At 59.9% G+C, this 57671-nt stretch carries 49 protein-coding genes and 1 tRNA gene (2 of these 50 running past the window's edge); 25 read left to right on the plus strand and 25 right to left on the minus strand.

All coding sequences use genetic code 11. The features are described 5' to 3' along the window. From HW556_RS01330 to HW556_RS01355, 6 genes are all read right to left on the minus strand, one after another. On the minus strand, window positions 1-968 hold the 5' portion of the coding sequence (locus HW556_RS01330) for a phosphoribosylformylglycinamidine synthase subunit PurQ (protein ID WP_218136838.1). 109 nt of this gene lie to the left of the window's left edge; the window shows 968 of its 1077 coding nt (coding positions 1-968); it begins with the start codon at window positions 966-968; the stop codon falls past the left edge of the window. A 2-nt stretch (window positions 969-970) separates the two neighbouring features. Continuing rightward, window positions 971-4000, minus strand: coding sequence for a phosphoribosylformylglycinamidine synthase subunit PurL (locus tag HW556_RS01335; RefSeq protein ID WP_176897259.1), 3030 nt, complete (start codon window positions 3998-4000; stop codon window positions 971-973). Window positions 4001-4126: 126 nt separating this feature from the next. After that, window positions 4127-4741 (minus strand): orotate phosphoribosyltransferase, encoded by a 615-nt coding sequence (gene pyrE / locus HW556_RS01340; RefSeq protein WP_246289481.1) that lies wholly within the window; start codon window positions 4739-4741, stop codon window positions 4127-4129. Window positions 4742-4930: 189 nt separating this feature from the next. Beyond that, window positions 4931-5692, minus strand: a complete 762-nt coding sequence (gene pyrF / locus HW556_RS01345) for an orotidine-5'-phosphate decarboxylase (protein WP_176897261.1) — start codon at window positions 5690-5692, stop codon at window positions 4931-4933. Between the two features lie 129 nt (window positions 5693-5821). Next, on the minus strand, window positions 5822-6667 hold the full coding sequence (locus tag HW556_RS01350; protein ID WP_176897263.1) for a dihydroorotate dehydrogenase: 846 nt from the start codon (window positions 6665-6667) through the stop codon (window positions 5822-5824). 232 nt (window positions 6668-6899) lie between these two features. Next, window positions 6900-7247, minus strand: coding sequence for a class-II aminoacyl-tRNA synthetase family protein (locus HW556_RS01355; protein ID WP_176897265.1), 348 nt, complete (start codon window positions 7245-7247; stop codon window positions 6900-6902). Window positions 7248-8063: 816 nt separating this feature from the next. On the opposite strand from HW556_RS01355, the gene HW556_RS01360 reads away from it, so the two are divergent. Then, on the plus strand, window positions 8064-8636 hold the full coding sequence (locus HW556_RS01360; protein WP_176897267.1) for a DUF4468 domain-containing protein: 573 nt from the start codon (window positions 8064-8066) through the stop codon (window positions 8634-8636). 136 nt (window positions 8637-8772) lie between these two features. Here HW556_RS01360 and HW556_RS01365 read toward each other — a convergent pair whose 3' ends face one another. Together HW556_RS01365 and HW556_RS01370 are read right to left on the minus strand one after the other, a co-directional pair. Next, a complete protein-coding gene (locus HW556_RS01365) occupies window positions 8773-9660 on the minus strand; it encodes a DNA/RNA non-specific endonuclease (protein WP_176897269.1) in 888 nt (295 codons plus the stop codon). 337 nt (window positions 9661-9997) lie between these two features. Beyond that, window positions 9998-12193, minus strand: coding sequence for a T9SS type A sorting domain-containing protein (locus tag HW556_RS01370; RefSeq protein ID WP_176897271.1), 2196 nt, complete (start codon window positions 12191-12193; stop codon window positions 9998-10000). 328 nt (window positions 12194-12521) lie between these two features. Here HW556_RS01370 and HW556_RS01375 point away from each other — a divergent pair, with 328 nt between their 5' ends. From HW556_RS01375 to HW556_RS18790, 3 genes are all read left to right on the plus strand, one after another. After that, window positions 12522-13892 (plus strand): sigma-54-dependent transcriptional regulator, encoded by a 1371-nt coding sequence (locus HW556_RS01375; RefSeq protein WP_176897273.1) that lies wholly within the window; start codon window positions 12522-12524, stop codon window positions 13890-13892. A gap of 111 nt (window positions 13893-14003) precedes the next feature. Next, window positions 14004-16481 carry a PAS domain-containing hybrid sensor histidine kinase/response regulator gene (locus HW556_RS01380; RefSeq protein ID WP_176897275.1) on the plus strand — a complete coding sequence of 826 codons (2478 nt, stop codon included), beginning with the start codon at window positions 14004-14006 and terminating at the stop codon, window positions 16479-16481. Window positions 16482-16665: 184 nt separating this feature from the next. Further along, window positions 16666-16788, plus strand: coding sequence for a hypothetical protein (locus HW556_RS18790; RefSeq protein ID WP_262889979.1), 123 nt, complete (start codon window positions 16666-16668; stop codon window positions 16786-16788). A gap of 87 nt (window positions 16789-16875) precedes the next feature. Here the strand turns inward: HW556_RS18790 and HW556_RS01385 are convergent, their stop codons facing one another. Beyond that, window positions 16876-17217, minus strand: a complete 342-nt coding sequence (locus tag HW556_RS01385) for a T9SS type A sorting domain-containing protein (RefSeq protein WP_176897277.1) — start codon at window positions 17215-17217, stop codon at window positions 16876-16878. A gap of 203 nt (window positions 17218-17420) precedes the next feature. Here HW556_RS01385 and HW556_RS01390 point away from each other — a divergent pair, with 203 nt between their 5' ends. From HW556_RS01390 to HW556_RS01400, 3 genes are all read left to right on the plus strand, one after another. Continuing rightward, window positions 17421-18536, plus strand: a complete 1116-nt coding sequence (locus tag HW556_RS01390) for an NAD(P)/FAD-dependent oxidoreductase (protein WP_176897279.1) — start codon at window positions 17421-17423, stop codon at window positions 18534-18536. Between the two features lie 100 nt (window positions 18537-18636). Further along, window positions 18637-19824, plus strand: a complete 1188-nt coding sequence (locus HW556_RS01395; RefSeq protein ID WP_176897281.1) for a type III polyketide synthase — start codon at window positions 18637-18639, stop codon at window positions 19822-19824. 105 nt (window positions 19825-19929) lie between these two features. Further along, window positions 19930-20637 carry a methyltransferase domain-containing protein gene (locus tag HW556_RS01400; protein ID WP_176897283.1) on the plus strand — a complete coding sequence of 236 codons (708 nt, stop codon included), beginning with the start codon at window positions 19930-19932 and terminating at the stop codon, window positions 20635-20637. A 161-nt stretch (window positions 20638-20798) separates the two neighbouring features. Here the strand turns inward: HW556_RS01400 and HW556_RS01405 are convergent, their stop codons facing one another. Together HW556_RS01405 and HW556_RS01410 are read right to left on the minus strand one after the other, a co-directional pair. Continuing rightward, a complete protein-coding gene (locus HW556_RS01405) occupies window positions 20799-21710 on the minus strand; it encodes a histone deacetylase family protein (RefSeq protein ID WP_176897286.1) in 912 nt (303 codons plus the stop codon). A gap of 185 nt (window positions 21711-21895) precedes the next feature. Continuing rightward, window positions 21896-21970 (minus strand) — tRNA-Val (locus tag HW556_RS01410). A 211-nt stretch (window positions 21971-22181) separates the two neighbouring features. Here HW556_RS01410 and HW556_RS01415 point away from each other — a divergent pair. Together HW556_RS01415 and HW556_RS01420 are read left to right on the plus strand one after the other, a co-directional pair. After that, window positions 22182-22889, plus strand: a complete 708-nt coding sequence (locus HW556_RS01415; protein ID WP_176897288.1) for a porin family protein — start codon at window positions 22182-22184, stop codon at window positions 22887-22889. 72 nt (window positions 22890-22961) lie between these two features. Next, entirely contained in the window at window positions 22962-23453 is a 492-nt protein-coding gene (locus HW556_RS01420) for a DUF6992 family protein (protein ID WP_176897290.1), read from the plus strand. 275 nt (window positions 23454-23728) lie between these two features. Here the strand turns inward: HW556_RS01420 and HW556_RS01425 are convergent, their stop codons facing one another. The 5 genes from HW556_RS01425 to HW556_RS01445 form a co-directional block, all read right to left on the minus strand. Next, window positions 23729-24286, minus strand: coding sequence for a type 1 glutamine amidotransferase domain-containing protein (locus HW556_RS01425; protein WP_176897291.1), 558 nt, complete (start codon window positions 24284-24286; stop codon window positions 23729-23731). 125 nt (window positions 24287-24411) lie between these two features. Next, a complete protein-coding gene (locus HW556_RS01430; protein ID WP_176897293.1) occupies window positions 24412-24930 on the minus strand; it encodes an acyl-CoA thioesterase in 519 nt (172 codons plus the stop codon). Window positions 24931-24966: 36 nt separating this feature from the next. Next, on the minus strand, window positions 24967-25404 hold the full coding sequence (locus tag HW556_RS01435; RefSeq protein WP_176897295.1) for a hypothetical protein: 438 nt from the start codon (window positions 25402-25404) through the stop codon (window positions 24967-24969). 190 nt (window positions 25405-25594) lie between these two features. Beyond that, on the minus strand, window positions 25595-27643 hold the full coding sequence (locus HW556_RS01440; protein ID WP_176897296.1) for an FAD-dependent oxidoreductase: 2049 nt from the start codon (window positions 27641-27643) through the stop codon (window positions 25595-25597). 177 nt (window positions 27644-27820) lie between these two features. Beyond that, window positions 27821-29260, minus strand: a complete 1440-nt coding sequence (locus tag HW556_RS01445; protein WP_176897298.1) for an aldehyde dehydrogenase family protein — start codon at window positions 29258-29260, stop codon at window positions 27821-27823. Window positions 29261-29430: 170 nt separating this feature from the next. Between HW556_RS01445 and HW556_RS01450 the strand changes: the two genes are divergently transcribed. Beyond that, window positions 29431-30015, plus strand: a complete 585-nt coding sequence (locus tag HW556_RS01450; RefSeq protein WP_176897300.1) for a phospholipid scramblase-related protein — start codon at window positions 29431-29433, stop codon at window positions 30013-30015. 49 nt (window positions 30016-30064) lie between these two features. On the opposite strand, the gene HW556_RS01455 is transcribed toward HW556_RS01450, so the two are convergent. Next, on the minus strand, window positions 30065-31303 hold the full coding sequence (locus tag HW556_RS01455) for a tetratricopeptide repeat protein (protein ID WP_176897302.1): 1239 nt from the start codon (window positions 31301-31303) through the stop codon (window positions 30065-30067). 510 nt (window positions 31304-31813) lie between these two features. Here HW556_RS01455 and HW556_RS01460 point away from each other — a divergent pair. From HW556_RS01460 to HW556_RS01470, 3 genes are all read left to right on the plus strand, one after another. Next, complete coding sequence (locus tag HW556_RS01460; protein WP_176897304.1) at window positions 31814-32689, plus strand: AraC family transcriptional regulator; 876 nt, start codon at window positions 31814-31816, stop codon at window positions 32687-32689. A gap of 130 nt (window positions 32690-32819) precedes the next feature. Next, window positions 32820-33917 carry a hypothetical protein gene (locus HW556_RS01465; protein WP_176897306.1) on the plus strand — a complete coding sequence of 366 codons (1098 nt, stop codon included), beginning with the start codon at window positions 32820-32822 and terminating at the stop codon, window positions 33915-33917. 110 nt (window positions 33918-34027) lie between these two features. Beyond that, complete coding sequence (locus HW556_RS01470; protein ID WP_176897308.1) at window positions 34028-35359, plus strand: serine hydrolase domain-containing protein; 1332 nt, start codon at window positions 34028-34030, stop codon at window positions 35357-35359. Between the two features lie 79 nt (window positions 35360-35438). Here the strand turns inward: HW556_RS01470 and HW556_RS01475 are convergent, their stop codons facing one another. After that, window positions 35439-36068 carry a T-complex 10 C-terminal domain-containing protein gene (locus HW556_RS01475; protein WP_176897309.1) on the minus strand — a complete coding sequence of 210 codons (630 nt, stop codon included), beginning with the start codon at window positions 36066-36068 and terminating at the stop codon, window positions 35439-35441. Between the two features lie 144 nt (window positions 36069-36212). Here HW556_RS01475 and HW556_RS01480 point away from each other — a divergent pair, with 144 nt between their 5' ends. The 6 genes from HW556_RS01480 (at window position 36213) to HW556_RS01505 (ending at window position 42908) form a co-directional block, all read left to right on the plus strand. Next, entirely contained in the window at window positions 36213-36806 is a 594-nt protein-coding gene (locus tag HW556_RS01480) for a pseudouridine synthase (protein WP_176897310.1), read from the plus strand. 389 nt (window positions 36807-37195) lie between these two features. After that, a complete protein-coding gene (locus HW556_RS01485) occupies window positions 37196-37663 on the plus strand; it encodes a cold-shock protein (RefSeq protein ID WP_176897311.1) in 468 nt (155 codons plus the stop codon). Between the two features lie 393 nt (window positions 37664-38056). Then, the gene (locus tag HW556_RS01490; RefSeq protein WP_176897312.1) at window positions 38057-40336 is read left to right on the plus strand and encodes a GEVED domain-containing protein; all 2280 of its coding nucleotides are present in this window, start codon (window positions 38057-38059) and stop codon (window positions 40334-40336) included. 174 nt (window positions 40337-40510) lie between these two features. Continuing rightward, window positions 40511-40822, plus strand: a complete 312-nt coding sequence (locus HW556_RS01495) for a DUF3817 domain-containing protein (RefSeq protein ID WP_176897313.1) — start codon at window positions 40511-40513, stop codon at window positions 40820-40822. 98 nt (window positions 40823-40920) lie between these two features. Beyond that, window positions 40921-41274 carry a hypothetical protein gene (locus HW556_RS01500; RefSeq protein ID WP_176897314.1) on the plus strand — a complete coding sequence of 118 codons (354 nt, stop codon included), beginning with the start codon at window positions 40921-40923 and terminating at the stop codon, window positions 41272-41274. 266 nt (window positions 41275-41540) lie between these two features. After that, a complete protein-coding gene (locus HW556_RS01505; protein ID WP_176897315.1) occupies window positions 41541-42908 on the plus strand; it encodes a DUF389 domain-containing protein in 1368 nt (455 codons plus the stop codon). Between the two features lie 172 nt (window positions 42909-43080). On the opposite strand, the gene HW556_RS01510 is transcribed toward HW556_RS01505, so the two are convergent. Further along, window positions 43081-43578 (minus strand): hypothetical protein, encoded by a 498-nt coding sequence (locus tag HW556_RS01510; protein ID WP_176897317.1) that lies wholly within the window; start codon window positions 43576-43578, stop codon window positions 43081-43083. Window positions 43579-43765: 187 nt separating this feature from the next. Here HW556_RS01510 and HW556_RS01515 point away from each other — a divergent pair, with 187 nt between their 5' ends. Next, a complete protein-coding gene (locus HW556_RS01515; protein WP_176897318.1) occupies window positions 43766-44524 on the plus strand; it encodes an SDR family NAD(P)-dependent oxidoreductase in 759 nt (252 codons plus the stop codon). Window positions 44525-44692: 168 nt separating this feature from the next. Here HW556_RS01515 and HW556_RS01520 read toward each other — a convergent pair whose 3' ends face one another. Beyond that, window positions 44693-45097, minus strand: a complete 405-nt coding sequence (locus HW556_RS01520; RefSeq protein ID WP_246289482.1) for a hypothetical protein — start codon at window positions 45095-45097, stop codon at window positions 44693-44695. A 279-nt stretch (window positions 45098-45376) separates the two neighbouring features. Between HW556_RS01520 and HW556_RS01525 the strand changes: the two genes are divergently transcribed. Both HW556_RS01525 and HW556_RS18985 read left to right on the plus strand, forming a co-directional pair. Further along, on the plus strand, window positions 45377-45982 hold the full coding sequence (locus HW556_RS01525; protein ID WP_246289483.1) for a C40 family peptidase: 606 nt from the start codon (window positions 45377-45379) through the stop codon (window positions 45980-45982). 196 nt (window positions 45983-46178) lie between these two features. Continuing rightward, window positions 46179-46850 (plus strand): YkvA family protein, encoded by a 672-nt coding sequence (locus HW556_RS18985; RefSeq protein ID WP_394354128.1) that lies wholly within the window; start codon window positions 46179-46181, stop codon window positions 46848-46850. 82 nt (window positions 46851-46932) lie between these two features. On the opposite strand, the gene HW556_RS01535 is transcribed toward HW556_RS18985, so the two are convergent. The 5 genes from HW556_RS01535 to HW556_RS01555 form a co-directional block, all read right to left on the minus strand. Beyond that, on the minus strand, window positions 46933-47211 hold the full coding sequence (locus tag HW556_RS01535; RefSeq protein WP_176897320.1) for an acyl carrier protein: 279 nt from the start codon (window positions 47209-47211) through the stop codon (window positions 46933-46935). A 158-nt stretch (window positions 47212-47369) separates the two neighbouring features. Next, window positions 47370-50915, minus strand: a complete 3546-nt coding sequence (locus HW556_RS01540) for an efflux RND transporter permease subunit (protein ID WP_176897321.1) — start codon at window positions 50913-50915, stop codon at window positions 47370-47372. 200 nt (window positions 50916-51115) lie between these two features. Beyond that, window positions 51116-52276: an efflux RND transporter periplasmic adaptor subunit gene (locus HW556_RS01545; protein ID WP_176897322.1), complete on the minus strand. Its 1161-nt coding sequence runs from the start codon at window positions 52274-52276 to the stop codon at window positions 51116-51118. A 65-nt stretch (window positions 52277-52341) separates the two neighbouring features. Further along, a complete protein-coding gene (locus HW556_RS01550) occupies window positions 52342-54030 on the minus strand; it encodes a TolC family protein (RefSeq protein ID WP_176897323.1) in 1689 nt (562 codons plus the stop codon). Between the two features lie 98 nt (window positions 54031-54128). Then, window positions 54129-54743, minus strand: a complete 615-nt coding sequence (locus tag HW556_RS01555; RefSeq protein ID WP_176897324.1) for a TetR/AcrR family transcriptional regulator — start codon at window positions 54741-54743, stop codon at window positions 54129-54131. A 240-nt stretch (window positions 54744-54983) separates the two neighbouring features. Here HW556_RS01555 and ispF point away from each other — a divergent pair, with 240 nt between their 5' ends. The 3 genes from ispF to HW556_RS01570 all read left to right on the plus strand — a co-directional run. Next, window positions 54984-55466, plus strand: coding sequence for a 2-C-methyl-D-erythritol 2,4-cyclodiphosphate synthase (gene ispF, locus HW556_RS01560; protein ID WP_176897326.1), 483 nt, complete (start codon window positions 54984-54986; stop codon window positions 55464-55466). A 49-nt stretch (window positions 55467-55515) separates the two neighbouring features. Then, window positions 55516-57192, plus strand: a complete 1677-nt coding sequence (locus tag HW556_RS01565; protein WP_176897328.1) for a M28 family peptidase — start codon at window positions 55516-55518, stop codon at window positions 57190-57192. Window positions 57193-57299: 107 nt separating this feature from the next. Further along, window positions 57300-57671, plus strand: the 5' portion of a protein-coding gene (locus HW556_RS01570; protein ID WP_176897330.1) for a LutB/LldF family L-lactate oxidation iron-sulfur protein. 1026 nt of this gene lie beyond the right edge of the window; only the first 372 of its 1398 coding nucleotides appear in the window; the start codon lies at window positions 57300-57302; its stop codon lies off the right edge, out of view.

The raw sequence follows: 57671 nt of genomic DNA on the forward strand, positions 1-57671 counted from the left end.
CTCAGCCCCGGGTCGGCGCGTTTGCGGCGGGCCCAGTCGGGGTGGTTATATAAGGAGAGAAAAGCTTCGGGGTGAGGCATCAGGCCGAATACGCGGCCGGTGGTATCGGTCAGGCCGGCGCAGTGCAGGTCCGATCCGTTAGGGTTACGAGGGTAGCCGGCGGTGGGCGCACCAGCTTCATCTAGGTAGCTCAGGCAGTTGAGGCCCCGGGCTTCGATGGCAGCGGCAGCTTCGGGGCTACCGATAATCAGGCGGCCCTCGCCATGGCGCACGGGCACTTCCAGCGTGTCCATGCCGGCGAGGAAGGGCGTAGTGCTTTTCGGGTTGACCTGGAGCCGAACCCAACGGTCTTCGTAGCGGCCCGAGGCGTTGTGGGTCAGGGTTACTTCGGGCGTGGCGGTGCCGGCCAGGTCGGGCAGCAGGCCCAGCTTCACCAGCACCTGGAAGCCGTTGCAGATGCCGAGCACGAACTTACCGCCGGCCACAAACTCGCGGATATCGTCGAGCAGCGTGCGGCCCTGGTCGTTTTTACGGTAGCGCAGCTTGTTGGCCAGCACCACGCCCGAGCCCAAATCGTCGCCGAACGAGAAGCCGCCGGGGAAGTTGAGGATGTCGTAATCGTGGATGCTCACGTGGCCGTGCAGCACCTGGTTGAGGTGCACCACGGTGGCCTCGGCCCCGGCCAGCCGGTAAGCGGCCGCGAATTCCTCCTCGCAGTTGATACCGAAGCCGGTCAGAATAAGCGCCTGCACTTTAGATCTGTCAGCTGCCGGTTGCGGGTTGCCAGCCTGTGCTTCGGTGCTGCTTTTCAGCGGCTCGGCCGATTCGTGGCCGCCGTCGACGCTTTTATAGCCGGGCAGCAGGATGTTGCCGTCGCCGTCTACCATTTCGTAGCCGGGGTCCTCGGGCCGGGGGCGCGGGGGCAGGTTCAGGTCGGGCAGGTTGGGCTGTTGCTGGTCGTTTTCCATGGTTACTGCTGCGCGGTTTCGTGCTGGCCGAAGCCGATAATCCGGTTCACCGGGCCGTTGGTCCACTCGTGGCGCAGGGTAGCGCAGTCGGCCGCAATAACCGGCTGGCTCGCATGGCGCACCGTTAGCTGGCCGTCGGAAGTCACGCGGCCCAGCCGGGTGGCGCGGCCACCGAAGTGCTGGTCGAAAGCCACCACATCCTCGGGGGCAACCGTAGCCACAAAGCGCGAGTGCGACTCCGAAAACAGCTGTACCGGCACCGGCAGGCCTGCCGGCAGGTCTACTTCGGCCCCAAAGCCGTAGCCAAACGTGGCCTCGGCCAGCGCTACCGCCAAGCCACCGTCGCTCAAATCGTGGCAGCTCTGAATCAGGTTCTGGTCGTTGGCCTCTCCTATTAATATATAGAGTGCCTTAGCAGCTTCGAAGCGTACTTGCGGCACGTTGGCACCCAGCTCGCCGAAGAACTGGTAGAACTCCGAGCCACCCAGCTCGTCGTAGGTTTCGCCCAGTAGGTACACCACGTCGTCGGCCTGTTTGAAATCGGAGGTGATGGTCCGCCGCACGTCCTCGATTTTGGCGGTCATCGAATACAGCACCGTAGGCGGCACCGAAATCTTTACGCCGTCGGCCTTGAAGTCGTTTTTCATCGAGTCCTTGCCGCTGGTGAGCGGGATGCAGTAGGCCGCCGTGGCGTCGCGCAGGGCCTGGCACATGCGCACCAGCTTGGCCAGCTTCTGCTTGCCATCGGGGTTGCTAACGGGGTCGTACACCGAATCGGGCACGCAGAAGTTATCGTTGACGGACCAGAAGTTGCCGTCGCCGTAGCTCAGGTTCGGCAGCTTGCCGCCCACGGCCACAATCTGGCGCACAGCCTCGTCAAACGAGCCCGCCGACATGGCATACGCGTCCAGGTCGCCGTAGCGGGGCAGAATACCGTTGCTCACGGCCACGCCTTCCCAACTTTCGAAGTTGAAGCGTACCACCGCCGCATCCTGGGGCGCCTGACCCGTCGCGCCCATCAGGGGCTTGATAATGGTGCGGCCCTTCACCTCGTGGTCGTACTGCCGGATTACCGACTCGCGGGAGCAGATGTTGAGGCTACCAAGCAGGCGAGTGAGCACGTCGGTATAGTCGAGGTCAGCGGCCAACGTGGGCTCCTGCGCCTGTGGCTTCTGCCACTCGGCCTCCAGCACCTTGCGCGGCACGCCGTCATGCAGGAAGTCCATATTAATATAAGCCACCGGCTTGTCGGCGAAGCGCACGTCGAGGTAGCCGTTGGCCGTGAAGTAGCCGATATCGGTCAGCTCCACTTCCATCTCGCGGCCCAAAGCCAGCAGCTCCTCCATCTTGGCGGGCTCCACAGCCAACGTAAATCGCTCCTGCGACTCCGAAACAAATATTTCCCAGGGACGCAAACCGGGGTATTTCAGCGGGACATCGGCCAACTCCACCACGGCCCCGCCGCTGATGGTAGCCAGCTCGCCAACGCTCGACGAGAGGCCGCCCGCGCCGTTGTCGGTGCTGCACCGGATGAGGCCGCGCCGGGTGGCCAGGATCAGGAAATCCATGGCCAGCTTCTGCGTAATGGGCGAGCCAATCTGCACGGCCGTGGCGGGCGAGGTTTCGTCTAGTTCGATGCTGCTGAACGTAGCGCCGTGGATGCCGTCTTTGCCCACCCGGCCGCCAGCCATGATGATGCGGTCCTGGGGCTCGATGTTTTTCTCCCACGAATCGAGTCCATCTAGCTGCATGGGCAACACGGCCCCGGTTCCGCAGTACACCAACGGCTTGCCGGCGTAGCGGTCATCGAACACAATGCTGCCGTTCACGGTGGGCACGCCCGACTTGTTGCCACCGTCCTCAATACCCTTGCGCACGCCCTCAAAAATGCGGCGCGGGTGCAGCTGGTTGCTCAGCAAAGTGCCATCAAACTCGGGGTTGCCGAAGCACAGCACGTTGGTGTTGAACAGCAGCCGCGCCCCCCCGATGCCGGTGGCCAGCGGGTCGCGGTTGTTGCCCAGAATACCCGTAATGGCCCCGCCGTAGGGGTCGATGGCCGAGGGCGAGTTGTGGGTCTCCACCTTCCACACAAACAGCGACTCGGGGTTGATGCGCACGGCCCCGGCGTTGTCGGAAAACACCTTAATCAGCCAGTCGTTGCCGTTGGCCCGCAGCTGGCGGTCTACCTCGGAAGTGGCGTCTTTGATGTAGGTTTTGAACAGCGAATCCACCTCAAACGCCTCGCCGGTGTCCAGGTCGCGGTACTGTATCAGGGCCGCAAACTCCTTGTGCTTGCAGTGCTCCGACCAGGTCTGGGCAATAATTTCCAGCTCGCAATCCATCGGGTCGAGGGGCAGACCCGCGGCCGTGCGCTCGGCCTGCATGCCGGCGTAATGGTCGCGCACGGTCTGCATTTCTTCTAGGTTGAGGGCATAGAGGTTGTCTTTCGACAACTGCACCAGCTGCTCGTCGGAAAGGCCGGTCAGCGGCACGGTTTCCGTAATGGGTTCGGCCCCGCCGCCGGGCCGCGGCGTGTAGTCGCGGATGTCGGTGAGGGGGCCGATTTCGAAGCGGTTGATTTGCTTGTTGCCCAGCAACTCCTGAGCCAGCCGGCGCAGGTCGGCTTCGGGCAGGGCTTCTTCAAGGAAGTAGAGCCGCTTGCTGAAAATGTGCTGGGTGTGGGTATCGAGCGGCTCGTTGAGCAGGTCGCCGAGCGCGTTCTGGGCCGAAATACCTTCGTCGTCCGTCACGCCGGGCAGCTTGGCTACTAGTATGTAGCTGCGGTACTCGGGGCCGTGGCGGAACTCGTCGAAGGCGACTTCATGCAGCACCGGGTCCTGAAGGCAGTGGGTGGCGAAGTCGCGCAACTGCTGGTCGCTCAGGGGGTAGCGCACCGTGTAGAGGGCGGTGCTTTGCACGCGGCCGGTGTGCAGGCCCAGGTGGCGACGGGCGGCCTCGGCAATGCGCTGGCCCTCCCCGTCGTGTTGGTCGGGCCGGAGCAGCAGCTGAATGGTTCTCTGGGTAGGTTCCAAAAGAGCGGTGTTATCTATTTTTCGGTGCCACGCTGAAGCCCTGAAAGGACCACCATGGGGAGCACACCCCACGCGGGGGTACGCCGAAAATGCCTTGCCGCCGGGCCGTTTGCCGTCGCGGTAGGTTTAAGAAAACGCTTTTTCCGGCCGACTGCCGGGTTTCACCACCGGAACGCCTGCCCGGCAAAGCGGGCAATCGTCGGGTGCGTAGGTGGCCGCCGTTACCGGCAGCAGGGCAAAGTTCGGAAAATTCAGCGCAGCATTGCCACTGGTGCGGTCAATTAAACTCGCCACGGCCAAAACTTTCCCACCCAACTCGTTCAATAGTCGCGCTACTTCATTGGTGCTCTTACCCGTAGTCACTACGTCCTCGGCAATGATGATTTGCTGACCCGGCTCAATCGTGAAGCCCCGACGCAAACTCATCTGACCGTTTTCGTCGCGCTCCGTAAAGATGCCGGGTACGCCCAGCTGCCGGGCCAGTTCATAGCCCATCACCACGCCGCCCATGGCCGGCCCCACCACCAAATCGGGCGCTAGGCCGGCAGCCGTTATCTGGTAGGCCAACTCGGCGGCGGCGGGCGCGGCCAGTTCAGGCAGCCGCAAAAAACGGGCGCACTGCACGTAGGTGTCCGAGTGCAGCCCCGACGACAGCCGGAAGTGTCCGCGCAGCAGCGCATCTTCCTGCAGCAACTGCTGCTCCAAGGTTTCAGGGGTGAAGGTGGGTTGGGAAGTAGTCAAGAGAGAAAAGAAGTTATGCAGGTAGGACGTAGGACTGGATGGCTAATAGGCCGTGTCATGCTGAGCGCAGCGGAGCGGAGTCGAAGCATCTCTACCGCAGTGGTAAACTCAATGATAGAATTAGCATTGCAGTAGAGATGCTTCGACTCCGCTCCGCTACGCTCAGCATGACACGGCCATTTTGTTCTATTATGCTTCTACGGAGCGCAACTCGTTGATTTGCGCTACCAGCTCGCGGGCCGTGGAAGCCGCATCTTCCGCCTGCCAGAGGGCGCGGGAGGTATTGATGAGCAGACCGGCGCCATCGGGACGCAGGCCGGCGCGCAGCGTGGCGGCCAGGTCGCCGCCCTGGGCACCCACGCCGGGCACGAGAAACCACTGTTCGGGGCAGATTGCCCGTACATCGGCCAGCGCGCCGGGATAGGTGGCGCCTACCACTAGCCCGATACCGCCAATTTCCGCATCGAGCCGGCAGGCTACGGTGGCTACGCCGTGGGCGAGCGAGCCGCCGCGGGTCAGGGCCATGTTCTGCATCGAGTACTGCGACTTGTTGCTGGTTTTTGACAGCACGAACACCATTTTGCCTTCCCGCACGAATGGCCGTACTGCATCGTCGCCCATGTAGGGGTTCACCGTCACGGCATCGGCCCCCACCACGTCGTAGGCAAAGCGGGCATAGTGCTCGGCGGTGCTGGCAATGTCGCCGAACTTGCCGTCCAGAATCACCGGAATGTCTTTCGGAATCCGCTGTACGGTTTCCTTGAGCAACTGCACACCATTTTCACGGCTCAGAAAGAAGGCGAGGTTGGGTTTGAAGGCGGCGGCAAACGGACTGGTCTGGTCCACGACTTCGGCCAGCCGTCGGGCTACGTAAGCATCGTCGCCTACAGGGTCGAGGCCCACGCAAAGCAACGAGTTGGCCTTTTGAATACGCTGAATAAGCTTTTCCATATCAGGGTGGGATGTAGCGCGAAGCTCCAGCTTCGCAGAGTGTTGAACGGTGGACTTTGCGCTGTTCAGCATCAGCAACGATACGCGAAATTGGAGCTGCTCGCTAGTGTTACTGCTACTGCGGTATTGCTAGTGCGGCACTGCTACCAATGTCTTGCACTCGGCGGCCAGCCGGGCCGATAGGCCGGGTTCCAGCCACTCGCCGCTGCCAATCTGCACGGCGGCCGCACCGCAGCGTAGATAGTCTGTCACGTGGCCGGCCGTGAAAATGCCACCGGTACCAAACACGGGCAGCGTCAGCTTATCATCGTGGGCCAGTTCCCACACGCAGCGCAGGGCCACTGGCCGCAACGCCTCGCCCGAAAGGCCGCCGGCCACGGGTGGGGCGGTGGCATCGTCGGGCAGATGCAGGGCCTTGAGCAGGTTGGTGGCGGCAATGGCATCGGCCCCGCCCTGCTGGGCGCCCAGCGCCAGCCCCCGGATGTGTTCGGGCCAAGGTGGCAGCTTCACCACCACTACGGCATCGGGGCCCAGTTCGTCGCGCACGGCCCGGGTGGCCTCGCGCACGAAACCGGCTGTCAGCTCGGCCCCGTTGCCGGTGTCGGGCTGGGTAATGTACACCTCCACGCCCGCAATCTGGCTGCCTACCTCACGGGCTAAAAAGCGCGCAATTTTGCGGAAGCCCGGTACGCCGGGAGCCGTAATACTCACCAGCACTGGTACCCCAAACCGGCGCAGACCGGGCAGAAACTCCTGCACCAGAATCTCGGCGCTTTCGGTGCGCATGTTGCTGGCATTGAGCAGCGTTTGGTCATTTACCTGCCAGATACCCTCCTCGTAATGGCCGGGCTGTGGCTCCATTGTCACGGTGCGGGTAAAGATGGCACCCAGCCGTTCGTAGCCGTCGCCCGCCAGCTGCCAAGGAGCAGTGGCCAGGCACACCGGATTCTGTAAAGTGAGCGTACCGAGTTGCATGGCTGTAAGTTAGGACTTAGGGTTTGAGTGTTGGAGCCTAGAACGAACATCATTCAGAGCGCAGCGAAGCATCTCGCCTGAATCGTTGCACAACCGCCACAACGTCAGCACGCGAGATTCTTCGCTGCGCTCTGAATGATGTTCGATTTTAGTTTCTAACTCCTGATTTCTATCTTCTTCCCTATAAATTAAAACGCCCGGCCAATGACCGGGCGCTTGCTGGAAAGGAAGGCTAGATTACGTTTTCGCGGTTGATGAGGAAAGGTACACAGACGCGGATGTCGTTTTGACCGAGGATGAACTGAGCCACCCGGGCCATACCCACGCCGGCACCGGAGTGCAGCTTTACATCGTGCTCCTTGTGGAAGTCAAGATACCAATCGAAGTTGGAGAGCTTAATGCCCTGACGGATGAGGGCTTCGAGCATCGAGCTGGTTTCGAGCTTGCGGACGCCGCGCATCATGGCATCCCACACTTCAATCACGGCCATACGTCTGGGGCCCGTGTTCGGGTTCACGTTGCGGGTGGCGGTAGGAGCGGCAGCTACTATCTGCTTGGCAAAGGTGGTGTCGTCGTTCAAGCTGGCGGGTACCGGTATGGGTGAAAAAAAGAAAGATGAATCGGGGTCAGGCGCTTTGCCGGTTGCTATCAGCCGAATGGGCCGGGCATAAAAAAACCGCTTCAAAAACCGAAGCGGTGAAAGGCGGAAAAGCCAGAAAAGCAGACGAATTAACAAAAGAAACGACGGGGGAAATGACCTGTCGGTCATCTCGCAGGACGGCGTTTCGCTCGGTCCCGCGCTTCATTGGGGAGTGTTGATTTAGCTGAAGCACGATGCAAAAGTACTAATTCGTTTCACCCCTGCAAGTTTTTAAACATTACGCTTATGTTACTAAATTGTTACGCCGGCTATTTTTCTAATCTATTCCCTGCTATACCAACACTATCTATCCATCTGTAAATCAAACAATTTAAACCTCAAATTCCATTTCCCATGGTATGCAATACTATCTTACCTTTGCTCTTTATTCAAAATAAGACATAATTTTTAGAATTCCACTTCATTGTTATAATCCTATTATCAGGATTTTCTGTTAATTGCTCTACACTATATACGAGCATAAATCTCCCCCACTCCCACACTTGGTTCCTGTTTTTACCCCAATTCGGCCGAGCCCACCGCAACTGCGTTGGCACCCGGCCAATCGGTTGTAGCCTCCGTCCACTCACCTGCTGCGGCCCGGCTTGGCATCCATATTCAGACAGCTGAATTATAGCAATCCGAACATATTAACATAATTATAACAAGCCTTTTTCTTGCTAAACTCAATTCGCCGTCTAACTTTGTTGAGGACGCATTTTTGAGCCCCTTGTTCTTTCTTTTCTACTCGCAGCTATGAAAAAAGTACTACTCTCGCTTTTAGTGGCGGGCTCTTTTGCGTTGCCTCATGGGGTTCGCGCGCAGGCCCCCGTGCCGGTTAATTACACCGAGCAGGTGGTAGTGGAAGGTGCCGGCAGCACTGCCCTCTACACCCGGGCTCTCAACTGGGCCGAACACAAGTTCACCTACGCACCTACCACCGCCCTAGTAGTCGACCCCACCAAGTCGGTCATCCGGATTACGGGCACTGGCACACTGAAGCCGGTAGATGCCCGCGGCCAGGACCAGAGCCTGACTGTGCTATTCACCTTTCGTTTCCAGGCCACCGACAACGGCTACAGCTACCAGGTTGGTTCGTTTGAAGTAGTTCCTGACCCGCAGGCGCCTTCGCAGAAGGTACCGCTGGAGGAATACCAAGCCGAGTTACGGGCCAGCCGCAGCAACGCTAAAACCTTCAACGACCGTCGTCTGGGGGCCCAGGCTACTTCGCTGGCCAGCGAAGCCGCCATGTCATTCCGCTCCTTCATGAACAGCCAACCCGCCAACGACCATGTGGGCGTAGCCGATGAACAGGTGGGAGCCCAATAGCCGGCGTAAGATAGGATCGTAACTAAAAAGAGGAAGCCGCACTGAGTGCGGCTTCCTCTTTTTAGTTACGATCCTACTCCGTTTACCGGAAACAGTACCAGGGCATTCGTGCAGGGCCAGCAACTGGCCCGCCAACTCAGCTGGTGGGGCCGTTGTCTACCTTGGCCTCAATGGTCGTTTGTACGCTGGCCGCTACGGCCGAGAGCAGATCGTAGCCGGTGGCTTGCTCGATGGCATTCACGCTGGTGCGGTAGGTGCTCCAAGTAGTGCTGATACTGTTATCGTTGGGGGTGTCGATGGCAATAACCCGGGTGCTGGTCGTTACGCGGGCGGCATCGTTGGTGCCTACGGGCAGTACCACTATTACTTTCCAGCAACGGGCCGGCACGGTTACGCGGCCCTGGTCGAGGGTGGTTTTATAGCCGGCCGAGCCGGTGGCGCCTTTGCCATAGCTACCGGTTACGATGTAGAGTTCGTTGCCCGCGTTTACGAGCGTGCGACAGTAGTTTTCCAAATTGGCCCAAGCCCGCTGGTTGTTATTGGGGGCCTGTGGCATCATGTTGGTCATTAGGAAAGTGGCCGAGTTATCGGCTACCGAGCCGGTGCGGTCGGCTGAGGGAGCATTGTGGCCCCGGTCGAAACCCGAACCCGTGTAGCTGCTGCTGGTAACGCGGTACCAGCCGCTGGGCAACGAGTTATCGGAAGCGAAATTATCCTGGCGTGGGGTGCTGCCGAGCCAAGCGCTGCTCAGGTGCCAGCTTACCCAGTTGGGCGTGCCCCGGTCGCGGTGGTACGACATGCTGAACTGGGACTTGGTGACGAGGTAGTTCCAGTAATAGTACGAGTTGGCTGTGGCGCCGCTGGGGTTGCCCAGGGCTAGGTTGTTGTCGCGGGTAGCGGTGGCAGCATCGGCCACTTGCGAGCTAATGGCGGGGCCGGCAGGCTCCACAGTTTCTTTGGAGCAGGAAACGGCCAAGCCAGTGAGCAGGGCCAAACCCAGCATGCGGGAAAGGGTACGCGACATATGGTGGTTGTGAAAAGAGGGTAGGTGATTGACGAATACAAAGTTGGCACATCATTCGGATGTGCATGTTACCGCTACGTTATCATATAATCCTAACTAGCCGCCCTTTCATGTAGCCAGTCCAATTCTTGCAATAATTCATTCTTCAGGTTAACGGCGGGTGAGAGTTGGTTTCGCTCTTACCCCGCTCTTCGCACCGTGAGTTAGCTATACAGAAAGCCCCACTGGCCTGCAACCAGCGGGGCTTTCAGGCTTTCATAGCCATCAATCGAACGAATAGTACACCCTAAATAAACCTTGCGCACCAGCCCGGCAACAACCAGGACCGACCGTCAGCTTAGCGGTCATGCGTGAGCACCAGCCGCTGCCGACCCACCAAGCGGCCGGCGGCGTCGTTCACTACTACCTGGTACACGCCAGCTCTCAAATTGGGAACTGTTGCCTCCGTGGCATTACGCAGCTGCTGCCGGCTTACCAATGCGCCTTGCATGGAATAAAGCAATAGCTCGTAGCCTCCTTCAGGTACACCCGACAGGCCCTCAATGCGCAACTGGCTGCCTGCCGGAGCCGGATTAGGATACAGTACCAGCGTTTCGGCCGCGCCCCGACGCGTTACAGTCACCACTGCCGAGTACGTTTCGGTGCCATCAAGGTCGACCTGGCGGAGGCGGTAGTAGAGCAGACCAGCCGGGAGTTGGGCCGCAGCAGCATCGGTAAAGGTGTAGGCCTGGTTGCCAGCGCTATTGCCCGCGGCCTGCTGCCGCCCTACGGCCACGAAACCACGGCCGGCCTGTGCCGAGCGCTCTACCTCGAAATAGTGGCTGTTGACTTCGGTAGCCGTTTCCCAGCTAACATCAACGGCCAGCCCGCTGGCGCGCGCGCCAAAGGCCGTCAGTTGCACGGGCAGCGGGGCAGCAGGCCTTACAATGTCCACTGGGAAGCCGGTAGGCCGGTCTTCAGCAAAGGCAAAGAAGATGCGGGCATCATTCAGCACCGCCACGCCGGTAGCCAGCTCAACTTCCACCCAATCGAAATCCTGGGTGGTCAGGAAAGTCACCTCAAATTGTCCGCTCGCCAGCAGTTCCAGATCAAGCAGACTGCTGCCCGTGGCCGTTTCGACCAACGTACCGCCATCTGCGCCGCTGTACGTTCTGATGCGAATGTTGGAGAGCACGTTGGCATCGATTAAGCCGGTGCCCAGGCCCAGCCGTACGCCAGCCAGATTGCCTGCTTTACCAGGTGCATCGAGGCGCAACTTCAAGCGGGGAGCCGTCAGCACTTGCAACAAACTGCCTACGGTAGCAAAATTGCCGGTCAGGTTATTATCGGCCGCTAACTCCGGATTGCTGATGAGGCCTGCGGGGTCGCGCTCCTGGAAGTTGTTAGTCGGGTTGGCAAACGATGAAAGCCGGGGCTCCTGGTCGCGGAACGTGCTGGGCGTTACGCCGAAGCCGTAGAACACCCGCAGGTTGTTCAGTAGGTCTACTACGCTGGTGCGCTGCAACTCTACCCGGTCGAAAGGCTTGGTAGTGGTAAAGCGCACCACCGACTGGCCATCGGGTAGCACCTCCAGCTGCAGCAGGTCGCGGCCGCTGGCCTGCTCCTGCTTCACGCCGCCTTGGTAAGTGGTAATGCGCAGCTTATCGAGCACGCTTGCGTTGAGCACAGTGCCCGAGCCCAACACGAAGCCCGCTACGTAGCCAGCCGGGGCCGGACCCTCAAGTTGGGTTTGCAGCGTGTTGGGGCAGCTTACACCAACCAAGGCATTGAAGGTGGCAAAGTTGGTCAGGTCGTTATCAACAGTATTCTCGGGGTTGCTTACCCCACTGTTTACGCATATGGAAACGCCGTTATCGTCCTTTACCTCCGTGCTGAAGTTAGCCGGTGAAGGGTTGTTAAAGCGCGTGACCAACCCATCTGTTTTGTCGATTACGTTGGCGTCGATGGCGTAGGCGTAGAACACGTCGAGGCTATAGCCCACTGTACCTAGGGAGCCTGCCTCCAACTCAATCTGATCGAAAGGCTTGGTGGCTACAAATTCGATCCGTGTTGGGTCACCTCCCGACCCTAATACTGCCCGCGCCAAGTCGGCACTCACCGGTACCGACTCCTGCTCCACCCCATTCAAAAAAGTCCGCAGCCGCAGCCGGCTACCCAAATTAACGTTTGCCAGATTAAGCAGCCCGCCATTGTAGCTGACCACCACACCAGCCCGATAATTCTCAGGAGAGGGCACAGCCAAATTCATGCGCAACTTCACGTTGTCAGTCAGCACTCCAACTGGCACATTGATGGTAGCGGCCGAACCGAAATTGCCATCAGCCGCCTGACCGGGCTGTGAAACACTACCGAAACAAGTAGTAAGGAGCACTACAGTGGTGCAGCTTTGGGTGAAGCTGGTACCATTAGCGCCACCTGCCGAGTAAATCGGCGCACTAGCCGCCGAAACAGTTTGGGCCGCGAGCAGAAGCGCAGCCAGCAGCACCAGCAGGCGACAGCCGCGCCAGGTACCGAATGAGTAGAGAGCAGACATAAGCAGCAAGTAGTAAGTTGACGGCCATGCGTATGCAGGTCTATTACTTAATGCCAACTACCCGGCCAGCTCCACTTGCAGTTCCTTACATTTTGATTATCAGTGTATTAATAATATCCAAAACCTTGATTATTGTCCTAATACGGGAAAAACATCCCTAACTGAGACTTTTTAGGTAAGCTGGCTAATCCCGCTTATACTCGCACTTCTAACCTGTTCGCTCCTCTCCTTCCCCGAAAACGACTTTCCCAGGATAAGAACGCCTCCATAGTCCTGCTAGCTCTCAGAGACTTGCAGCCTGGGTGCGTTCTGGCCTTTTCCCCCTCGCATGAGCTCCACTTCTATCTCGATTTTCATTGTTGAAGACAACGACTGGTATGCCGAATTATTGGCTTATAAGCTAACGCAGAACCCCGATTACGTCGTCCGTCGCTTTGCTACTGCCCAGTCGTGCCTCGACAGTCTGAGCGAGCCACCCGACATTATTACGCTCGATTACGCTCTGCCCGATGGCCGGGGCGATGAGGTGCTGCGCCGGCTGAAGGAGCGCCTGCCAGACGTATCGGTAATCGTTATTTCGGCCCAGGAAGACATTCGGACGGCCGTTGGGCTGCTTCAGCAGGGCGCCTATGAGTACCTGGTGAAGGACGAGGAAACCGCCGACCGGCTCTGGTTTACGGTGGGCAATATTGTGCAAAAGCTGGCCCTGCGCCGCGAAAACACCCAGCTACGCAAGCAAATTGGCCAGAAGTACGATGCACGACGGGCCATCCGGGGCAACAGCCCGGCCATGCGCCAGCTGTTCACCCTCATCGACAAAGCCGCCCGCACTAATATCACCGTGTCTATTGTGGGCGAAACCGGCACCGGTAAAGAGCTGGTTGCCAAGGCCATTCACTATGGATCCGACCGACGCGAGGCATCCTTTGTAGCCGTGAACGTAGCCGCCATTCCGCGCGAGCTGCTGGAAAGCGAGCTGTTCGGCCACGAGAAGGGTGCCTTTACTGGCGCCGTAGCCCGGCGCGTGGGCCGTTTCGAGGAAGCGCACCGGGGCACGCTGTTTCTGGACGAGGTAGCCGAGCTGGATTTGAGCCTGCAGGCCAAGCTGCTGCGGGTGCTACAGGAGCGGGAGGTATCCCGGGTGGGCGGCAACGGCGCTATTGCCTTCGATGCCCGCCTGATGGTGGCCACGCACTGCGACCTGGCCCGCGAGGTGCGGGAAGGCCGGTTTCGGGAAGACCTGTACTACCGCCTGCTGGGCCTGCCCATTGAGCTGCCCCCGTTGCGCGAACGGGGCGACGATGTGCTGCTGCTGGCCGAAGGATTTCTGCAGGAGTTTTGCCAGCAGAACAACTTAGTAGCCTGTTCCCTTTCGGAGGAAGCCCGGCAAAAGCTGCTGCGCCACTCGTTTCCGGGCAACGTACGCGAGCTGAAGGCCCTGGTAGAGCTGGCGGCCGTGCTGGCCGAAAACGGCACAATCGCCGCCACCGACCTGCCGCTGCGCAGCCCCCACCCCGCCACCGATAGGGCGGGCGGAGTGCTGCCGACCAACGACTCGTTGCGGGCCCAGACGACGGCCATTGTACAGCACTGCCTCAACCGATACGACGGCAACATCCTGCAGGTAGCCGCACAGCTGCAAATCGGCAAGTCCACCATCTACCGTATGTTGCAGAACGGGGAAGTACAGCTGCCTTAAGCAAACCGCGCACCGGCAGTTTGCTACCTTACCGATTCAGCAGTGGCCAAACTGCCAGGCCGGCTTTGGCCGCTGCCGGTCAGCAACTGATTTTCATCAGCTTCATCTATCATGGACTCTATCCGGTATCGGCAGCAGGCCCGGCAGCTCCGGCAGGCCCGCCAGCAGCTGGAAAGCCTGCGCCAGCAACTGGCGGCTGCTACCGAGCGGGCCGAAGCCGCTACCCACCTCTACGACGCGCTGCCAAGCTTTATACTCGTCTACGACCTGCCCTCCAGCAGCCTGCACTACTGCAACCGCGTGGCCGAAACCCAAATGGGCTACCCGGCCGCCGAACTACGGGCCATGGGCCCGCGCGTGCTGGAGGTGCTGATGCCCACCAACGAGGCCGAAGGGCTGCGCCGCCATTACCGCGAGGCAGAGGCCCTGCCCGATGGCAAGCTGCTCTCCTTCGACTATACGATGCGGCACCCTACCGGCATTACGCGCTGGCTGCGGCTGACCAGCACGGCTTATGCCCGCGATGCGCGGGGCTGCGTTACGCAGGTGCTGAGCAATGCCGAAGACATAACCCGTTGGAAAATAGCCGATGAGCAGCGCCGCTCGGCCAACCGCCGCCTGGCCGAACAGAACCGCCTGTTCCGGCAGGTGATTGACACAGTACCCAATCTGATTTATCTCAAAGACAGAAAGGGTAATTACGTGCTGGCCAATGAAGCCACTGCCCGCTTCTACCATCTCTCGCACGAGGAGCTGCTCCGGGCCACGCTGCCCGAGCTGGAGGCCCGCTTTCCGAGCATGGCCCAGTACCGCCGCCAAGACAGGCAGGTGATTAGCTCGGAGCATGAAATAGACGAAGAAGCTCCCCTGACGGATGGGCAGGGCAACATCCGCTGGTTCCGCACGGTCAAGCGCCCATTCGTGCTCACCGATGGCACCGTGCAGGTGCTGGGAGTGGATAACGACATTACCGAGCTCAAGCACACCCAGCAGGCGCTGGAGAAAGCCAAGGAAGCCGCCGAGCAGAATGCGCAGGCTCGCCAGACCTTTCTCACCAACATGAGCCACGAAATCCGGACCCCGCTTAACGGTATTGTGGGACTCACCGGGCTGCTGGCCAAAACCCCACTCACCGACGAGCAGCAGCTTCTGCTTGGCCACGTGCAGGACTCGGCCGATAACCTATTGGTGCTCATCAACGACGTGCTGGATATGGCTCAACTGGGCGCGGGCCGGATGCGGCTCGAACATGTGCCCTTCGATCTGGAGCAGGTACTACGGGCCAGCTGCCAGGCCCTGCTGCCTACGGCCACAACCAAGGGCATTAGCCTGCGCCTGCAACTGCCGCCCGCCGGAGCCGGTCCGGCCCGCGTACTCGGCGACCCTCACCGGCTCCGGCAGGTATTGCTCAACCTGCTCGGCAACGCCGTAAAGTTTACGCTCAAGGGACAAGTGCTGCTTACCTATGAGTGCTTTAACCCCACCTCCGCCGCGCCGCAATACCGGTTTTCGGTGCTCGATACGGGCATCGGCATTGCCCCCGAGCAGCTGCGCGAGCTGTTCGAGCCCTTCACCCAGGCGTCTGCCAGCACGGCCCGCGAGTTCGGCGGCTCGGGGCTGGGACTGAGTATTTCGCGGGGTCTGGTAGAGTTGCAGGGCGGTAAGCTGACGGCCAGCAGCGAGCCGGGCCGGGGCAGCACGTTTCGCTTCATGCTCACTCTGGCTCCAGCCCCGGCGGCCCCACCCATACCGCCAGATCTGGCCCCCAACTACCAACGGCTGCGCGGCTACCGCATACTGCTGGCCGAAGACAACGCCGTAAACCAACTACTGATGCAAACCATGCTGCGCGGCTGGGGCGTGGTAACCGACACGGCCTCGTCAGGCAATGCGGCGCTGACGCTGTTCCGGAAGCACCAGTACGCAGTGGTGCTCATGGACATTCAGATGCCGGGGCTCGATGGCGTGGCGACGACGCGACTGCTACGCCAGCACCCCGACCCGGCACGCGCCGCCACGCCCGTAGTTGCCCTCACGGCCCACGCCATGCCCGGCGACGCCGAGCGCTACCGCGCCGCCGGCCTCGATGGCTACCTGGCCAAACCTTTCCGCGAGCAAGCCCTATTTGCCCTGCTCATTGACTTGCTAGGACTCTCATCGGCTGCAGATGCCCGTCGTCCTGCCCAGCCAACTCCCCCGGAACCGGCGGCCACCCAGCCGGTTGCTCCGGCTGCCGGTCATCCTCCGCTGTATAACCTGGCATCGATAAAGCGCCTCGCGGGCAACGATGAGGCATTTGTGCGGCGGCTGGTGACCCTGTTCATCGAAACCACCCCTCCGGCCGTAACCCGGCTGGAGCGGCACTTACAGCAGCGGCAGCCCACCGAGCTGGCGGCGGCAGCTCACTTCCTCAAAAGCTCCATCGAAGGCCTGCAGCTGTCCAGCCTGCGCCCTGTGTTGCTGGCGCTGGAAGCCGTGGCCACCGGCCTTACTCCGCCCGATTGGCCTGGGCTGGTCCGGCTCGTGGGGCAGGTACGCGTTACGGTTGACGAGGTAGTCCGGCTGCTACAGGAGGAATTTCCGGCTTAGGTCAGGCCCGTCGGCGATACTAGCACTGCGTCGTTGGCGTAGCCTGTAAAGGCAAGCACATAATTATACTGCAACTTAGGTAGCGTGTTTCGGGTTAGAGATGAGTGCGGCAACGCCACTGGACGACCCTTTGGGACCGGCTGGGGCAGCAAGCCGGATTATTTCTTCATTTCCTCCCCTTTTTATGACTGCCTTCCTGATTTTTCTGGGCATTGCCCTTGCTACTGCTCTGCTGGCTTTTGATACTATCGACAACCTCAAAGCCATGATTCAGCCGCAAACTGTACCCGTGCGCAACGACAAGTAGCCCCAGCATTGGTATAGCCAAAAAAAGGTCTCTGCTACGGCAGAGACCTTTTTTTATCCTTCTATCTTGAGAGAAGCAGGCCGTATGCTAGCGAATTACGAGCTTGCGCATCTCACTGGCGTTGTCGGCCTCCAGCTTTACGTAGTAGAGGCCGTTGGCGAATTTGCTCAGGTCGAGGGTGCGGCTGTACCGGTCGCGTAGCTCCGTGAGCGACTCGCGGTACATAACCGTACCGATGACGTTGAGTACGCGCAGCTCCAGCTTACGCCCCTCGAAGCCGTTGATGTTGATATGCACGATGCCGGTGCTGGGGTTGGGATACACCGTTAGGGCCTTTTCTTCGGCGGCAACGGGCGCTTTACCGGGTGGCTGGGCCTGAGCCGGTGCCAAGAGGCCCGGCACGGCTACAGTAGTTAACAGAACCAGCAAAAGAATACGTAGGAGTGTCAGCATATAGTGCCTCAATGGGATGAACCCGAAACAGCTTCGGGTTGACTAGTACTAAACGACCGGGGAGAAATTTAGGTTAACAAAAATACTCGCTCATTCTTGTAAATCCATAAAATAGTACACATCGTCGATGAATAGATTTGCTAACCGTTTTCTCTCACGCATTTAGCCACCGAAATAAGTTGGACGTTATCATTATTGGTGGAGGATTGGGTGGCCTGTGTGCGGCTCTCGACCTGGGGCGGCGCGGCCACGCCGTTACGCTGGTTGAGCGGCGGCAATATCCCTTCCATCGGGTGTGTGGCGAGTACGTATCGAACGAAGTATTGCCCTACCTGCGCCGGCTCGGGTCCGACCCGGCCGCGCTGGCCCCGGCCCGCATCACCCGGTTTCAGGTTAGCTCGCCGGCCGGCCAGCTGCTGAATGCCCCGCTCGATCTGGGCGGCTTCGGCATCAGCCGCTACGTGCTCGACGAGTTTTTGTACCACCAGGTGCTAGCCGCGGGCGTTACGGTGCTGCACGCCACCGTGGCCGATGTGGAGTTTGACCCGGCCACCGACACCCACGCCGTGCTGCTCTCCGACGGCCGCAGCCTGCCGGCCCGGGTGGTTATCGGCACCTACGGCAAGCGCAGCGCCCTCGACCGGCAGCTGGAACGGCCCTTCTTCACGCAACGCTCGCCCTACATGGGCGTGAAGTACCATTTGCGCTACCCCGATATGCCGCGCGACCTGATTGCGCTGCACAACTTCGCCGACGGCTACGCGGGCATTTCGGCCATCGAGGACGACAAGTTTTGCTTCTGCTACCTCACCACCCGCCGCAACCTGAAGGCCCACGGCACCATTGCGCAGCTGGAGGCCAACGTACTGGCCCGCAACCCCCACCTGCGCCATATTTTGGAAACGGCCGAGGTGCTGTATCCGCAGCCCGAGGTTATCAACGAAATTTCCTTCGCCCCCAAAACCTGCCTGGAGCGCCACGCCCTGCTGGCCGGCGACGCCGCCGGCCTGATTACCCCACTCTGCGGCAACGGCATGGCCATGGCCATTCATGGGGCCAGCCTGGCCGCCACCCACACCAGCGGTTTTCTGCGGGGCCACCTGAGCCGCCCGCAGCTGGAAGCCGCCTACACCACCGACTGGCAAGCTCATTTTGGCCAACGGCTACAGGTAGGCCGCGCTGTGCAGCGCCTGTTTGGCCAACCCCTGCTCAGCGAAATGGCGGTGCGCGGCCTGCGCCGCTGGCCCGGGGCCGTACGCGCCCTGATGCGCCGCACGCATGGGGCCGAATTTTAGGCTGCTAGAACTGACGCCCAACGTTCGTTCCGCTCGCCACTAAGTCCAATCATCATAAAGCTGTAACCCAAGCGGCACGATTTTTACGTAAACTGCCCCGATGAGTAGTTATTTGTGTGCTATTGGCACCGCCAATCCGCCCCACCGTATTCCGCAAACGCAGATTGCCGACTTCATGGCCGCCGCCCTGGAGTTTGACGAGCGCGCTACCCGTAAGCTCCGCGCCCTGTACCGAGTATCGGGTATCGGCCACCGCTACTCGGTGCTGCCCGATTACGCGCGGGTGAACGGAGAGTTTGAATTTTTCCCGAATACGCCGGGTCTGGAGCCCTTTCCGGCAGTTGGCCGGCGCATGGCCGAGTACCGCCGCTTTGCGCTGCCGCTGGCCGTAGAGGCCGTAGAGGCCTGCCTGGCGCAGCTGCCAGAGGTAGAGCTAAGCACGGTTACCCATCTGATTACGGTAAGCTGCACGGGCATGTACGCGCCGGGCCTCGACATTGAGCTGGTGGGCGCGCTGGGCCTGCCAGGCCACGTGCAGCGCACCTGCGTGAACTTTATGGGCTGCTACGCGGCCGTAAATGGTCTGAAACTGGCCGACGCGTTCTGCCGGGCCTCGCCCCAGGCACGGGTGCTGGTAGTATGCGTGGAACTATGCACGCTGCACTTTCAGAAAAGCCCCGAAGACGACCACTTAGTGTCGAATGCCCTGTTCGGCGACGGAGCGGCGGCCGTACTCGTGCAGAGTACGCCGGCCGCGCACCAGCCCAGCTTGGCCCTTACGGCTTTCCACTGCGACCTGGAGCCCAACGGCCACGCCGATATGGCCTGGCACATCAACGATTTTGGCTTCGAAATGACGCTTTCGTCGTATGTGCCGCGCATGATTCAGGACGGCATCGGGCAGCTGACGCAGCGCCTGCTGGCTGATTTGCCGGTTGAGCTGGCCGATATCCGTGCGTTTGCCATCCATCCCGGGGGCCGCAAAATCCTCGAATCCATCGAGCAGGCACTGGGTTTGAGTTCCCACGACAACCGCTACGCCTACGCCGTGCTGCGCGAGTACGGCAACATGTCGTCGGCGACGGTGCTATTTGTGCTGGCCCGGCTGATGGGCGAGCTGACGGCCGCCGACAACGGAGCGCCCGTGCTCAGCTTCGCCTTCGGCCCCGGCCTCACCCTGGAAGCCATGTTGCTGACAGTAGCCTCAGAGAACGTGGGGAATACTGCGCAAAGTGCGGAAATGAAGAACAAAGCACAGCAGCCCCGGGCTGTAGCCTTAGCCACTTAAGCGCTGCCTATACCGACTTCCGGCCGGCCAGCTGCCGTAATCCCATTCAACTGATCCACAATACAAGAGCTAACAGCTATTCGCTGCAAGTTCCCAGCTAACAACATGCCCGACTTACGCGCCCGCTCGGAGCAGGAGGAGCTGATGGACGACCTGACGCTGGCTACTGATGAGCTGCGGCAGAACCTCGACGAGCTGGAAACCGTGAATACCTGGCTCGGCGGCTATGCCCCGGTGCTCGACGCGCTGGCGCGCCTGCGGCCCCGGTTCCCGGCCGACCGGCCCCTGCGCATCGCCGACTTGGGCAGCGGCGGTGGCGACACGCTCCGTCAGATTGCCCGCTGGGCCCGCCGCCACCAAGTGCCCGTAGAACTGGTTGGCATTGATGCCAACGCATTCATGCTCGACTACGCGGCCGCCAAAGCCCAGGCCTACCCCGAAATCAGCTTCCAGCAGGCCGACATCTTCGCTCCCGATTTCGCCAGCCAGTCCTTCGATATTCTTACGGCCAGCCTGTTTTGCCACCACTTCTCCGATGCGCAGCTGGTGCAGATGCTGGCCCAGTGGCACCGGCAAGCCGGGCTGGCCGTCATCATCAACGACTTGCACCGCCACCCGCTGGCCTACCACAGCATCCGTTGGCTCACGCGGCTGCTGGGCGGTTCGCGTCTCGTGCAGCATGATGCACCGCTGTCAGTCGCCCGCGCTTTCACCCGCCCCGAGCTGGAAGCCCTGCTGGCCGCCGCTGGCATTCAGAACTACACCCTGCGCTGGCGCTGGGCCTTCCGGTGGCAGTTGGTTATCAGTGCGTAGTGCTTAAGCCATTATTGCATCAGTGCAGAACGTCATGCTGAGCGGAGCCGAAGCATCTCTACCGCTTCGTTGCAATGGTAATCCAACGAAGCGGTAGAGATGCTTCGACTCCGCTCAGCATGACGTTCTTTTAACGTTCACTATCAACTACACTCTGATAATCAGCCCCACAAATCGGCGGCTACCCGAAACGTGTTGGCGTGCGCTTCTACGATGTCGATGATGCCGGGCGAATAGCCGCCACCCATGCACACGACTACCGGCAGGCCGTGCTGGTGGCAGAGGCCGAGCACGTAGGCATCGCGCTGGCGGCAGCCTTCGCGGCTCAGGCCTAGGTGGCCCAGCTTATCGGTGGCCAGCACATCTACGCCGGCCAGATAAAACACGAAATCGGGCTGGTACTCGGCTAACAAGCGGGGCAGCGTATTGCGTAGCAGGGCCAGGTAAGTCGTGTCGTCGGTGCCGTCGGGAAGGGGTAGGTCGAGGTCCGATTGCTCCTTACGGTGAGGGTAGTTGCGGGCACCGTGCACGCTGAGCGTGAATACGCGCGGCTCGTGAGCGAAAATAGCGGCCGTACCGTTGCCCTGATGTACATCGAGGTCGATGATGAGCACCCGGCGCACGCCTAATGCGGGATGCGCCAGCAGGTAGGCGGCGGCAGCCGCCTGGTCGTTGAGCAGGCAGAACCCCTCGCCCCGGTCGCGGAAAGCGTGGTGCGTACCGCCGGCAATATTGAGGGCTACTCCACCGCTGGCCAGAGCCCGGCGGGCGCACTCCAACGTACCGCCCAGAATAGTCGTTTCGCGGGTAATTAGCTCTGTGCTCCAGGGAAAGCCGGTGGCCCGCTCCTCCTGCCGGCTCAGCTCACCGGCCTTTAGGCGGCGGAAATAGTTCGCGTCATGCACCCGCAGAATATCAGCTTCCGGCGGCGGCTGGGGCGCAAAAAAGGCCGATTCGGGCACCGTTCCCTCACGCAGCAGCTGCTCGGGCAGCAACTCGTACTTGAGCATGGGAAAGCGGTGGCTGGCCGGCAGCGGATGGGCGTAAACGGGGTGCCAGGCAATAGAAAGCATGCGCGGAGCTGGAAGAAATGATGCAGGAAAGGCGTACCCGCTTCAGCCAACGATGCGGCGACTACGAGCACTGTCGGTTAACCGGCAACGCGCTACTTCGGCTGCAGTGGCTTTGCTCGCCACTGTCTCAACACAAAAATAACCGCCGGGTAAGGGCGGTTATTTTTGTGTTTATCGAGCTTTTGTGGGGCGTATCGGGCTCGAACCGATGACCCCTACCTTGTCGAGGTAGTGCTCTGAACCAACTGAGCTAACACCCCTGAGTATTTTCGGCAGAATCTGCCTGACGGCAGCTGCAGAGGCCAAAGATAGCCTAGCCCCCCGGTAAACCCAGCTGCCCGGCGTATAAAATTAAGGTTTGCCCCCCTGCTGAAGTGTAACCTTCGTTGCATGAGGCAGTATAGGGCTACTAGAGCGGCCGGCCCTGTAGTGGCGCTGCTTGGTTCCACTTTTACTATTCTCGACTCTCTCATGAAAAATCTTACCCTTCCGCTGACCCTGGCCACGGGCCTGCTCCTCAGCTTGCCGGCCCTGGCGCAAACCACCGGCCCCGACGGCGTCCGTTCTTCAACCGACTACCCGGCGACTTCCGGCGGCTCCGACTCGCGCAACACCGGCTTTGGTATTAAAGGTGGTTTCACGGCCGCTCACTTCCGCGGCGACGACAAGAAGAACTACTCCGAAGAAGGTGTTTATAACACCTTTCATGCTGGTGTATACGCCCAGTATGGCTTCAGCAACAAGTTCTCTATTCAGCCCGAACTGCTGTACAGCCGCCAGGGTTTTGCCGGCAACAACGGCCTCAACCCCAATGTAAACGGAGCTTACGACACCCGCCTCGACTACCTCCAGGTGCCCGTGCTTCTGGTGTACAACATTCTCGATAACGTAAGCATCCATGCCGGCCCGCAGGTTTCACTCCTGACCAAAGTGCGTGAAAACGGTGTGGAACGCAAACTGGCCAACCAGGACGGCAAATTCGACTACGCCTACAAAAGCCTCGACTACGGTCTGGCTACCGGCATAGAGGCCCGCGTGGGCCCGGCCCGCATAGGAGGCCGCTACGTAGCCGGCTTCAACGACATTATTGAGGACCCTCGTACCACAGCGGCCCAGTCGCTTGATAACATCAAAAATGGGGCGTTCCAGGTATACATTGGCATTGGTTTCAACCGCTAACCGTCCTTTACCTGAACCAAACAAAGAGGAAGCCTGCGGGCTTCCTCTTTTGCGTTTTTCTACTTCTGCCGTATGCCGCTCCCCATTGCCGATTTACCTGCCCTCAACCATGCCCGCGAGCTGATGGCCGAGCGCGGCATGGTGCTGCTCGGAGTATGGGCACTGCTTAATCTGGTCGTCAGCGGTTATTATGTGGCGCGCACCGATGCGCGTACCGAAGCGCACCACTTCCACTTCATGAACGTGGCCTGGAATGTGGTAAACACGCTGCTGGCCGTGTGGGGCGTTTTACAGGCCAACCCCTGGGGCGTAGCCGGCCTCTCATTCACCGAAAGCCAGGCGGCCCAGGCCCGTTTCGAGAACCTGTTGCTGGTCAACGCGGCCCTCGATGTGGGCTACCTGTTTATCGGCCTTTGGCTGCACCGCCGCGCCGACACCGCCGAGCGGCCTGAACGCCTACGCGGCTATGCCCGCTCGCTGTGGCTACAGGGCGGCTTCCTGTTCTTTTTCGATTTGGCCTTCTATTTCATCTACCACCAGTTTGCGGTGCAACTGGTGCAATAAAAACTGTTTAGAACTCAGTGATATCAATGAAACGTCATGCTGAGCAGAGCCGAAGCATCTCTACCGCCTCGTTGGATGAACATTGCAACGAAGAAACGGTAGAGATGCTTCGGCTCCGCTCAGCATGACGTTCTTTTTACTTTGTAAGCAGTCGGCAAACTCTCTGTCAACCTGACGAAAGAAGGACCTCATCCCGCTAAAAAGGCCGTATAAATGGTTCTTCTTAGCGGGATGAGGTCCTTCGTTCGTCAGGTTGACAGACGGTTAAGCTTATGCTACTTTTTCCCGGTTAGGGCTTCCTTGATCTTCTCGTTGAAGTTGGGGATATCCTGGGGGTTGCGGCTGGTGATGAGGTTGCCATCGACTACCACGGTTTCGTCGGTCCAGTGACCACCGGCGTTCTTAATATCGGTCTGGAGGCTGGGCCAGCTGGTGACTTTTTTGCCGCGCACCACGTCGGCTTCAATCAGCACCCAGGGGCCGTGGCAGATGGCGGCTACGGGCTTGCCCGAGCGCACGAACTCGCTCACGAAGCTCACTACCTCCGGCTTGGTACGCAGCACATCAGGGTTCATCTGGCCGCCGGGCAGCACCAGGGCATCGTAGTCGGCCACTTTTACGTCGCCGATTACCTTGTCCACATCTACTTTGTCGCCCCAGTCCTTCTCGTCCCAGCCCTTAATCGAGCCGCTTTTCAGCGAAATAACGTGCGCTTCGGCACCTTCGGCTTCAAGGTATTTTTTGGGCTTCTCAAGCTCCGACTGTTCGAAACCGTCGGTAGCAATAATGGCTATTTTTTTGCCCTTGAGGGCGTCGCTTCCAAGAATACTCATCGTGAATTGGGATTATGGTAGAAAAATAAAAAACCGAAAGCGCCGGGCGCCTTCGGTTCTTCTCTAACGGCTGCTGCGGCCGGAGGTTGAGTAGGATTTTGGCCTAGACTTACTCCTCCTGACCGTCAGCCTTCGCCTTTGCGGACACTTTTAAAGTGTTTGCGCAACTCCCGAACCCGCTCATCGAATCCGTCGGGCTCGTATTCCACCTCGTTCACATCGAGCTGTTCGAGTAGCTCCATCAGGGCAGGCGAGTGCTCGGTGCGGGTGCCGCTCGGCAGGCGCACCAGCGTCATTTCCGACCACAACAGGGCTTTCAACTGCAGGTCGTCTTCGCGCAGCATCTGCATCTCCACCACCAGGTTCGAATTATCGAAATGGATGAGCTGCGTACGGATGTGCACCGTTTCGGCGTGACGGGCGGGCCGCAGGTAGGCAATATGGTGCTTGGTAATCACCCAGCCAGCGGCCTGTTCCTGCGCCTGCTGGCCCAGATTCAGTGCGTAGTGCTGCAGGGCGTGCTCTTCGCGGGCATTGAGGAAATAGTCGAGGTAGCGGGCGTTGTTGAGGTGGCCGAGCATGTCGCAGTCCTGGAACCGGATGCGGTGAGTGGTTTCGGGCGTTTGAACGAGGGACGCGGACATAAGGGGCGTGCAGTGGAAAAAGCGGATTAGTGACGGCTACTTTTTGCGGGCCCGCATTTGCTCCTGCACCTGCTTCTGCTTGGCTTTCAACTGCTGATATTGCTCGGGGCTGAGTACCTGCTGCAGTTCGCGGTCAGAAGTAGCGTTGATACTTTTCAACTCGGCCAGCAGTGCCGGGCGGTCGGTTTTGAGGCGCTCCTGGGCCTGCTTGGCCTGCGCGAGGGTGCTGGTAAAAATCTTCCGCACGCTGCTGCGCTGCTCGTCGGTCAGATTCAGCTGCTCAGTTAGCACATCGGTCAGGTCGCGGGCGGCGGGCGGCGCGGCGGCTACGGCCTTGGCTTCGGCCCGCACCTCGCGGCCCGATTTGACGGGGGCCGCAGTGGTGCTGGTAGCCACGGTAGCCGGCCGGCGCGCACAGGCGCTGCCCAGCAAACCAGCCGCCAGCACCATCGCCAAAGGAATACGGAAAGTCATAAAGGAGGAATTCAGGGAGCGAAAATCCTACCTACGCGAAAAGCCCCTTCGGGTCTGATTTCAGTGGCTAGCGCAGATCATCATTCAGAGCGCAGCGAAGAATCTCGCGTACTTTTGTTGCGCGGTTGCCGTACCACGGATACACGCGAGATTCTTCGCTGCGCTCTGAATGACGTGCTCCACTATCCACTCATCCAGCCTTAAGCTGCTGGGCTGTGTAGTGGGCCAGGGCCATGATGGTGAGCATGGGGTTGACGCCGCTGCAGGCCGGGAAGGCCGAGCCGTCGGCCACAAATAGGTTCTTCAATTCGTACAGCTCGCCGCTGGGGCTGGCCGGATGCGTGGCCCGGTCGCCGCCCATGCGGCAGGTACTCATCTGGTGGGCGCTGTAGAGGCCGAATTGGTTGGCTTTCCAGCTGAGGTCAGGCAGCCCTTCGAGCACTGCGGGGTTGAGGAGACGGCCGTTTTCAGCGTGCAGCAGTGGCAGCGTGCCGTGGGGCAGCAGCACCGTGCGGGCCCCGGCAGCCACCTGTATTTCGGCGGCGGCGCGCACCCCGCGCAGCATGTTGTGCCGGTCGAAGTCGCTGAGCGAGTAGTCGATGAGGGCCTGGCCGTTTTTGTCAACGGAAACCCGGCCGCCATCCCGGTCGCGGGTGAGCACGATAAACGAGCCAATATAGGCCGCCTCGTGCATCAACTCCTTGTGCTGGCGGCCCGACAGCCAGGGCATCACCATGCTCATCAGGCCGGGGTGAGCGGGTGGGGTTTCAATTTTAGCGCCGAAGTTGGTGCCGTCGAGCATCGTAAACCCATCATTCACCACCGACATCATCGGCCCGTGCCAGGAGTTCATGCGCTGCGGATATACGCCCGAAACCACCACCGTGGGGTGCAGGTGCAGGTGCTGGCCCATGTGCGGATGGCGCAGGCCGCTGCGCAGTAGCAGTGCCGGCGTCTGCACGGCTCCGCCGGCCACTACTACCCGCTTGGCCCGCACCGTCACGCGCACCGGCCGGCCGTCGGGGCCGGTGTAGGTGGCCTCGGCCCCGGTGGCGCGGCCCTGGGCTACGGTTACGCGTGCCACCTCGGTATCGCACAGCAGCCGGGCACCGTGCTCGAAGGCAGTTTGCAAATAGGTATTGAGCGTGCCTTGCTTCACGTTATGCCGGTCGCCGAAGCAGCTGTAACCCATGCCGGCAAAATGCTCGTCGCAGTCGGCCGACGGGTGGCGCTCGTTGCGCGGAATCAGCTTCACCTCCTGCCCCAACCGCCGCGAACCGTCAAGCAGCGCCTGGTTCTGGCCGTTGTGGCGGGCGTAGTCAATGTTCACGCCCAGCGTACGGCTCACCGCATCTAGGCTCTGCTTGAACTCCATCGACGTGAAGTGAGGCACCTGATGCTCGCGGGCCCACTCCTGCAGCACGTAGTCGGGCGTACGAAAGGCGCCGGCCCAGTTAACGGTAGTGCCCCCGCCCAGGCAGGAGCCAGCCAGGATAGCCACGCCGCCATCTTGGGTGCCGAGCGTGCCGCGGGCGTCGTAGAGCTGACCCAGCATATCTACCTCGCGCTGCGAAAAGTCAGTACCATGGAAGTAGGGGCCTTTTTCGAGCACCAGCACATCGTGGCCGGCAGCGGCCAGTTCGCCGGCAACCACCCCGCCCCCAGCCCCACTGCCAATCACTAGCAAGTCGCAGTCGTAGGTGATATCGTGGGTGGGCTGTAGCGTCTGCAGGGGCCGGGCGGCGGCCGGTTCGGGCGCTACGGTTTCGGCCGGCATTTGGGGCCCGTCGTAGCCGATGGCCTCCCACACAAAATGTGCGGTTTCGGGCTGCGAACCACCATAATACAGAAACACGCACAGCTTGCGCAGCGCCTGGAATCCCTTCCGCAACTGCCCGACCTGCGAGGAAGCCCAACTTTGCAGCAGCTTTTCGCGCTGCCCGGCATCAAGCTTTACAAACGGTTTGAGGGGCCCGAACCACGTCAGGCCCAGCGCGGGCGAATCGAGTAGCCGCAGCAACTGCCCGAACTCCTGCTGCGCCCCGGCTGGCTGCGCCGACAGCGCCTCAGCCATTTTGTCCAAATCGATGCCCTCGGAGCCGCGCCGCGACCAGTATGCCGCATCCTCAGCACCCGTGGGCGGGGCCATAGCAGGAACGAGCGTATCGGCGAGGGCACGCAAGATGGTGCGCTGGGCTTCGGTAAACTGCATGGCGGGCAGACGGGAGGCAGGTGACAAAACCCGCTAGGTGCGGGTCCTAAAAGGTCGGGGTTTTTTTCGGAAAATACTCGGCTTGCATACTAATAACATCTTCACAACTTGTCATGCCGACGAAGGAGGAACCCGTGCTACACCGTTTCAATGGTTTAGCCCAGATTCCTCCTTGGTCGGCATGACAGGTTTAAATGTTTGCGGCTACAGCCAGCGCAGCAGCAGGCCTACCATTTTGCTCACCGTGTTGGTGTAAGGCGGGTACAGAGGCTTAAGAGAAGTGAGACCCACGCGCTGCTTGAGCACCGATTTCTCGTTGCTGAAGGCCATGAAGCCGGCGTGGCCATGGCAACGGCCAATGCCGCTGTTGCCGAAGCCGCCGAAGGGTAGCTCGGGGTGGGCCAGATGCAGGATGGTTTCGTTGACGCAGGCCCCGCCGGCCGGAATGTTCTGGAGCAGGTAGCGCTGGTTTTCCCTGTCCTGCGTGAATACGTAAAGCGCCAGCGGCTTGGGGTGGGTATTCACCAGATCAACGGCCCGCGAGAGGCTGCTGAAGGTACTTACCGGCAGCAACGGCCCGAAGATTTCCTCCTGCATAATGCGGCTGTCGGCGGGCGCATCAAGCAGTACGGTGGGCTCGATGAAGCGCTGGGCGGCATCGGTAGTGCCCCCGAATGCCACTTCGGCACCCTGCTGGCGGGCATCTTCGAGCAGGCCGGCCACGCGCCCAAAGTGGTGGTCGTTTACGATGCGGGCGAAAGAATCGGACTCGCTGACGGGCCGGCCCCCGGGTGAGTAGAAGCGCTGGGTGGCGGCGCGCATTTCGGCCACCAGCTCGTCGCGCACAGCCTCATGCACCAGCACATAATCGGGGGCTACGCAGGTTTGGCCCGCGTTCAGCCCCTTGCCCCAGATGATTTTCTCGGCTGCGTCGCGCAGGTTGGCCGTTTCGTCGACTACGGCCGGGCTTTTTCCACCTAGCTCCAGCGTTACGCTGGTGAGGTGCTCGGCGGCGGCGCGCATCACAATTTTGCCCACCTGCGGGCTGCCCGTGAAGAAGATATGGTCGAAGGGCAGCTTCAGCAGCTCGGTGGCTACCTCCTTGTCTCCCTGCACCACGGCTACCTCGGCCTCGTCGAACAACTCGCGGCACATGCGGGCCAGTAGTTCGGCCACGGCGGGCGTCATCTCCGAAGGCTTGATGATGGCCGCGTTACCGGCTGCCAGCGCCGAAATTAACGGGTCGACAGCTAAGTAAAAGGGGTAATTCCAGGGCGCAATAATCAGCGTAACGCCCTTGGGTTCGGCCTGCACCCAGCCGTTAGTGCCCACCAGGGCCATGGGCGTGCCTACCCGGCGCGGGGCCGCCCATTGCTCCAGATGACTCAGGGTATGGCGCAGTTCCGTTTGCGACGACCAGATTTCGGTGACGTCGGTTTCGACGGCGGGCTTGCGGAAATCGGTATAAAGGGCCTCGCAAATGGCGTCGCGGTTATCGGTCAGCCAGGTATCGAGGCGGCGTAAACGGGCGGCGCGGCTGCTCACTGCCTCACGACGCAAGGCCTCGGCGCGGCCCCGCTGGCGGGCAAACAGCGCAGGAATAGATAGCTGGGTAGCAGCTGGGGCAGTGGGAGCAGAAGCCATAAGAAGGAGTATAAAAACAGGTGGAACACGCCCGGCCCAATGCGGAAGACGCTGGCTGTTCATACCCCGAAAGCCTGGCAATTGTTCAGCTGGCCAGCAGCCCCAATATGATAAGGAGGAGGCAAAACCGTAGCTTGCGATGCATCAAATACTCCTTTCCCCTTCTTCTTATGCTCAACCGTAACAGCTACTTCATTCGCGAACACGTGGGCGCCTTCAAGCTCAAGGACACCTACGACATCCTCGACCCTGAAACACAGCAGCAGCTGGCTTACGCCGTGGAAACCACGCCTGGTTGGGTGCTGGCCCTGCGCCTGGTAGTGGGCAAGCAGATGTTGCCGGTAACCATTACGGTACGCGAGCACGCCGAAGCGCCGCCGCTGTTCCGTATCGAGCGGAGCTTCACGTTTATGCGGTCGAAAGTACACGTGTACGATGCGCAGAGCCAGCCCGTAGGCTATTTCAAGAGCAAGCTCTTCACGCTGGGCGGCGGTTTTAATGTGTACTCGCCGCAGGATGTGCTGGTAGCCGAGGTAAAGGGCAATTGGAAGGGCTGGGACTTTAAGTTTGTCAGCGCCACGGGCCAGGAAATCGGCCTTGTTACAAAGAAATGGGCCGGTTTGGGCCGCGAGCTGTTCACCACGGCCGATAACTACCTAATTTCCATCCACGATATGGGCGAGCAGCAGGAAGCCTCCAACATACTACTTCTGGCCGCCGGCTTGGCCATCGACACCGTGTTCAAAGAGCAGTAGGGTTTCAGTGGTCAGAGAAGCACGTTGTTCTTTTCTGACCACTGAAACCCTACTTTTTCTTCTTGTTGTTCTTCTGCAGGTAGGCCTTGGCTTCTTTCTGAGCCTCCGATTTGCGGTCGGCCTTCTTGAACACTTCCTGATAGTAGCGGGTGGCATCTTCGGGGTTATTCTGTTTGGCGGAGATGCGAGCCAGGTTGAGCAGGGCGTAGAGGTAAAAGCCCTGCTGGTTGTCGCCGGTGCTTTCGGAGAATACCACGCAGCGCTGGTAATAGTCGCGGGCTTTGTCGAGGTCCTGGTAGCGGCTCTCCATCAGGCTGCCCAAAAAGAACGTGGCGTAGCGCCCGCTGATGCCTTCGTAGCCCGGCATCCCCCGGTTTATCTTGTCGAGAATGTCGCGGCTCACCCGCTCGCACTCACGCAGGTCTCCTACTTGATAGCTCATCAGGGCATAAAAGCGCTGGAAGTAGCCGTTGTCGGGGTAGGTGGTGGCCATCTGCTGGGCAATGGGTAGGGCCTCGGCCGGCTTGTTTTCCTGGTTCTGCAGAATTTTCATCAGGAACACCTTGGCCTCGGGGCCGGTGTAAAAGCCGTTTGCGGCTACGTTGCGCAGCTGCTGCAGGCCCAACTGCTTGTTGCCCCTCGGGAAAAACAGCATCACTGGCCGTAGCAGCGGGTAGTTGTCGGCAATCCAAGGGGCGTAGTAGTTGATGAGGGCCTGACCGAACAGGAATTCGGGACTGAGGCCGTTGGCCTCGCGGCTCTTTTCGAGGTAGCTGAGGGCGCGCTTGCTCTCGACGGTAGCCTTGCGCCAGTTGCTGCGCTCGGCATTCAGGCGGGCCGAAAAGCCGTAGGCCGCCGACAGGAAAAAGCTGGCTTCGTAGTTCTTATTGTCTTTCTTGTAAAGGGCCTCGCCCCGGGTAACGGCCGTGTCCATGTAGGCCAGAAACACCTTGTCGTACTGCTTATTGGTGATGTTGCTGGGCATTATTTTCCACCAGGTGCTGAGCCCAAGCAGAAAATAGGGCATCGGGTGCTGGGGGTAGCGACGGCGCAGGCTCCGGAACTGCCGTTCGGCCTTGTCGTACTTGAAATTGTAGAGGTTGTAAACGGCGCCCTCCAGCTCGGTCTGAATATCCTTATCGAGTAGCAGCCAACCCGAAATGTCGGCGGCGAGAGGGGCAACATCCACGTTTTCGAGGCGGATGCGAGTAGTGTCGGGCTGCTGAGCCCAGGCGATGCTCGGTAGGCAAAGCAGCAGGAGGACCGAGCACAGCAGGAATGAACGCATAGGGTACAGCTTGGGTGGCCCCAAAATACGAGCAAAAAGGTGGGGGGAGTTCCATCTCATACGGGAGCGGGCAAAAAAAAGAGGCTGAAGCTCCCACAGCCTCAACCTCTTTTGCGTTTGCCGACCCTTAGAAAGGCCCGGTAAACGGCCAGCGACTAAAATTCCCACCCAAAGTCGCTGGATATTTGGTGCGGATACACCACCCTATTCACCTCTGACACGCCGATTGGCCTTATCCTTTAAGCCAGCCAGGGCGGCGAGGAAGTTGCAGATTCCTCGCCCGGCGCGCAGCCACAGGCTGGCACCGTTGTTATGCTAGTGTAAAACCTGCGCCCAGCCCCTAAAAGCTGGCCTGATAGGCCCGGTTTAGCCCCGAAGCCGATTTTACTATACAAAGGTCACTAACCTTCAGCTAGATAACTACTGCCTTATTCGCCATTCATAGTGCCTGGTTGACCAATTGTGTTAACTTCACGCTCTCATTCCGCCATTGAGGCACCATTTTGCGCCGTGAAGCTACAATTTGAGCCCATCCACCCAACCGCCGACAGCTCGTTTACGCTGTTGCACTACACGCAGGTAAGCAAGGCCGACCTGCTCTGGCACTATCACCCCGAGTACGAACTGGTGTATATCCCGCGGGGCCATGGGCGGCGGCATATCGGCCAGCATATTTCGCGGTTCGAAGATGGCGAACTAGTGCTTATCGGGCCCGATCTGCCCCACCTGACCTTCAGCTACGGCCAGCCGGTGGGCACGCCGTTCGAAGAAATTGTGGTGCAACTGCGCGGCGACTTCCTGGGGCCCGATTTCTGGGAGCGGTCGGAGATGGTAGCCATTCGGCAGCTGCTGGCCCGTTCGCACGAGGGGCTGTCGTTTGGGGCTGCTACCCGCCAAGCAGTGGGGCCGCTGCTACGGCAGCTGCTGGTGGCCCCGCCCTTCGCGCGGCTGCTGCTACTGCTGCAGGCCCTGCAGCAGCTGGCCCAGGCCGCCCCTACTCCCGACTGCCAGCCGCTGCACGCCGGTACGGGGGGCCAGGGCCTGAGTGGCAAGGAACAGCAGCGCCTGAGCCGGGTATACCAGTTCGTGGAGCAGCACTACCAGCGCGCCACGCTCTCGGTGCAGGAAGTAGCCGATGTGGCTTACCTCTCGGTGCCAGCTTTCTGCCGCTACTTCAAAAAAATGACCCGCCACACGCTCACCGACTTCGTGCAGGAGTACCGCGTGGGCCAGGCCTGCCGGCTACTACTCGACGACGATCTGGCCATTACCCAAGTCTGCTACGCCTGTGGGTTCAATAACCTGTCGCACTTCAACAAAACCTTCCGCAAGTTCACCGGCCAAAGCCCCACCGAGTACCGCCGCCAGCGGCTGGGCGGAGGCTAAAAGCGCAAGCAGCGGGGAGCAGATTCCTCCTTCGGCGGCACGAGCGTTTTGTGTCCTCTCTCCTCTCCCGCAAATTCCACCCTGGCCCGTGGAACGGGTGGTGGCGGGCAGGTGTCTGGGGTAGATGCTTATGCTGACCTCGCTTACGCTGAACCTGTTTTTGCTGCTGCTGAACCTACTGCGGCCCGCGTCCGAAGTGCCGCTGGTGCTGCGGCCCGTTGCGCCCGGTTTCGGGCCGGCACTGTTCAGCATTACCGCCGTGCGCGACGAGCGGCCGGGGCGGCCAGCCGTGGCGCTGCTGCTGCCCGCAACGGCAGCGGCCGGCACTACAACCGCAGCCCAGCCGGTCGAATTGCGAAACGGCACAGCGGCGGCGCTGCAACAGTTTGCCACCGCCACGCTGCCGGCTGCCACTACCGGCCGCTACCCCATCACGCTGCGTGCGCTGGATTTGCAGGTGCGCGAAACGCCCGGCCCGAATGGTGCCGCCAATGGTACCATTGCCCTGCACATGGCTTTTGAATGGCGCAACGCCGAAGGCCGAACTAGTACGCTTACCGAATACCGCGGCGCGGCCCGCTACGGCCGCACCCGCGCCAACCGGGCCGTGGTAGAAACCGCGCTGAGCCAAGCGGTGTTGGGCGGCTTGCGTCACTTCAACGGCTGGCTGACCACGGCAGCAGCCCACGATATCCGGCTGGCCACGGCTGTGCAGCCCACCTTCCGCTACGACATCCGCCAAACCGAGCCCGACACGCTGTTCTACGACCCGGCCCGCCCGCTGGCCTGGGCCGATTTTACGGGCATGCCCCGGTCTAAAGGCCAGTATGCGGCGGCCGTATTCCCGAGCTTCGGCTACCGGACCCGGCCGCGGGTGAGCCAAGGTGTGGTAGTGCTCGATATCGAGCTACAGGTGTATGTGGTGCGCACTTCCTCGTGGGTGGCCGAGGGGCAGCGCACGGCCTACAACCTCAACCACGAGCAGCGCCACTTCGATATTGTGCGGCTGGTGGCCGAGCGGTTCCGGCGCAAGGTGGGCCCCGACAGCCTCACCGTGGCCGATTACCAAAGCATTCTGGGTTGGCAGTACCTGGATTCCTTCCGCGAGATGAACCGCCTGCAGGACCAGTACGACCGCGAAACTTCGGGCGGCACCGACGCCACCGCCCAGAACCGCTGGAACCAGCGCATTGCGACCGAGCTACGCGGGTTTGGGGTGATAAAGTAAGGTGCCAGAGACAGTTGAGGGCAGGAATAAGGGCGATGGTTGAAAATAATTCAGCTTTTCCGATATAGCTGGTTCTTTTGATCCGTCTTCCACCTTATTGCCTTCGCTTTATGCTACGCAAACTCGCTTTAGTGCTCCTACCTGCCTGCCTTGGCGCCAGCTCCGTTCTGGCTCAGGGCAGCTTCAACCAACCCCGGCTCGACAGCCTGCTTACCAGCTTCGAAGCCAACCACCGGGCTATGGGCAGCCTCACGTTGTCGCAGGATGGCAAAGTGGTGTACAGCCGCGCCTTCGGGCAGGAGCAAGCGGGTGTGCCGGCTACTGCGGCCACGCGCTACCGCATTGGCTCCATCAGCAAGCTCTTCACCGCTACCATGCTAATGCAGCTCGTGGAAGAAGGCAAGCTAAAGCTGGACGCGCCATTGGCCACCTGGTTTCCGCAGTTGCCCAACGCCACCCGCATCACCGTCGACCAGTTGTTGCACCACCGCAGCGGCCTGCACAGCTTTACCAGCGACGCGGCCTACGCAACGTACATGGCCAAGCCGCAGACCCAGGCCCAAATGCTGGCAATTATGAGCAAGCCGGCCCCTGATTTTGAGCCGGGGGCCAAGTTTGAGTACAGCAACACCAACTACCTGCTGCTCGGCTACATAATAGAGAAGGTTACGGGCCAGCCCTACAAACAGGTTCTGCAAAAACGTATTACCAGCAAGCTGGGCCTGAAGGAAACGTACTATGGTGGCCCCATTGATGCCAAAAAGCATGAAGCGGCCTCGTTCAGGTGGTCGGGCAGCGCCTGGCAGCCCGAGCCGGAAACGGACATGAGCATTCCCGGTGGAGCCGGAGCGCTGGTGTCTACACCCACCGACCTCACGCGGTTCATTGAGGGCTTATTCGGGGGGCGGCTCGTGAAACCGGCCACCCTGGAGCAAATGATGGTTTTGCAGGACGGCTACGGCGCGGCCCTGATGCCTATACCATTCGGCACCAAAAAAGGCTACGGCCACGGCGGAGTTATCGATGCCTTCCAGTCCAGCCTCATCTACTTCCCCACCGATAAGCTGGCGCTGGCTTACTGCCAGAACGGTAGCAACTTCCCACTCAACGACGTGCTCATCGGGGCGCTGTCCAGCTATTACGGTACGCCTTACCGCCTGCCCGACCTGCGCCCTGCTACTCCGGTGGCCCTTACTGCCACCGACCTGGGCCCGCTAACGGGCACTTACACCAGTACCCAAATGCCGCTTAAAGTCACGGTTACCGCAGCTGGCAACACACTTCTGGCCCAGGCCACTGGTCAGCAGGCCCTGTCGCTTACGGCCAAGTCGAAAACCCAGTTCACCTTCGAGCCCGCCGGCATCGTTGTAGATTTCGATGCGGATCGGCACACGTTTACCCTGCAGCAGGGCGGAAAGAGCTACCTGTTCACGCGCGAGTAGCAGCTGGATTTAACTCCAATACAAAAGGCCCCGCCCGGTGAATCCGGGCGGGGCCTTTTGTATTGGAGTTAAAGCGAAACTAGTCTTTCACCTTCACTTCGCCATCGTCGGCATCGGTTTTCACCTTAGTGCCGTCAGGATACTCCACTTTGGTGTCGCCATCCTTGTCGATTTTAATGACTTTACCATTCGAGTACGTGATTTTGGTGTCGCCACCGAATCGCTTCTCACGCTTTACAATGGTAGGGCCGGCGGGCTTAGCAGCTACGGCTACCCGGCGAGCCGGGGCGGGCGTGTAGGGCGTACCGGCGTAGTACGTGCCGCGGTTCTCGCTATATACACCGTACTGGTCCTCGTTTACCACACCTTTCACCGTGTTATCGGTTTCGTCGTTCACGGCCCGCTGGGCGGCGTAGAAACCGGTGGTGTCGGTACGGTACTGGTTGTTCACCTCAGCAAAGCGGCGGCCCCGGTCGTAATAGCCCCGGCCAATGGTCGACACGGTGGTTGTGTCGTCGATTTCGAGGTCATTCGCAATCTGGGTTACCGTGCGGTCAGCGTCGGCCCGGTAGTCCATGTTTTCGTTCATTACCACGGCCGTATCGGTCGAGGGCGTGGTGGCCGCATCCACAGCAGCCTGCTTGTCCTGGTTGCAGGAAGCCATGGCCAGGGTGGCGGCGGCGGAAATCAGAAGCAGTGACTTATTCATCGGAGAAAGATCAGGTGAGAAAAACTACCCAGCCGGATATAGACTAGTAGCTATACTTGCGTTACTTGGGCCTGATACGGTAGCATACGCACCGGGGTTGTAGCGGCCGCGGGCAACCGGGGCGGGCTGCCTACCTTTGCGGCCGTGTCCGAACACCGTCATTTTCTGCTGTACAAACCCTTTGGCTACCTGAGCCAGTTCCGGAGTGAAGATGCCCGCGAAGCGCGTAAAAAGCGTTTTTTGGGTGAGCTGCACGATTTCCCGGATGGTACGATGGCCGTTGGCCGCCTCGATGAGCACAGCGAGGGCCTGTTGCTGCTCACTACCAACGGTCTGGTCAGTGAGCGGATCCGCCGCAAGGATGTGGAGAAGGAATATTACGCCCAGCTCGACGGGCTCATCACCGAAGAAGCCCTGGCTCGGCTGCGCACCGGTGTCGAAATCAGTGTCGAGCACCAACCTTACCAAACGCTGCCCGGCGCGGCCCACCGCCTGCCCGAAGCCCCCGACCTGCCGCCCCGGCCCCGCAAAATCCGCGACGACCGGCACGGCCCTACCAGCTGGGTGAGCATTACGGTTACGGAAGGCAAAAACCGCCAGGTTCGTAAAATGACGGCCGCCGTAGGCTTCCCCACACTTCGGCTGGTGCGCGTGGGCATTGGCGGCCTGGCCCTGGCCGGCCTGGCCCCCGGCGAGGTGCGCGAAGTGCCCGATGTAGTGGCGCTGGTCCTCGCCTGACTCGCCCCAGGCACCCGAAATACCATCAGCGTTTTAGGAGCCCAACGGCACCGGCGTGTTTCTTCGGTAGCGGCCGGAGCGTCAGGGCAGTGTTGCATCCCGGTTTGCCCGGAATATAGCCACAGGGTGTTCTTTTTGCGGGAAATATGGCGTAACTTTACCCCTGCTGGTATTGCTTAGCCCCGGCCGCGCTGGTTCATTCCGCGCCCCTCAGCCTTCCTGCAACACAGCTCATTTGCCTCCCGGCACTGCTGTTGCGGCCCCCTTTTGCCAGAGTCCTAATATAGGAACTTTGCTAGATTAGGGGCTGTTCAGTTCAGTAGGTTTTTCTTTTAACATCTCGCTCCTGTCCGGCAGGGGCGACTCCAACATCAAACCAAACACATTATATGGGTAGATCACAGGCCACCTTCGGCAAAAGAGAGAACGAGAAGAAACGACTGAAGAAGCGCCAGGAAAAGGCGGAGAAGAAGGAGGAGCGCTTAGCCAACTCCAGCAAGGGCCAGGGCCTCGATGAGATGATGGCTTACGTTGACGAGAACGGCAACATCGTGGACACTCCCCCGGATCCGACCAAGAAAAAGAAGGAGATTCCGCTCGAAAGCATCCGCATTGGCGCTATCCGCCAGGAGGACATGGAAGAGGAAGATCCGGTGCGTTCCGGCTCGGTTACGTTCTTCAACGATTCGAAAGGCTACGGTTTCATTAAGGACCTGGCTACGCAGCAGAGCGTATTTGTGCACGCCAACAACTTGGGTAGCCTCACCATCAAGGAAAACGACAAAGTGACCTTCGAGGTAGAGATGGGCCAGAAAGGCCCGAGCGCCTTCAACGTGAAAATGGCGGTGGCGGGCTAAGCCCCTCCGGTTTCCGGCAGTGCCAGTAGCGGCGACTATTCCGAAGGGGGTAGTCGCCGCTGCCGTTTGGGGCCAACCGACTATGTGGCCCATCCCCAGAGCCACCCGTAGCCGGGTCAACTGAATATAATTATGGCATTCTGGAATAAAGCCAACTTCGTACTGTGGGTTAAACAGCAGGTAGGAGATAAGTCGAAATTAGCTTTTTTGAATAGGTGACGGCAGATTATCACCTTTCGCAGAATGGCAATATGCTACATATCAAAGCTATATATATAAACCGCAGCTGTTGGCCGGTTCCTTATTAATAATACATTTGCCGGATAGCGTAATAGCTCATCCGGCTGCCGCGCTAGTCCGCCCTCTCTTTTCCACAACCAATCCTTCTTTTCTATGAACAAGCTTTATGCCTACGGGCTCGGTATGGCCATGCTGGCCGCCGCTGCTCCGGCCCTCGCTCAAAACAGGGCTGCCGGCCCTACTTACTCGCTGGGAAGCCCGCAGAACCTAGTGCGGCAGCTCGAAACCGAAGTGGCCGCCGATGTGGCTCGCCGCCAGCCCAAACCCACTGTTTCGCTGCGGGTGGCTGCCAACCAGAATTTCACTGGTCAAGTGAACTACCGTGAAGACCTAGCCTCGACCGGCGAGTACCTGGTAGGCGAGTTGGTGGGCGTACCGAATTCTTCGTTTTTTGTACGGATAGAGGGCACGCAGGTTGAGGGGCACATTGTGCTCCGGGATACCAAGCGGGCCTACCGCTACTCGACCGACGCACAGGGCAACGCCCAGGTGCAGGAAGTTGATATCAACCAGGTTATCTGCATCAACTACGATAAGCCCGTGGGCTACCAGGCTCCCGAGGCGGCCCCGGCCAACCGCGCGGCCGGCATGGCCGCCGCGGTGGTTTCGCTGCAGAGCCTGCCCGGTGCCAAGGGCTGCATCTACATCGACCTCGACGGCCAGTACGTGTCGGGCACGCCCTGGAACAACGGCAACCCGATTGATGCTGCGCCCTCGGGCATTCAGAACGATGCGGCCAAGGTGCAGGCATTCTGGGAGCTGGTAAGCGAGGACTTCCGGCCCTTCGACATGAACGTGACCACCGACGAGGCCGTGTTCAATGCCTACCCCCTAAATATGCGCATGCGCGTGATTGTGACGCCCACCAACACGGCGGCCCCCGGGGCTGGCGGGGTTGCTTACCTCACCTCGTTCCGCTACAACAACGACACGCCTTGCTGGGTGTTCATGAATGACCCCAAAGCGGGGGGCGAGGCGGCTTCGCACGAGGTGGGCCACACGCTGGGCCTGAGCCACGACGGCCGCACCAGTCCCAGTGAGGGTTACTACCAGGGCCAGGGCTCGTGGGCGCCGATTATGGGTGTAGGCTACTACAAGCCCATCAGCCAGTGGAGCAAGGGGGAGTACGCCAACGCCAACCAGACCCAAGACGATCTAGCCATTATGAGCGGCCCGACCTACAACGTGGGCTACCGCGCCGACGACCACGGCAACACAACCGGCACGGCCACGCCCCTGGCCCGCAGCGGCGACAACCTGACCGGCAACGGCCTGATTGAGCGCACCGATGACCAGGACCACTTTAGCTTTACCACCAGCGGCGGCGCGGTAAGCTTCAATATAAATACGGTGGCCCGTTACGGCAACCTTGATGTGGTAGTGCGGCTGCTGAACAGCACCGGCGGTCTGGTAGGCACTTACGATACCGGCGGCAGCCTCAACGCAACAGTGAGCACCACGCTGGGTGCCGGCACCTATTTCCTGCAGGTAGATGGTACCGGCGCGGCCAACCCCGCCACCGATGGCTACTCCGACTACGGCTCGCTGGGCACGTTTACGGTAGCCGGTACGGCGCCGGCTGGTGGCACCCCGCCCCCACCGCCGCCGCCGACAACCCCGCCTACTCCTCCAACCCCACCAGTTGCCGTTACGTACTGCGCCAGCAAGGGCAACAACGTGAGCTACGAGTGGATTGACCTGGTTCGTCTGGGCAGCATCAACCGTACCTCGGGCGCCGATGGCGGCTACTACAACGGTACGGCCTTGAACACGAACATTGCTGCCGGTTCGGCGCAGACCATCAACATCTCGGCCGGTTTCCGTTCGACGGCCTACAACGAGAACTGGCGCATATACATCGACTACAACCAGGACGGCGACTTTACCGATGCCGGTGAGACAGTCGTATCGGGTGCTTCGTCGAGCAGCGCCACGCTGTCGGCTACGTTCACGGTCCCTTCTTCGGCCCTAACCGGTAAAACCCGCATGCGGGTAACCATGAGCGACAATGCCAGCACCACCAGCTGCAATAGCTTCACCTATGGCGAAACCGAAGACTACTCCGTAACCATCATCGGCGGAGCAGCCGGCACCGAGGTTTACGTAGCGGCCCAGGGCGCAACGGTGGGCGACGGCCGCTTCGAGAAGGCCCTGACGCTGTACCCTAACCCCACGGCCAGCGTGCTCAATATCGTGCTGGCTGGTAAAGCCCCGGTAGTATCGGCTTCGATTACCGATTTGCGCGGCGCGAAGGTGGCCAACGTCCGTTTCGAGAACGGCCAGCTGAACGTGGCCAACCTGGCTACTGGCGTGTATCTGCTCACCGTCAGCGACGGGCAGAAAACATTCCACGAGCGGTTTATGAAGCAGTAACCGGCCTCTATTCCCGACGCAGCAACGGCGGCAGTCTCTTCGGAAGCTGCCGCCGTTTAGGTGCTGGGGCCAAAAGGCCGGTGCCGGCAAAAGCCGCTGGGTTAGTGCAGGATGAGGTGCCGACCGTACCTTTACGCCGGGTCGGTTGCTTTCGATGGCCCCCTGGTTATGCTTATGAAACAGTTTTTTGCTTCCTCGCTGGGCCGTTTGCGGCTGGTTGGCCTTCTGGAAGGTCTTTCGTTTTTGCTGCTGCTGGGCGTAGCCATGCCGCTGAAGTACTTTTTTGGCCAGCCGGCGGCCGTGCGGGTAGTAGGCATGGCCCACGGGGCGCTGTTTGTGCTGTACTGCCTGCTCGTGATTGGGGCCGCGGTCCAGTACAGTTGGTCGTGGCGCAAAACAGCGCTGGCCCTGCTCGCCTCCATTGTGCCCCTCGGCACTTTCTGGGCCGATGCCAAGCTGTTCCGCGAAGAGGAAGCGGCCGGCTAGGCTACGGACCGAAGCCGGCTGATGTACTTTCGCCGGCCGGTCAGCGCATCCCTCCTTACGTTTTCTCTTGATGAAGCACCTGCTCCTTCTATGCGCTGTTGGACCTGGCTACCACAGCCTGCCACCAGAGTCGGGCCCTGCTCCTGCGCCTGACCGACCTGACGGCTTACGAACGCGAAATCGTATGGCAGCCTAACCGCCGGCTGCGAGTGGCCGATTTCAAGGGGTCCGTTGCTAACCGGCCGTCTCAGGCGGCTACCAGCAACAACATCCGGTACCGCTACCCCGGGCTGGGGCTGAACAAGGCCCATTTCACTATCGAAACCTACTTCAGCTGCCCCGATTTCTACTTCAAACCCTCCGCCACCGATTCGCGGGTGCTGGCCCACGAGCAGGTACACTTTGGTATTACAGAACTATATGCCCGCTGCTTTGTGCGGCAGCTGGGCTAACAGGCCGCCAACACGCGCGAGCTGCAGCAGAAACACGAAAACCCTGTTCCGACAGCTCATTCCGAAAGTCAGCTGCTACAGCATGCCGATGACAGTGAAACCTACAAAAGCTCTGCTTTGGTAACTGCCTAACAACAGCGTATTGCCCGCGAGCTAGCCGAGCTACAGGCATACACCGATAAAACCCTGACCTTTAAGGCCGCGCTTTAGCACCCGTACCAACACTCCCGGCAGCTGCGCCTCCTGTTACTACTTAGCCCCAAACCATGATTTTTGTGCTGCTCCGCTGGCTGCGTCTGCGCTTCGACCTGACCCAGGACATGGGCACGCCTGACGACATTGTGCAGGATGTGGAAGAAGGTCTGTTGTTCCGGGGTACCAACCTGTGGGTACTCATGTTCGCCATCTTGGTAGCTTCGGTGGGGCTCAACGTCAACTCCACGGCCGTAGTAATTGGAGCCATGCTGATTTCGCCGCTCATGGGCCCTATTGTGGGTATTGGGTTTGGGGCGGCTACCGTGCGGGTCGAAATTATTCAGCGGGGGCTTTCCAACCTGCTGCTGGCCACAGTTATCAGCCTGCTGGTGTCGGCCGCTTACTTCCGGCTCACGCCCCTCACCGACGCCGGCACCGAACTACTGGGCCGCACCGTACCTACCACCTGGGACGTACTGATTGCCCTGTTTGGGGGCGCCGCCGGAGCGGTGGCTCTCACCCGGCGCGAGAAAAGCAATGTGCTGCCCGGCGTGGCCATTGCCACCGCCCTGATGCCACCACTGTGCACGGCGGGCTACGGTTTGGCCATGGGGCAGTGGCAGTATATGTTCGGGGCCCTGTATCTGTACTCCATCAACTGCGTGTTTATTGTGCTGGCTACGCTGCTGGTGGTGCGGGTATTACCTATTCCGCGGGCTACGTTTACCGACAGCGCCCGTGCCCGCCGCGTGCAGCTTACGGTGTGGGGCTTGGCCCTGCTCACGGCCGTACCCAGCGTATATATGGCCGCCCGCATTGTACGCCGCACGGTATTTACGCACAATGCCCAGCGCTTCGTAGAGGAACAGTTCAACCTCACTAACTCCTATATCGTCACTCGCCGGCTCAGTCCCGAAACTAATACCATTAATGTGCTGCTGGCCGGCCAGACCCTTTCGCCAGAGAAGCTTCGGGCACTGTATGCCCGCCTACCCGCCTACAGCCTGCCCGACGCCCGCCTGATTGTGCGTCAGGGCCTGGGTCGCCTCGACTCTGCCGACTCCCACTCGTTACGCCTCAGCCTGCTGGAAGATGTGCGCAGCTTGGGCGAGCAGACACTGGCCAGCTACGATGACCAGATTGCCCGCCGGCTGCAACGCATGGTGGCGGCTACCATCGTCCCGACGGGCTTGCCAACCGATTCGGTGCTGCTGCGCGAGATACAGATTGAACATCCGCTGGTGCGGCAGCTCGGCACCAGCACCCTCATCCAACCCGCCACCGACTCGCTCGGGGCCGACACTGTGGTTGTGGTAGCCGTACGCAGCCGCCGGCAGCTACCGCTGCCCGAAGCCCAGCGGCTGCGCCAGTGGCTGGAGCTGCGCAGTGGTGGCCGGCACCGCGTACGGCTGCTGGAGCAGCCCGAAGCCGCTCGTTAGCGGTGGCATTGCGTATAGCGGGCGGCAGCACAAAAAACGTCAGTCCCCTGTCGTTGCCGGATCGGGCAATGACAGGGGACTGACGCTATAAAGAACTTAAGGGCAGCGAAGAAAATGGGTACTGTAGCTCCAGCTATAAAGCGCGGAAAGCGAGTTCTTCGCTACGCGCTAATCAGGCATCCGTCTTATGACCCCGGTACACCGATTCGCTGCTGGGCTTCCAGCTTTCGTCGTTGTAAGCGTTATCAGAGGCAGAAGCGCTGTTGCGCTTATTGCTTGTGGAGCGTAGCGCCAGCCAGCTCAATCCGCTAACCAGCAGGGCACCGCCCACTACTTTTTGGGTTGGGCTGAGCCGGTTTACCTGCTCTACTGCTTTCGAGCCCAGGTCTTTCACTTGTTTGGAAAGCTGATTCACATCAACATTCTGCAGCCACTGCTGCTGGTTGAGCCAGTCTTTGGCTTTGGCTTCCAGCCCATCCGTTTGGCCGCTGGCCTGCTGGCTGGAGGTGCCGGTTGGCTGCTGGCTAGCCGAGTCGTGCTGGCTGCGGGCGTTGCCACTGGCTGCCTGGTTACCGGTCGAAGAAGAGCTGCCGGCCTCGGGGTGGGCAGGCGTGAAGGAAACGTGCTTGCCGGCTGCGTCGCCGGGCTGGTTGGTTTTTGAAGTACTCATAACAAAAGGAGGTTAGAATGGATGAATTGCCTGCGGGCGAACCCGGGCCTATTGTATAGTATTCGTGAAACGGCCTCCCAGAGTTGCCATTTAGCAGAGGTGTTTTAGCCGGCACCGGCAACGTGGCACCAAACATCCGGCCGGACTATCCGTTGGGACAGTATTCTTTTCACTGCCTTCCCTGCTCATGCCCTTCACCGCTATTGCCGCCCCGGCGCGCCGTTTCCAGGATAAAGTATGCTTCGTTACCGGTGCCACCTCGGGCATTGGGCGGGCCACGGCCGTGCGCCTGGGCCGCGAAGGGGGCCGCGTGGTCATAATCGGCCGCAACAAAGAAGAAGGCCCGGAATCGGTGGAGCTGGTAGAGCAGGCCGGTGGGAAGGCACTGTTCATCCGCTGCGACGTGGGCAAAGACGCCGACTTAAGGCGGGCCGTAGAGCGAACCATTAAGGAGTGGGGCCGCATCGATGTGCTCATCAACAACGCCGCCATGATGACCTTCGACCCCATTTCCAAGCTCGACCCCGCCGAATGGGACCAGCTGATGAATGTCAATCTGCGCTCCTTGTTCCGGCTCACTCAGCTATGCCTGCCTCATATGAAGGGCGGGGCCATCGTGGCCATCAGCTCAGTTCATTCTTTCCAGACTACGCCCAACGTGGTGCCGTATGCCGCTAGCAAAGGAGCGATGGATGCCTTTGTGCGGGGCCTGAGCCAGGAAATCCCGCATACCCACGCCCGGGTTAATTCGGTGGCACCCGGGGCCGTGGACACGCCCATGCTCTGGAGCAACCCCAACGTAAAAAGCGGCAAAGAGAAAATTACCGGCCAAGTGGGCACACCCGAAGAAATAGCGGCCGCCGTTTGCTTTCTGGCTTCCTCCGAAGCCAGCTTCATCAACGGCACCACCCTGGTCGTTGATGGTGGCCGCCTGGCAGCGCTCTAACCAATGAGTGAATGAGCAAATTGGTGAATGATTGAATAAACAAGGGCGTCATTCAGAGCGAAGCGAAGAATGACGCGTGCTAATCGTTGGAGCATCACTGCAACGTAGGCACGCGAGATTCTTCGCTTCGCTCTGAATGACGCCCTTTTGCACTGGTCCTGCAGCCTCCTATCTCGCTTTTGGCGTAGCGTGGCGCTCGGCGGCGGTGGGCAGCGGCTGGCCCTGGGCGTAGTGGTGGGCATCGCGCTCGGCGGCTTCGCGGGCTTCTACCTCAAACGGGATGTGGTAGTAGCCATAGCGGGCCCAGCCCCATAGGTAGCGCACCAGAAACCCCAAGCGCCCATACTGCTCAAACTGCCGGATGTGCTCCATTTCGTGCGCCACCCAGAACGGGTCGCGCAGAAACTGCTCGCGCGTGACGCCGCTCAGGTGAATGCTGCGGCCCAGTACCATAGCCACAGTGGGCACCGTCAGTTTCAGGCGAGCCAGCCGGGCGAAGGGCGAGTTTTCTACAATGCGCGCTACCTGCATAAAGCAGTAATGAGAGGAAGGGAAAGGGCGAGATGTACGCAATATCATTCGGCTGAGTTTAGCTGGTTGCAAGACTATTTGTTAAATAAGTTGACCTATATCAGGATAATTTGTTTTTAACTACTTTTTTTCTTGCTCGTCCGGTCATTTAGGACCTAGCTTTACTCCACGCCTCTGTCCGACCAATCCGGAAAAGCAGTGGGCTACTGTCTTATTTTTTGCTTTTGCCATCCGGGTTTCCGGTTGCCTATCGAGTAACGAACATCTTTTGGAGCAGTACGGCCCTTCCCGGCAATGCTGCCAGCACCTTCCCGACGGACAATGAAAAACAGCATCCTCTATTGCCTCGCCGCGGCCGCCATGGTCCTCTCCTTTTTATTCGAGCAAGCCCCCGCCGCGTCTGGCAACCTAGTGGTTGCTTCTTCCCAACAAGCCTCCCTGCTGGGCGGGCTGCTGCCCGCCGATGAAGGCGACAACGCCCGCGCCCTGTCGAACGCCGACTCGGCGGCCTACGACAAAGTAGCCGAGCGCTTGGGTATCGAGACTGATTACAACGAGAATAAGTCGCTGCTGGCGACCGTAGCCTCCTGGCTGGGCACGCCTTACCGCTATGGTAGCAACAGCAAAAGCGGCACCGATTGCTCCGGCTTTGTTACCCGCGTATTTAAGGAGGTGTACGGCCTCACGCTGCAGCGCAGCTCGCGCTCCATGTTCGGCACTGTTAAGCGCGTTGATAAGGACGAGATGCAGACCGGCGACCTGGTATTCTTTCGTCGGGGCCCGGGCCAGCCCATCTATCACGTAGGCATTTACCTCAAGGACAACAAGTTTGCCCACGCTGCTACCAATGGTGGCGTCATGGTTAGCTCGCTGCAGCAGGCCTATTACAGCCGCAACTTCTACGCCGCCGGCCGCGTCGACCGCTAAGCGCCACCCGATTATACATCTTGCTTACCGCCGCGCCCCGTCCTCCCCGACGGGGCGCAGCTGTTATAGGCACCTGGTACCGAGATTTGCGGTGACTGAATGCGCGGAAAGTGGCTAAAACCATTTTGGCCTGATAGAGTATAGCACAACACCGGCACTTGGGCCGGCACTCTCCCTTTCTATTTATTACGCTTCCATGGATAAGCAAGCCCCTCAAGGACAGGACGTAGCTTCTTCGCCTCTGTTCAAAAAGTTTCTCGGCAAGGCCGAGGAATATGTTAAAAAGCCTACGCGCATGAAGCAACTGCTGACTGATGCGTACGAGAAAGCCAGCAGCAAGAAGGACATGGGCTCTATTGCCCACGAGGCCTGGGAAACCCTGCAGACAATGCTCCGGCTTATCAAACTATCGGCGTCGGGCGAATATACTGGCCTGCCTACTACCACTGTAGTGGCCGCAGTAGCCGTTACCATCTACTTTCTGAGCCCCATAGACCTGATTCCGGACTTTATTCCGGTACTGGGCCTCCTCGATGACGTAGCCCTGGTTGCTTGGTTCAGCACCACTATCCAAGACGAGCTTACAAAGTTTGCCGAGTGGGAGGACACCCGCCCTACCTTGGTAAAGGATACTGACGATCAGCCCTCGACCAGCTCCTCTTCGAAAGCCGAAACATCGGTCTCGACGATGGGGCAGATGGGCAATATGGGTTCAGAGGCCAATAAGCCCACTACTACTCAGACCACTGGTACGCCTGCTGCCACTCAGCACGATGTAGCCGCCAATACCACCGACAGCAGCCGCGAACCTAACTTCTCGACCCACGACCGTCCGGCTGGTGGCGACATGGGCGGAAACGTACGTTAGCTGTTAGCTGAAGAAAAGCAGAAGGCCCCGCACTCAATCGAGTGCGGGGCCTTCTGCTTTTCTTCAGCTAACAGCTAATAAACTACGCTGCCTGTGCCTGTGCCTGTGCGGGCGTGTGGCTGACAACGTAGTTCACGAAGTCGCCAACTGTTGTCAGCGGCACTTCGTCGGGGATGACGATATGAAAGTTGCGCTCCAGCTCCAGAATAATATCGACGACGTCGACGGTATCGAAGCCCAGCTCGCGGCTTAGGTCGCTGCCGATGCGCAAGCGGCGCGCCTTAATGGCCTTGCGCTTGCTAATGATGCGCAGCACCTGCTGCTGAATGGTTTTGGGAACGGTAGTAGTGGAGGCGTACATGAAACGAGCCAACAGGAGTAAAGAAAACGGAACGGAACCAAAAGCAGCGCCTCCCGTGCCCGTTCGGGCGAAGGAGTCCGGAAGCGGTAGCAATGGTTGCAAGGGTCCGCGAAAAAAAGTTCCGGCAAGAAGTGAATCTTGCCGGAACTCAACTTGATTTATACGTTGGCCAGGATGGGCGGCGTGGCAGCCTCCACTTCCTCCTGATCGGCATGCACCTCGGGTTCGCCCTTGATGCGGATTTTCAGGCTTTCGGTAATCAGGTACATCACCGGTACCACCACCAGCGTAATGAGCGTGGCGAATACCAGACCGAAGATGATGGTCCAGGCCAACGGGCCCCAGAACGTAACCGACTCGCCGCCAATGAAGAAGTTGGGCTGGCCCGAGTTAAAGAGCTCGTAGAAGTCGATGTTCAGACCGATAGCCAGCGGAATCAGGCCCAGCGTGGCGGCCGTGGCCGTGAGGATAACCGGATTGAGGCGGGTGCGGCCGGCCAGCACAATAGCCTCGCGCAGGGGCATGCCCTGGCTGCGCAGCATGTCGGTGAACTCGACCAGCAGAATACCGTTTTTCACCACGATACCGGCCAGCGCGATAATGCCCACGCCCGTCATCACGATGCTGATATTCATGCCCGTAATGGCCAGGCCCAGTAGCACCCCAATAACCGAGAAGATGATTTCGGCCAAGATGATAATCGGCTTGCTTACGGAGTTGAACTGCATCACCAGAATCAGGAAGATGAGGCCGATGGCGCCCACGGCGGCAATGCCGAGGAAGTCGGAGGTTTCCTTCTGGTCTTCCTGGGCGCCACCCATCTTCACGGTGTAGCCGGGTGGTACCGGAAACGAGCGGAGCGAGGTTTCAATCTGGCGCACTACATCGGGGCCGGTAAAGCCACCGAGCACGTTCGAGGAAATCGTAATCACGCGCTTTACGTCTTTGCGCTTAATGCCGCCGTAGGTCGTGCCGTAGCGCACATCAGCCACCGAGGCAATGGGTACCTGGCGCACCAAGCCCGTAGCGTCGCGGAAAGTCAGCGGCGAGTTCAGGATGGCGTCGATATCGGAACGGTAAGGCTCGGCGTAACGCACCTGAATCGGGTACTCGTCGTCGGAGGTCTTGAATTTGCTGGCCTCGGTGCCGTAGATGGCCGTACGCACTTCCATGCCAATCTGGGCGGTGCTTATGCCTTCGCGGTTGGCGCGGGTGCGGTTGATATCAACGGCAATTTCGGGGTTGCGGTCTTCCAAGTTGGAGCGCAGCTGCTCGATGCCGCCAATATTGGCCGAATCGATGTAGCGGGTCACGTTCTTGCTGAGCGCGATAAGCGTCGGGTAATCATCTCCCGAAACCTCAATGGCAATGGGCTTACCGGTGGGCGGGCCGCTGCTTTCCTGGTCCACCGAAATTTCGGTGCCCGGAATGCCTTTCACCACCTCCCGGATTTTATCCATGTAGATAGCCGTCGACTGGCCCTCCCGCTCGCTCATCTCCTTGAAGGCCACGGCCACTTTGGCTAGGTTCGACTGCGAAGTGCCGGCGGCCGAAGCTTCACCGGGGTCAGCGGCACCAATAGCCACGTTGGTAATTACCGATTCTACGTCGGGGTTATCCTGGCCGATAACGCCGTAGATGCGCTTTTCGAGGATGCGGGCCACCGAGTCGGTTACGGCTACGCGGGTACCCACCGGCATTTTCAGGTAGGTATATACAAACTTGGGGTCTCCCTTGGGGAAGAAATCCACCTTGGGGCTACGGGCCCAGATGGCAAAGCCAGACACTATGAACAGCACCACTACGCTAGCCATTATCAGTATCGGATGCAAATACGTCTTTAAACGCGCTTCCCATCTTCCCCAGAAAGAGTTGTTTACCGCTTCAACTCGACGACCAGTAGCCCAACGCACAATATTGGCGTAACCATCCTGGAAGCGGGGTAGCACCTTGGTCTGGAAACCGGCAATCAGGTGCACGAACACGAAGCGGTTGAGAATGACAAGCACGGCCAGCGTGAGCATCAGGTTGCCGACGAAAACCCCATTATCATGCAGAGTTTGCAAGAATGCTAACTGTTTCTCTACAGCTATTAGACTTATAGATGATAACGAGAGAATATAAAATATTACAGCAATTACGACCAGCACACCAATCCCAATCGACAAAGGCCGGTCCCACTGCGGCTTTTCGCCCGAGTGGTGGTCTTCGCGCTCCATGAAGCTCACGGCAAACACGGGGTTCATAATGAAGGCCACGATAAGCGACGACATGAGCGTCAGAATCAGCGTGACGGGCAGGTAGAACATGAACGAGCCCACAATGCCGGGCCAGAACATGAGCGGCACGAACGGCGCCACGGTGGTGAGCGTACCGGCCAGAACCGGGATAAATACCTCGCCGGCGGCGTACTTGGCAGCCTGGGCCGTCGTCATTTCGGGGTGCTCGTGTAGCAGGCGGTGGGTGTTCTCAATCACCACAATAGCGTCGTCCACCACGATGCCCAGCGCCAGCAGGAAGGCGAAGAGCACAATCATGTTGAGCGAGAAATCGAGCGTGGGCAGCAGCACGAAGGCCAGGAACATGCTCAGCGGCACCGACAGGCCCACGAACAGGGCGTTGGTGGTGCCCATGAAGAACATCAGAATCAGCGTTACCAGGATAAATCCGATGATGATAGTGTTGATCAGGTCATGCAGCGTGACGCGGGTGTCGTTGGAAGTGTCGCCGGTGACGGTGATGGTCAGTTCCTTGGGCAGCGTCAGCTCGGCGTCGGCAATGATTTCCTTGATTTTGTCGGAAGCGTCGATCAGGTTTTCGCCCTGGCGCTTCACCACGTTCAGCGTAACGGCCGGCTTGCCATCGAGGCGGGCAAACGACTCACGGTCCTTGAAACCGTCGGTGACGGTGGCAATGTCGCCGAGGCGCACGGCCGAGCCACTCAGGTTTTTGAGCTGGATGTTGGCAATGTTTTCGGCCCGCACGTACTGGCCGGCCACGCGCACGGCGCGCTTCTGGTTGCCCACGTCCACAGTGCCGCCCGAAATGGTCACGTTCTCGCGGGCAATGGCGGCGCTGATATCCGAAAAGCTCAGGCGCGAGGCCCGCAGCCGGTTCAGGTCCACGTCCACGTTCACCTGCTGGTCAAGGGCGCCAATAATATCGACGCGGGTGATTTCGGGCAGCGCCTCAATCTTGTCCTGAAAGTCGTCGGCAAATTTTTTCAGCTGGCTGATGGGCAGGTTGCCGGCCAGGTTGATATTCATAATGGGCAGCTCCGACAGGTTAACTTCCTGCACGGTGGGCGGCGAGGGCAGGTCGTTGGGTAGCTCGGAGCTGGCCTTATCCACGGCGTCCTTGATGAGCTGCTTGGCATACTGCACATCGACGCCGGAGGTAAACTCCACGTCCACGATGGCGTAGTCCTGGTTCGAAGTCGAAGAAATCTTCTTCACCCCGTTCACGCTCTTGATTTCCTTTTCAAGCTGGCGCGTCACCAGGTTCTCGATGTCGGTGGGCGAAGTGCCGGGGTAAATCGTGGCCACGATAATGCGCGGAATCACGATGTCGGGAAACTTCTCTTTGCCCAGCTTGATGTAGGCAAAAATGCCCATAATGGTGAGAATAAGCGTGACGATGTAAATCGTCGTCTTATTGTCAATGGACCAACTGGTGGGTCCGAATTCTTTTCCGGTGTCCTGCATGGGTGAAGAAGCTAGGAGTTAGAAGCTAGGAGTTAGAAGACTTGCTGGAAGCGGGGATGGATTTTCCGTATGCTTCCAGAGGTCAGCCTACTTCGTTTGCTTGTTCAATGAGTGATTCTGGATCGGCGTAGCCTAAGTCGCGGCACAGCAGAAAATAATAGCGGGTTTCTTCGAGCGAGCTTCCGCCTAACGTCTAGCTCCTACAGCGTAACCGCTTGTCCTTCGTTCAGATTTTGGTAACCGGCCGAGATGACCTGGTCGCCGGTTTGCAGGCCCTCGGTTACCTCCACTTTGCCGTTGTAGGTGTTGCCAACTTTGATGATGCGCTTGGTGGCCACCTTCTTGCCACCCTTATCATCTACAACCAGCACGTAGCTGTTCTGCTCGTCGCGCTGCACCAAGTCAACGGGCAGGACGGTGGCGTTCTGACGGTTGTAGTTGAGAATACGCACGTTGGTGACCATGTTGGGGCGCAGGCGGCCCGCTTTGCCAGGGTCGGCCAGGCGCAGCTCGATGGTAAAGGTTCGGCTGGTGGGGTTGATGGTGCTCGTAACCACGCGCACGGTGGCGTTCAGGTCGTTTTCGCCCAAATCGGGGATGGTGACCAGGGCCTTATCCCCTACTTTAATGCTGTTGGCGTAGGCTTCCGATACGTCGACCACGATTTTGCCGCTGCCGCTGTTGCTGAGCAGCTTCACCACGGGCGCACCCGGCGCGACGGTTTCGCCCAACTTGGGCAGCACGTCATCCACGGTGCCGCCGAAGGGCGCTACTACCCGGTACAGCTCGCGCTGACGGTTGAGGGTAGACAGGTTGCTCTGGAGCGCCCGGTAGTTGTTGCGGGCCTGCAGGAACTGGATTTCGGTTCCGATCTGCTGGTCCCAGAGGCGCTTCTGCTTCTCGTAAATTACCTTGGCCAGGTCCATGCGCACCTTCAGCTCGGCCACGCTGGCATCAAGCACCGAGCCATCCACGGTGGCCAGCGTCTGGCCCTTGCGCACCTGGTCGCCGCGCTTCACGCTGAGCGTGGTGAGCGTGCCAGCCGCGCGGGCTGATACGGTGGCGTTCTGATCGAAATCGACCCGGCCCTGCACTTCGAGGTAGCTTTTGAAATCTTCATTGGCCACCTTAATAACCGACACGGGCGTAGCCTGCAAAGCCACTTCCTCCGCCGAAGGGCCGTTGGTGGCCTCCAGCTCCGAAATCTTGGCCTGGGTGCTGGCCTGCTCCTGCTTGAGCTTGGCGAGTTCCGCCGCCGGATCTTTGGCGCCGCAGGAAGCGGCCAGCAAGCCGATAGCCACGAAAAAGCTGTTAGCTGCTAGCTTATGGCTGTTAGCTTTCAGGAAAGAGAGAGGACGCATATAACAGAGGAATGAAGTCGTTGGGGAAAAGCTAACAGCTACTGGCTCTTAGCTAACAGCTTAAGTTAATTGGACGCTTTGCGGAACAGCTCGCCGGTAGCCTTGTCGCGGTCGACTTTGGCCACCAGCACGTCGTAGAGGGCGGCGTAGTAGTTGGTCTGGGCTTCGCGCAGACCGGTTTCGGCCGAAATCACCTCCAGGTTGGCACCTACACCCTCCTGAAACTTGATGCGCGATACGCGCGACACTTCCTCGGCCAGGCTTAGGTTGGCACGCTGGTTATCAAGCACGTCGAGGGCGTTGATGAGGCTGGTGCGGCTTTGGGCATCCTGCAAATCAATGCTCTGGCGCAAGGTTTCGAAGCCCCGCTCAATGGTTTGCTGCTGAATGCGCGACTGTTGCACCAGGTATTTGCGGCGGAAGCCATCGAACACCGGAATCTGCAGGCTCAGGCCTACATTGCCAAACCCAAACCAATTCTGGTTGGGAAAGCCGTTGGAGCTGCGCGAGTCGGGCCCGCGGAAGGCAAACAGGTCGCCGGCAGTCAGGCCTGAACCCGAGAAGCCGTAGGCCGCTGTGGCCAGCAGGCGCGGGTAGGCACCAGCCCGGCGGTTGGCCAAGTCTAGGCCGGCCAGGGCCTGCTGGGTTTCAAGGGTGCTGAACTCGATGCGGTTGTTGTAGTTGATGGCGCCGGCCAGCTGGCCGGTGCGCGCGCCGCTCAGGGCCGTCTGCTGATCCTGAGCCCGCTGATCAGCATTGTTGGGCGAATCCAGAGCAGGCGCGGTAGGCACACTGCCAAGGCCGCTCACGCCGCCGCCGGTATTAAAGTTGGCGGCACCCAGGGTGCGGCGCAGCGAGCCGGCATCTACCAGCGCCGTACTCAGCGAATCGCTCAGCGCCACGGTCTGGGTCTGGGGCAGGCCCATCTGAAACTTGAGCAGCGCCACGCTCAGGTCGGTGAGGCGGTTGGCTTTCTGCTGCTCCACCACCAGGTTGTTACGCTGCACCTGCAGGCGCTGCACGTCCAGCTTTTCGGCGAAGCCCGCCTTAAAGGTTTCGTTGGTCTGGTAGAGCAGCGTGTCGAGGCGCTGCACGTTGCGCGAGAGTAACTGCAGCCGCTCGCGGGCTACCAGGGTGCTATAGTACGCCTTGCTCACCTGCTCCACCACGTCAATTTCGGCCTGCTGTGTTTGCTTCTGGGCCAGCTGCTCGTACACTTTGGCCGCTTTCAGGCCAATGAGGTAAGCACCATCAAACAACAGCTGCGATACCGAGGCGCTGGTGTTGCCGGCCCACTGCAGCCCGAACGCAAAGGCCTGGGGCGGCATCGGCTCCGAGGGCAGCGTTACCGTGCCCAGGTTCACCGTCTGCCCGTTCTGGGCCGCCGCAATATCTCCCGGGGTCAGGGTGGTGGCCGATGCGCCGCCGCCCAGCGCCCCGAAGTTCACCAGGCTCTTCTGCAGCTTGAAGTTGTCGGCCACGTTGGCCGCTACGTTCACCTGGGGCAGGCCCGCCGACCGGATTTCGCCCACTTTGGCCTTGGCCGTCTGCTCACCCAGGCGGGTGGCCAGCAGCGTCGACTTGTTCTGCACGGCGTAATCGATGGCCTGCTTCAGGCTCAGCGGCAACGTACCCGAAGTGGCATCGAGCGTGGTGCCCAGCGCGGGTTGGGCCGTTTGGGCCAGCGCGGCCCCGGCTGGGGCCAGCAGGCCCGGCCCAGCGGCCAGCAGCAAAAGGCGAAAGTTCTTCTTCATATAAAAGGAAAGCAGGAGTTGCTTTAGTAGTGCTTGGTTGGCAGCGCTTAGATGCGCTTAGGATCAGGCGCTTACCGAAAATCTTACGCTTTAAAACGCTATTCTTCTTCCGTTACGTGGCGGTACACGTTGACGAGCTTGTGGCCCTTGAGCGTAACCAGCCCCAGCAGAAAGTGCTCGTTGCAGGCCAGTTGCACCCGCGACTGCCCAAAGTGGGCGTTCGGAAATATGTCGGGGTCAAACAAGATGTCAATCTGGGCCAGGCGCAGGCGGGCCAATACCTCCACGTCGAGGTTGGCGCGGTATAGCCCTTCCTTCATCCCCCGGTGCAGGTTATCCTGAATCTGGGTGAGGATATACCTGCTTTTATGGTTGTGGAACAGCTGCCAGGCAGCCGGGTAATACTTGCGCAAATCGTGCACGGTGTTGGGGTTCACTTGCGAGAATTGTCGCTCGGCCCACTCCATCATGCGCACCATTTCGTCCACGGCATTGTCGGCCTCGCCGGCAATGCCTTCGCACTCGCCCTGCACCCGGCAGAGGTGGCCGCCAATTACGGCCGATACCAGGTCGTCCTTGTTATCGAACCACTTGTAGAGTGTTTTCTTGGAGATGCCTAGGTCGGAAGCAATGTCATCCATCGACACGCTTTTTATCCCGTTGCGGGTAAAAAGCAGCAGGGCTGATTGCAGGATTCGGTCTTTGATTTCCATAATACGAGTGCAAAGGTACGCAGGAAACTTTTAATGAGTTGCGAGTTTCCATAAATACTTCTGCATATCCTTTTCCCCGGTCGCAATCCGCACTTTTTGCCTGCTGATGAAGCAGCCGTTCTCCGCTGCCACCATAACCTGACCCGGCTGCTGACGAGCTACCCATCCGGCCGCTTGGTTTGGCCGGCTGGCCGCTTTGGACCGAAGCCGTAACTTGCTCCCTTCTCAACAATTCTCCCCATGAAAATCCGCACCGGCTTCGGCTACGACGTTCATCAACTCCAGGAAGGGCTGCCTTTCTGGCTCGGCGGCATCCTGGTGCCCCACACCCATGGCGGCCTCGGCCACTCCGATGCCGACGTGCTCATCCACGTGATTTGCGACGCGCTGCTGGGCGCGGCCAACCTGCGCGACATTGGCTTCCACTTCCCCGATACCGACCCGCAGTACAAAGGAATCGACTCGAAGCGTCTGTTGGCCGAAGTGGCGCGTCTGTTGCGCGAGAAAGGCTACGCCATCAGCAACATCGACTCCACTATCTGCCTCGAAGCGCCCAAAGTCAACCCCCACATTCCCGAAATGCAGCGCGTGCTGGCCGAGGTAATGGGTATTGAAGCCGACGACGTCAGCATCAAAGCCACGACCACCGAAAAGCTTGGCTTCGTGGGCCGCCGCGAAGGCGTGGCCGCTTATGCGTCGGTGCTGATTGTGAAAAACGGCTGAGCTACCGCTCTCCAACGAATTCAAGCGTCCAATTCCTTCCCAAAAACCCATGCTTAAACCATCCCACTTCGCCTACCTGCTGGCTGCGGGCTTCTCGGCCGCTTCGTGCGCTACGCAGCAGCCGCTGGGCTCGGCCAGCGCGGCCGCCACGGCTACCACGGCTACTGCCGTAGCCACCCCCGGCGCAACAGCAGCCACCGCCGACCTGGCCCGCACCTACGCCGAAACCATCACTCAAGCCGACCTGCGCCAGCACCTCACCATCCTGGCTTCAGATGCGTACGAGGGCCGCGAAACCGGCGAGAAAGGTCAGAAAATGGCCGCCGACTACCTCGCCAAGCAGTTCGCCGACCTCGGCCTGCAGGGCCCGGTGAAAGGCTCCGACAACCCCTACGTTCAGCACTTTACCATGGTGCGCGGCAGCTGGGCCGATGGGGCCACGCTCAAAATTGGAGCCGACACCTACAAGTGGCTCACCGATTTCTACGCTCTCGGTGGACAGGGCTTCGCCACTCCCACCGCCGTGCAGCCCGTATTCGCGGGCTACGGCATCGAGCAGGACGGCTACTCGGACTACGCCAGCCTGGGCGACGTGAAGGGCAAGGACCTGCTGATTATGTTGGGCGAACCCCAGACCACTAAAGGCACCGCGCTGCTGGGCAAGGATGGCCAGAACAGCAAGTGGGGCCAGGATTACCGGGCCAAGCTGGCCATGGCTGCCCAGAAAGGTGCCCGCTCGGTATTCTTCGTTGATTTCGACCCCAACAGCAACTTCAGCAAGCTGGCGGCCCGCATGACGCCCTACATCAGCCGGCCCAGCATTGCTTTCAAAGACGCCAAGCCCGGCACCACCCGACCCACGGCCTACTTCGTGTCGCCGGCTGCTGGCTACAGGCTGCTGGGCACCAATGCCCAGACGGTGCCCAAGTATGCCGCCGCTGTAACGCAGGCCGGCAAACCGGTGGTAAGCCCTTTCCGGCCGGCTAAGGCCACGGTACTGGCCGCGCGCAAAAACGAGGATTTCGTGACGGAAAACGTGATGGGCTACCTCGAAGGCACCGACCGTAAGGACGAAATGGTGATTCTGTCGGCCCACTACGACCACATCGGCATCATCAACGGCGAGGTGCACAACGGCGCCGACGACGACGGCTCGGGCACGGTAACGGTGCTGGAAATGGCCCAGGCTTTTCAGAAAGCCAAAGCTGAAGGCCGCGGCCCCCGCCGCAGCATCCTGTTTCTGGCCGTAACGGGCGAAGAAAAAGGCCTGCTCGGTTCCGAATACTACACCGACCACCCAATCTTCCCACTCGAAAACACGGTAGTCGACCTGAATACTGACATGGTGGGCCGTACCGACAAGGACCACGAGGGCAAGCCGGAATACGTGTACGTTATCGGTTCCGACAAGCTTAGCTCGGAGCTGCACACCATCGTGCAGGCCCAGAACGAGCAGTACACCAAGATCGACCTCGACTTCCGCTTCAACGACCCCGAGGACCCTAACCGCTTTTACTACCGCTCCGACCACTACAACTTCGCCAAGCACGGCATCCCGGTAGCCTTCTTCTTCAACGGCGTGCACGACGATTACCACGCCGCGGGCGACGAAGTGGAGAAAATCGAGTTCCCACAGATGGAAAAGCGTGCCCACCTCGTTTTTTACACCGCCTGGGACCTCGCCAACCGCGACAAGCGCATTGTGGTCGACTCGAACAAGAAGTAGGAAACTGAGCCTGGGAAAGAACGTCCTGCTTCTGAAACCCGCCGAACCGATTCCGGTCCGGCGGGTTTTTATATTTGTCTGACTCTGTTCACCGACGCCCCATTGCTATGAAGCCAACTGCCGCCCCCGCTCCCACCAAAGCCGCTCAGTTCTTGGTTGACACCGACCACAAGGCCTTCGACCTGGAACACCGCCGCAAAATCCGCTTCAACATTGGCAAGTACAATGCGGCCGTAACCACCGGCATGGGTTTCTACGCCGACCACGAGCTGGCCCGCAGCCGGGCGTCGTACCTGAAAACGGAGGTAATCAACCACCTCGATGAGTACCTGCTGCAGTTTGAGGAGAATTTTATCAAGCGCGGCGGCAAGGTGATTTGGGCGCGCGATGCGGCGGAGGCGCTGGCCGAGGTGGGCAAGATTATGGAGCGCCGCCAGGCCCGCACCGTGGTGAAGGCCAAGAGTATGACCACCGAGGAA

The organism is Hymenobacter terrestris, assembly GCF_013377905.1.
GTDB lineage: Bacteria > Bacteroidota > Bacteroidia > Cytophagales > Hymenobacteraceae > Hymenobacter > Hymenobacter terrestris.

What these genes read in the sequence shown, in the direction of transcription:
- HW556_RS01430 (WP_176897293.1), bottom strand. Translation starts at nt 24,930, where the DNA reads ATGTCCGCGTCCCTCGTTCAAACGCCCGAAACCACTCACCGCATCCGG.
- ispF (WP_176897326.1), top strand. Translation starts at nt 54,984, where the DNA reads ATGAAAATCCGCACCGGCTTCGGCTACGACGTTCATCAACTCCAGGAA.
- HW556_RS01370 (WP_176897271.1), bottom strand. Translation starts at nt 12,193, where the DNA reads ATGTCTGCTCTCTACTCATTCGGTACCTGGCGCGGCTGTCGCCTGCTG.
- HW556_RS01350 (WP_176897263.1), bottom strand. Translation starts at nt 6,667, where the DNA reads ATGCAACTCGGTACGCTCACTTTACAGAATCCGGTGTGCCTGGCCACT.
- HW556_RS01445 (WP_176897298.1), bottom strand. Translation starts at nt 29,260, where the DNA reads ATGGCTTCTGCTCCCACTGCCCCAGCTGCTACCCAGCTATCTATTCCT.
- HW556_RS01510 (WP_176897317.1), bottom strand. Translation starts at nt 43,578, where the DNA reads ATGAGTACTTCAAAAACCAACCAGCCCGGCGACGCAGCCGGCAAGCAC.
- HW556_RS01565 (WP_176897328.1), top strand. Translation starts at nt 55,516, where the DNA reads ATGCTTAAACCATCCCACTTCGCCTACCTGCTGGCTGCGGGCTTCTCG.
- HW556_RS01540 (WP_176897321.1), bottom strand. Translation starts at nt 50,915, where the DNA reads ATGCAGGACACCGGAAAAGAATTCGGACCCACCAGTTGGTCCATTGAC.
- HW556_RS01470 (WP_176897308.1), top strand. Translation starts at nt 34,028, where the DNA reads ATGCTACGCAAACTCGCTTTAGTGCTCCTACCTGCCTGCCTTGGCGCC.
- HW556_RS01400 (WP_176897283.1), top strand. Translation starts at nt 19,930, where the DNA reads ATGCCCGACTTACGCGCCCGCTCGGAGCAGGAGGAGCTGATGGACGAC.
- HW556_RS01515 (WP_176897318.1), top strand. Translation starts at nt 43,766, where the DNA reads ATGCCCTTCACCGCTATTGCCGCCCCGGCGCGCCGTTTCCAGGATAAA.
- HW556_RS01395 (WP_176897281.1), top strand. Translation starts at nt 18,637, where the DNA reads ATGAGTAGTTATTTGTGTGCTATTGGCACCGCCAATCCGCCCCACCGT.
- HW556_RS01535 (WP_176897320.1), bottom strand. Translation starts at nt 47,211, where the DNA reads ATGTACGCCTCCACTACTACCGTTCCCAAAACCATTCAGCAGCAGGTG.
- HW556_RS01485 (WP_176897311.1), top strand. Translation starts at nt 37,196, where the DNA reads ATGGGTAGATCACAGGCCACCTTCGGCAAAAGAGAGAACGAGAAGAAA.
- HW556_RS01375 (WP_176897273.1), top strand. Translation starts at nt 12,522, where the DNA reads ATGAGCTCCACTTCTATCTCGATTTTCATTGTTGAAGACAACGACTGG.
- HW556_RS01420 (WP_176897290.1), top strand. Translation starts at nt 22,962, where the DNA reads ATGCCGCTCCCCATTGCCGATTTACCTGCCCTCAACCATGCCCGCGAG.
- pyrF (WP_176897261.1), bottom strand. Translation starts at nt 5,692, where the DNA reads ATGGAAAAGCTTATTCAGCGTATTCAAAAGGCCAACTCGTTGCTTTGC.
- HW556_RS01490 (WP_176897312.1), top strand. Translation starts at nt 38,057, where the DNA reads ATGAACAAGCTTTATGCCTACGGGCTCGGTATGGCCATGCTGGCCGCC.
- HW556_RS18790 (WP_262889979.1), top strand. Translation starts at nt 16,666, where the DNA reads ATGACTGCCTTCCTGATTTTTCTGGGCATTGCCCTTGCTACTGCTCTG.
- HW556_RS01365 (WP_176897269.1), bottom strand. Translation starts at nt 9,660, where the DNA reads ATGTCGCGTACCCTTTCCCGCATGCTGGGTTTGGCCCTGCTCACTGGC.
- HW556_RS01360 (WP_176897267.1), top strand. Translation starts at nt 8,064, where the DNA reads ATGAAAAAAGTACTACTCTCGCTTTTAGTGGCGGGCTCTTTTGCGTTG.
- HW556_RS01475 (WP_176897309.1), bottom strand. Translation starts at nt 36,068, where the DNA reads ATGAATAAGTCACTGCTTCTGATTTCCGCCGCCGCCACCCTGGCCATG.
- HW556_RS01435 (WP_176897295.1), bottom strand. Translation starts at nt 25,404, where the DNA reads ATGACTTTCCGTATTCCTTTGGCGATGGTGCTGGCGGCTGGTTTGCTG.
- HW556_RS01505 (WP_176897315.1), top strand. Translation starts at nt 41,541, where the DNA reads ATGATTTTTGTGCTGCTCCGCTGGCTGCGTCTGCGCTTCGACCTGACC.
- HW556_RS01525 (WP_246289483.1), top strand. Translation starts at nt 45,377, where the DNA reads ATGAAAAACAGCATCCTCTATTGCCTCGCCGCGGCCGCCATGGTCCTC.
- HW556_RS01465 (WP_176897306.1), top strand. Translation starts at nt 32,820, where the DNA reads ATGCTGACCTCGCTTACGCTGAACCTGTTTTTGCTGCTGCTGAACCTA.
- HW556_RS01545 (WP_176897322.1), bottom strand. Translation starts at nt 52,276, where the DNA reads ATGCGTCCTCTCTCTTTCCTGAAAGCTAACAGCCATAAGCTAGCAGCT.
- HW556_RS01550 (WP_176897323.1), bottom strand. Translation starts at nt 54,030, where the DNA reads ATGAAGAAGAACTTTCGCCTTTTGCTGCTGGCCGCTGGGCCGGGCCTG.
- HW556_RS01405 (WP_176897286.1), bottom strand. Translation starts at nt 21,710, where the DNA reads ATGCTTTCTATTGCCTGGCACCCCGTTTACGCCCATCCGCTGCCGGCC.
- HW556_RS01555 (WP_176897324.1), bottom strand. Translation starts at nt 54,743, where the DNA reads ATGGAAATCAAAGACCGAATCCTGCAATCAGCCCTGCTGCTTTTTACC.
- HW556_RS01455 (WP_176897302.1), bottom strand. Translation starts at nt 31,303, where the DNA reads ATGCGTTCATTCCTGCTGTGCTCGGTCCTCCTGCTGCTTTGCCTACCG.
- HW556_RS01450 (WP_176897300.1), top strand. Translation starts at nt 29,431, where the DNA reads ATGCTCAACCGTAACAGCTACTTCATTCGCGAACACGTGGGCGCCTTC.
- HW556_RS18985 (WP_394354128.1), top strand. Translation starts at nt 46,179, where the DNA reads ATGGATAAGCAAGCCCCTCAAGGACAGGACGTAGCTTCTTCGCCTCTG.
- HW556_RS01380 (WP_176897275.1), top strand. Translation starts at nt 14,004, where the DNA reads ATGGACTCTATCCGGTATCGGCAGCAGGCCCGGCAGCTCCGGCAGGCC.
- HW556_RS01425 (WP_176897291.1), bottom strand. Translation starts at nt 24,286, where the DNA reads ATGAGTATTCTTGGAAGCGACGCCCTCAAGGGCAAAAAAATAGCCATT.
- HW556_RS01495 (WP_176897313.1), top strand. Translation starts at nt 40,511, where the DNA reads ATGAAACAGTTTTTTGCTTCCTCGCTGGGCCGTTTGCGGCTGGTTGGC.
- HW556_RS01415 (WP_176897288.1), top strand. Translation starts at nt 22,182, where the DNA reads ATGAAAAATCTTACCCTTCCGCTGACCCTGGCCACGGGCCTGCTCCTC.